Origin of the sequence: Paraburkholderia sp. RL18-101-BIB-B, from assembly GCF_046026985.1 — a bacterium.
Classification (GTDB): domain Bacteria; phylum Pseudomonadota; class Gammaproteobacteria; order Burkholderiales; family Burkholderiaceae; genus Paraburkholderia.
In genome coordinates, this window is the sequence record NZ_JARESV010000026.1 from 1 (window position 1) to 57,671 (window position 57,671).

At 63.3% G+C, this 57,671-nt stretch carries 49 protein-coding genes and 1 pseudogene (1 of these 50 running past the window's edge); 30 read left to right on the forward strand and 20 right to left on the reverse strand.

The features are described from left to right. The 3 genes from P0D73_RS29040 to P0D73_RS29050 all read right to left on the reverse strand — a co-directional run. On the reverse strand, positions 1-1,032 hold a 1,032-nt coding region (locus P0D73_RS29040; protein WP_408434058.1), incomplete at its 3' end, for a lipocalin-like domain-containing protein. A 518-nt stretch (positions 1,033-1,550) separates the two neighbouring features. Further along, positions 1,551-4,124, reverse strand: a complete 2,574-nt coding sequence (locus tag P0D73_RS29045; RefSeq protein ID WP_408288505.1) for an FtsX-like permease family protein — start codon at positions 4,122-4,124, stop codon at positions 1,551-1,553. Then, positions 4,111-4,845, reverse strand: a complete 735-nt coding sequence (locus P0D73_RS29050) for an ABC transporter ATP-binding protein (RefSeq protein ID WP_342960590.1) — start codon at positions 4,843-4,845, stop codon at positions 4,111-4,113. The genes P0D73_RS29045 and P0D73_RS29050 overlap by 14 nt, the downstream gene beginning before the upstream one ends. Before the next feature lie 697 nt (positions 4,846-5,542). On the opposite strand from P0D73_RS29050, the gene P0D73_RS29055 reads away from it, so the two are divergent. From P0D73_RS29055 to cysS, 6 genes are all read left to right on the forward strand, one after another. Further along, positions 5,543-7,099, forward strand: a complete 1,557-nt coding sequence (locus P0D73_RS29055; RefSeq protein WP_408179118.1) for an NADH-quinone oxidoreductase subunit M — start codon at positions 5,543-5,545, stop codon at positions 7,097-7,099. A 370-nt stretch (positions 7,100-7,469) separates the two neighbouring features. Continuing rightward, positions 7,470-8,369, forward strand: a complete 900-nt coding sequence (gene cyoA, locus P0D73_RS29060; protein WP_132377057.1) for a ubiquinol oxidase subunit II — start codon at positions 7,470-7,472, stop codon at positions 8,367-8,369. Positions 8,370-8,372: 3 nt separating this feature from the next. Beyond that, the gene (gene cyoB / locus P0D73_RS29065; protein WP_408179120.1) at positions 8,373-10,361 is read left to right on the forward strand and encodes a cytochrome o ubiquinol oxidase subunit I; all 1,989 of its coding nucleotides are present in this window, start codon (positions 8,373-8,375) and stop codon (positions 10,359-10,361) included. Next, positions 10,361-10,966 carry a cytochrome o ubiquinol oxidase subunit III gene (cyoC, locus tag P0D73_RS29070; protein ID WP_408288519.1) on the forward strand — a complete coding sequence of 202 codons (606 nt, stop codon included), beginning with the start codon at positions 10,361-10,363 and terminating at the stop codon, positions 10,964-10,966. The genes cyoB and cyoC overlap by 1 nt, the downstream gene beginning before the upstream one ends. After that, entirely contained in the window at positions 10,967-11,299 is a 333-nt protein-coding gene (gene cyoD, locus P0D73_RS29075) for a cytochrome o ubiquinol oxidase subunit IV (protein WP_012426887.1), read from the forward strand. It abuts the gene before it with no gap. 315 nt (positions 11,300-11,614) lie between these two features. Further along, the gene (gene cysS / locus P0D73_RS29080) at positions 11,615-13,003 is read left to right on the forward strand and encodes a cysteine--tRNA ligase (protein WP_408433931.1); all 1,389 of its coding nucleotides are present in this window, start codon (positions 11,615-11,617) and stop codon (positions 13,001-13,003) included. Positions 13,004-13,124: 121 nt separating this feature from the next. Here cysS and P0D73_RS29085 read toward each other — a convergent pair whose 3' ends face one another. Beyond that, on the reverse strand, positions 13,125-13,373 hold the full coding sequence (locus P0D73_RS29085) for a hypothetical protein (protein ID WP_132377062.1): 249 nt from the start codon (positions 13,371-13,373) through the stop codon (positions 13,125-13,127). Between the two features lie 318 nt (positions 13,374-13,691). Between P0D73_RS29085 and P0D73_RS29090 the strand changes: the two genes are divergently transcribed. Beyond that, complete coding sequence (locus P0D73_RS29090; protein ID WP_054038650.1) at positions 13,692-14,084, forward strand: carboxymuconolactone decarboxylase family protein; 393 nt, start codon at positions 13,692-13,694, stop codon at positions 14,082-14,084. Between the two features lie 69 nt (positions 14,085-14,153). Here P0D73_RS29090 and P0D73_RS29095 read toward each other — a convergent pair whose 3' ends face one another. The 3 genes from P0D73_RS29095 to P0D73_RS29105 form a co-directional block, all read right to left on the reverse strand. Further along, positions 14,154-14,846 carry an HAD family hydrolase gene (locus P0D73_RS29095; protein ID WP_408433934.1) on the reverse strand — a complete coding sequence of 231 codons (693 nt, stop codon included), beginning with the start codon at positions 14,844-14,846 and terminating at the stop codon, positions 14,154-14,156. A 106-nt stretch (positions 14,847-14,952) separates the two neighbouring features. Beyond that, the gene (locus P0D73_RS29100; RefSeq protein ID WP_408433937.1) at positions 14,953-16,395 is read right to left on the reverse strand and encodes a cytochrome-c peroxidase; all 1,443 of its coding nucleotides are present in this window, start codon (positions 16,393-16,395) and stop codon (positions 14,953-14,955) included. Between the two features lie 190 nt (positions 16,396-16,585). After that, positions 16,586-18,352 carry a phospholipase C gene (locus P0D73_RS29105; protein WP_408433940.1) on the reverse strand — a complete coding sequence of 589 codons (1,767 nt, stop codon included), beginning with the start codon at positions 18,350-18,352 and terminating at the stop codon, positions 16,586-16,588. Positions 18,353-18,753: 401 nt separating this feature from the next. Between P0D73_RS29105 and P0D73_RS29110 the strand changes: the two genes are divergently transcribed. From P0D73_RS29110 to P0D73_RS29140, 7 genes are all read left to right on the forward strand, one after another. Beyond that, on the forward strand, positions 18,754-19,074 hold the full coding sequence (locus P0D73_RS29110) for a hypothetical protein (RefSeq protein ID WP_408179127.1): 321 nt from the start codon (positions 18,754-18,756) through the stop codon (positions 19,072-19,074). 301 nt (positions 19,075-19,375) lie between these two features. Continuing rightward, positions 19,376-19,978 (forward strand): RNA polymerase sigma factor, encoded by a 603-nt coding sequence (locus P0D73_RS29115; RefSeq protein WP_408434061.1) that lies wholly within the window; start codon positions 19,376-19,378, stop codon positions 19,976-19,978. After that, positions 19,975-20,403 (forward strand): hypothetical protein, encoded by a 429-nt coding sequence (locus P0D73_RS29120; RefSeq protein WP_132377069.1) that lies wholly within the window; start codon positions 19,975-19,977, stop codon positions 20,401-20,403. Before P0D73_RS29115 ends, P0D73_RS29120 begins: the two co-directional genes overlap by 4 nt. Then, positions 20,400-20,918 carry a periplasmic heavy metal sensor gene (locus P0D73_RS29125; protein ID WP_408288540.1) on the forward strand — a complete coding sequence of 173 codons (519 nt, stop codon included), beginning with the start codon at positions 20,400-20,402 and terminating at the stop codon, positions 20,916-20,918. The genes P0D73_RS29120 and P0D73_RS29125 overlap by 4 nt, the downstream gene beginning before the upstream one ends. 73 nt (positions 20,919-20,991) lie before the next feature. Next, positions 20,992-22,611, forward strand: a complete 1,620-nt coding sequence (locus P0D73_RS29130; protein ID WP_408433943.1) for a DUF1800 domain-containing protein — start codon at positions 20,992-20,994, stop codon at positions 22,609-22,611. Positions 22,612-22,616: 5 nt separating this feature from the next. Then, positions 22,617-23,765, forward strand: a complete 1,149-nt coding sequence (locus tag P0D73_RS29135) for a DUF1501 domain-containing protein (RefSeq protein WP_408433946.1) — start codon at positions 22,617-22,619, stop codon at positions 23,763-23,765. 100 nt (positions 23,766-23,865) lie between these two features. Further along, a complete protein-coding gene (locus P0D73_RS29140) occupies positions 23,866-24,081 on the forward strand; it encodes a YXWGXW repeat-containing protein (RefSeq protein ID WP_408179131.1) in 216 nt (71 codons plus the stop codon). A 19-nt stretch (positions 24,082-24,100) separates the two neighbouring features. Here the strand turns inward: P0D73_RS29140 and P0D73_RS29145 are convergent, their stop codons facing one another. From P0D73_RS29145 to P0D73_RS29155, 3 genes are all read right to left on the reverse strand, one after another. Further along, positions 24,101-25,345 (reverse strand): MFS transporter, encoded by a 1,245-nt coding sequence (locus P0D73_RS29145; protein WP_408433949.1) that lies wholly within the window; start codon positions 25,343-25,345, stop codon positions 24,101-24,103. Between the two features lie 26 nt (positions 25,346-25,371). After that, positions 25,372-25,917 (reverse strand): flavin reductase, encoded by a 546-nt coding sequence (locus P0D73_RS29150; protein ID WP_408433952.1) that lies wholly within the window; start codon positions 25,915-25,917, stop codon positions 25,372-25,374. Between the two features lie 92 nt (positions 25,918-26,009). Then, positions 26,010-27,401: an LLM class flavin-dependent oxidoreductase gene (locus P0D73_RS29155; protein WP_408433955.1), complete on the reverse strand. Its 1,392-nt coding sequence runs from the start codon at positions 27,399-27,401 to the stop codon at positions 26,010-26,012. Positions 27,402-27,645: 244 nt separating this feature from the next. Between P0D73_RS29155 and P0D73_RS29160 the strand changes: the two genes are divergently transcribed. Then, positions 27,646-28,215, forward strand: coding sequence for a helix-turn-helix domain-containing protein (locus P0D73_RS29160; RefSeq protein WP_132377076.1), 570 nt, complete (start codon positions 27,646-27,648; stop codon positions 28,213-28,215). Between the two features lie 138 nt (positions 28,216-28,353). Here the strand turns inward: P0D73_RS29160 and P0D73_RS29165 are convergent, their stop codons facing one another. Both P0D73_RS29165 and P0D73_RS29170 read right to left on the reverse strand, forming a co-directional pair. Then, the gene (locus P0D73_RS29165; protein WP_408179135.1) at positions 28,354-28,716 is read right to left on the reverse strand and encodes a BON domain-containing protein; all 363 of its coding nucleotides are present in this window, start codon (positions 28,714-28,716) and stop codon (positions 28,354-28,356) included. A gap of 285 nt (positions 28,717-29,001) precedes the next feature. Continuing rightward, positions 29,002-30,807 (reverse strand): acyl-CoA dehydrogenase, encoded by a 1,806-nt coding sequence (locus P0D73_RS29170; protein ID WP_408433958.1) that lies wholly within the window; start codon positions 30,805-30,807, stop codon positions 29,002-29,004. A 268-nt stretch (positions 30,808-31,075) separates the two neighbouring features. On the opposite strand from P0D73_RS29170, the gene P0D73_RS29175 reads away from it, so the two are divergent. The 7 genes from P0D73_RS29175 (at position 31,076) to P0D73_RS29205 (ending at position 39,372) form a co-directional block, all read left to right on the forward strand. Further along, complete coding sequence (locus tag P0D73_RS29175) at positions 31,076-31,849, forward strand: SDR family oxidoreductase (protein WP_408288563.1); 774 nt, start codon at positions 31,076-31,078, stop codon at positions 31,847-31,849. Between the two features lie 86 nt (positions 31,850-31,935). Then, positions 31,936-33,618, forward strand: a complete 1,683-nt coding sequence (locus tag P0D73_RS29180; protein ID WP_408179138.1) for a long-chain fatty acid--CoA ligase — start codon at positions 31,936-31,938, stop codon at positions 33,616-33,618. A 176-nt stretch (positions 33,619-33,794) separates the two neighbouring features. After that, positions 33,795-34,109, forward strand: a complete 315-nt coding sequence (locus P0D73_RS29185) for a hypothetical protein (protein ID WP_408288569.1) — start codon at positions 33,795-33,797, stop codon at positions 34,107-34,109. A gap of 1,182 nt (positions 34,110-35,291) precedes the next feature. Continuing rightward, positions 35,292-36,470 (forward strand): quaternary amine ABC transporter ATP-binding protein, encoded by a 1,179-nt coding sequence (locus P0D73_RS29190; RefSeq protein ID WP_132377082.1) that lies wholly within the window; start codon positions 35,292-35,294, stop codon positions 36,468-36,470. Further along, complete coding sequence (choW, locus tag P0D73_RS29195) at positions 36,463-37,365, forward strand: choline ABC transporter permease subunit (RefSeq protein WP_408179140.1); 903 nt, start codon at positions 36,463-36,465, stop codon at positions 37,363-37,365. The genes P0D73_RS29190 and choW overlap by 8 nt, the downstream gene beginning before the upstream one ends. Before the next feature lie 7 nt (positions 37,366-37,372). Further along, on the forward strand, positions 37,373-38,371 hold the full coding sequence (locus P0D73_RS29200) for a GlxA family transcriptional regulator (protein WP_408315135.1): 999 nt from the start codon (positions 37,373-37,375) through the stop codon (positions 38,369-38,371). Positions 38,372-38,436: 65 nt separating this feature from the next. Next, entirely contained in the window at positions 38,437-39,372 is a 936-nt protein-coding gene (locus P0D73_RS29205; protein WP_132377085.1) for a choline ABC transporter substrate-binding protein, read from the forward strand. An 86-nt stretch (positions 39,373-39,458) separates the two neighbouring features. Here the strand turns inward: P0D73_RS29205 and P0D73_RS29210 are convergent, their stop codons facing one another. The 3 genes from P0D73_RS29210 to P0D73_RS29220 form a co-directional block, all read right to left on the reverse strand. Then, positions 39,459-39,989, reverse strand: a complete 531-nt coding sequence (locus tag P0D73_RS29210) for a hypothetical protein (RefSeq protein WP_408433963.1) — start codon at positions 39,987-39,989, stop codon at positions 39,459-39,461. After that, positions 39,986-40,474, reverse strand: a complete 489-nt coding sequence (locus P0D73_RS29215) for a DUF6402 family protein (RefSeq protein ID WP_408433966.1) — start codon at positions 40,472-40,474, stop codon at positions 39,986-39,988. The genes P0D73_RS29210 and P0D73_RS29215 overlap by 4 nt, the downstream gene beginning before the upstream one ends. Before the next feature lie 236 nt (positions 40,475-40,710). Then, positions 40,711-41,793, reverse strand: coding sequence for a GlxA family transcriptional regulator (locus P0D73_RS29220; protein WP_408433969.1), 1,083 nt, complete (start codon positions 41,791-41,793; stop codon positions 40,711-40,713). Between the two features lie 302 nt (positions 41,794-42,095). On the opposite strand from P0D73_RS29220, the gene P0D73_RS29225 reads away from it, so the two are divergent. The 7 genes from P0D73_RS29225 to P0D73_RS29255 all read left to right on the forward strand — a co-directional run bounded on the left by P0D73_RS29225 (position 42,096) and on the right by P0D73_RS29255 (position 50,672). Beyond that, positions 42,096-43,490: an L-serine ammonia-lyase gene (locus P0D73_RS29225; protein ID WP_408433972.1), complete on the forward strand. Its 1,395-nt coding sequence runs from the start codon at positions 42,096-42,098 to the stop codon at positions 43,488-43,490. Positions 43,491-43,546: 56 nt separating this feature from the next. Next, positions 43,547-44,791, forward strand: a complete 1,245-nt coding sequence (locus tag P0D73_RS29230; RefSeq protein WP_132377089.1) for a sarcosine oxidase subunit beta family protein — start codon at positions 43,547-43,549, stop codon at positions 44,789-44,791. A gap of 28 nt (positions 44,792-44,819) precedes the next feature. After that, the gene (locus tag P0D73_RS29235) at positions 44,820-45,146 is read left to right on the forward strand and encodes a sarcosine oxidase subunit delta (protein WP_132377090.1); all 327 of its coding nucleotides are present in this window, start codon (positions 44,820-44,822) and stop codon (positions 45,144-45,146) included. After that, a complete protein-coding gene (locus P0D73_RS29240; protein WP_408288590.1) occupies positions 45,143-48,145 on the forward strand; it encodes a sarcosine oxidase subunit alpha family protein in 3,003 nt (1,000 codons plus the stop codon). The genes P0D73_RS29235 and P0D73_RS29240 overlap by 4 nt, the downstream gene beginning before the upstream one ends. Beyond that, positions 48,135-48,791 carry a sarcosine oxidase subunit gamma gene (locus tag P0D73_RS29245; protein ID WP_408179147.1) on the forward strand — a complete coding sequence of 219 codons (657 nt, stop codon included), beginning with the start codon at positions 48,135-48,137 and terminating at the stop codon, positions 48,789-48,791. The genes P0D73_RS29240 and P0D73_RS29245 overlap by 11 nt, the downstream gene beginning before the upstream one ends. Positions 48,792-48,847: 56 nt before the next feature. Continuing rightward, positions 48,848-49,111 (forward strand): hypothetical protein, encoded by a 264-nt coding sequence (locus P0D73_RS29250; RefSeq protein ID WP_408179148.1) that lies wholly within the window; start codon positions 48,848-48,850, stop codon positions 49,109-49,111. Between the two features lie 142 nt (positions 49,112-49,253). Next, entirely contained in the window at positions 49,254-50,672 is a 1,419-nt protein-coding gene (locus tag P0D73_RS29255; RefSeq protein ID WP_408179149.1) for an MFS transporter, read from the forward strand. A 58-nt stretch (positions 50,673-50,730) separates the two neighbouring features. Here P0D73_RS29255 and P0D73_RS29260 read toward each other — a convergent pair whose 3' ends face one another. The 5 genes from P0D73_RS29260 to betI all read right to left on the reverse strand — a co-directional run bounded on the left by P0D73_RS29260 (position 50,731) and on the right by betI (position 56,262). After that, positions 50,731-51,132: a cupin domain-containing protein gene (locus tag P0D73_RS29260; RefSeq protein WP_408179150.1), complete on the reverse strand. Its 402-nt coding sequence runs from the start codon at positions 51,130-51,132 to the stop codon at positions 50,731-50,733. 17 nt (positions 51,133-51,149) lie between these two features. Continuing rightward, on the reverse strand, positions 51,150-52,316 hold the full coding sequence (ampC, locus tag P0D73_RS29265) for a class C beta-lactamase (RefSeq protein WP_408433976.1): 1,167 nt from the start codon (positions 52,314-52,316) through the stop codon (positions 51,150-51,152). 149 nt (positions 52,317-52,465) lie between these two features. Next, positions 52,466-54,151 (reverse strand): choline dehydrogenase, encoded by a 1,686-nt coding sequence (gene betA / locus P0D73_RS29270; RefSeq protein ID WP_408433979.1) that lies wholly within the window; start codon positions 54,149-54,151, stop codon positions 52,466-52,468. An 11-nt stretch (positions 54,152-54,162) separates the two neighbouring features. Continuing rightward, positions 54,163-55,632 carry a betaine-aldehyde dehydrogenase gene (gene betB / locus P0D73_RS29275; protein ID WP_408433982.1) on the reverse strand — a complete coding sequence of 490 codons (1,470 nt, stop codon included), beginning with the start codon at positions 55,630-55,632 and terminating at the stop codon, positions 54,163-54,165. Between the two features lie 42 nt (positions 55,633-55,674). Next, positions 55,675-56,262, reverse strand: coding sequence for a transcriptional regulator BetI (betI, locus tag P0D73_RS29280; RefSeq protein WP_408433985.1), 588 nt, complete (start codon positions 56,260-56,262; stop codon positions 55,675-55,677). Positions 56,263-56,541: 279 nt separating this feature from the next. On the opposite strand from betI, the pseudogene fdhA reads away from it, so the two are divergent. Then, positions 56,542-57,671 (forward strand): annotated as a pseudogene (gene fdhA / locus P0D73_RS29285) (formaldehyde dehydrogenase, glutathione-independent) (it continues 70 nt past the right edge of the window).

Below are 57,671 nucleotides of genomic sequence, written 5' to 3' on the forward strand. Positions count from 1 at the left end.
CAATTCCAGATAGGCCCGTCCGACATCCACGCCTTCGCGGCTCACCCGCACCGCGCCTTCCCAGTACACCGCGCCTGTCGATTGCCGCGAATCGAGTTCTTGATCGTCCATCAGCGGATCGAGTTTCCACGTCAGCGTACCGGTTTTGACTGTCATCGAAACGGGATAGGACGTGTTCGTGCGCGGCGAGAGCCAAGTGCGAAGCGGCGTAAAGTCGACCTGATCGGGACCGAATGTCGTTACCTCGCCGTCGGGTTTGCGAAATGCCGCATGCGCCCACACGGCGTGTCCATCGTGACTTCGTACCTTGAATGCCATCAGCGCAGAGCCGTCGGTGAGATTGGCGCCCAGCCAATCCCATCCCACAGCATTGGCGTCGAGCAGCGTGCTCGACCACTCGTGATCGAGCCACGCCATCCCCGTTACGGCAGTCTCGCCATGCGACGGGCCGCCCGCGGCGACCGGCCGAACCACGCCACCAGTCACGCGCAATTGAGGCTCGCTGTAGTAATAACTCGCCTGCTCTGGCCGTGGACCTTTGCGTGAATAGCCGCGTTCGCCCTGAATCAAAGGTGCCTGCGTCGGCGTCAACTTGAGATGCAGCGAGAAGCCGGTCGCGTCGACAGTGACGTCGTAGTGACCGTCAGGTGCCCGGGTCATTTTCCACGCGTCGAGTTTGACGTCGGTGTTGGCCGGCTTCGCATAGGCGAGGCCAAAGCCCTGACGGCCAATGCGTTGATCGTGGGCAAGATGGCCGAGCGCGGGATCGCTTAACGCGGCATGGGCAATGATCAATTGCGAAGGCGCGAAAGCGCTTGGGTCAGCGGCATCATGGCCGGTTGCCGAGCGGAAGAATGTGATTTGAAAACCGAGCGGCTGATTGTCCGGCGTAGTGAGCCAACCCGTCGCGTACCACCACTCGGTGCGAAAAGCCGCGTGTGCGCCGCTGTCCTGCGGCAGGGCGATAGCGTGATCGGGCGTGACCGCCGCAAATTCAGGCGCCGCGGCGAACGCGGTCGACACAGTCAGCATCCAGATAGACAGCAAGCCGCGAATACGCAGACCTATGCGCCGATTAGCCACACGAGCGGACTTAGCCGGCGGCTCGCATGACAGCTCGCGCGTAATCGAGGTGTAGCCGGGCACAGTTCCGCTCGAAGCCACGCCCGTGATCTGCGGCGCATGTCGTTGCAGAGCGAAGCAATACCTGCTGCCAGAGGTCAGATCGAAGCACGATCTCATCCATGACAACTCGCGTGCGATCGATGCGTAGCCGAGCATACTCTCGCTCAAAACCGCGCTCATGATCCGCAACCCACGTCGTTGCAAAGCGGCGCAATACCCGCCGTTAGCGGCCAAATCGAAGCGCGACACCAATGACAGCTCACGCGCGATCAGTGTCCCTTGCCCCATGGTCCCGCCCAAACCCACGAGCGCCATCCGCAGCTCGCGCCGCCGCAAGACGAGCCAACTTCCGTCGCCAGCGAGTTCAAAGCGCGCCGCCCCCGCCCGCATAACCCCTCGTGCCAACTCGCGCGACAAAGCCCGCATCACCAATCCTCCTTCACGGCGCGCACCGCATCCACCGACACTGCGCCGCGTCCCGCGATCACCGCCGTCGAACACGACGAAGCGAGCATCACCAACGCGACGGTGGCGAGCGCCATCCACGGCACGTGCAGCGACATACTCCAATGAAATGACTGCGGATTGACGACGAACACCAGAATCAGACTGATCGCGAACCCGAGCACGAAGCCCATTGCAATGCCGCACGCGGTGAGCATGCCGCCTTCGAGCGCGAGGACGGCGAACACCTGCGAGCGCGTCACGCCGACGTGCCGCAGCATGCCGAACTCACGCGAGCGCGCGAGTGTCTGCGCGGAGAAGGTCGCCGCCACGCCGAACAAGCCGATCACGATAGCGACCGCTTCGAGAAGATAGGTGACCGCAAAGCTGCGATCGAAAATCACCAGCGTGCGCGCACGGATTTCACCTGGTAGCGACAAATCCAGCGATGCCCCGAAGGGCAGTGCGCGCAGCCCCGTGGCTACCTGCTCGACGCTCGTCCCCGGCTGAACGGTGACGGCCACATCGGTTGCACTCGTGTCGCGGGTCAAGCGCCGGTAATCGGCGAGCCGTATCTGAATGGCGCCGGTCTGCCGCACGTAATCGCGCCATACGCCGGCCACCACGAACATATGGTCGCGTTCACCAAGCGGCAATCGAACACGCTGACCCAATTTGTATCCATATAGATCGACCATTGCTTCGGATACCCAAACAGGTGTTTCACCTGCGTGAAGCTCAGCAGGCGACAGCACGGCTCCGGTCATCTGCAGATTCGCGCCCGGATCGGCCGCGTCGATCTCGCGCGCGAGCACAGCGATGTCAGGCCGCGCAGGGGCGAGCGTCAGATGCGAAGTGCGGGCAAATGCGGCTGTTCTGATGCCTGGCACGGCCGCGAGCCGGCTCTGTTCGTCCAACCGCAAACCGCCTGTGTCGCCGTTCGGCGCTACGCGGACATAGAGATCGGCGGAGAGCAGATGAACCAGCCAGTCTTCGACGGATACCCGGAAGCTCGCCACCATGATGGCCATCGCGACGATCAGCGCAAAGCTCGACAACACGCCGCCCATGGCGATCGACGCATGCCCCGGCGCGTTCGCCAGCCGCGCCAGCGCCAGCGTACCGGCTGCGCCGGCGCGGCTTCGCGCTGCGAAAGCACGGCTTGCCGCGCCGAAGATGAGCGCGGTTACGCGGGGCATCAGCGCAATCCCGCCGACCAGCAGCAATGCGACGGCCAGATAGCCGCCGATCGGCGCGTCGAACATCGGCGGCAACTGCGTGAGCACGGCAGCGGCCAGCAGGCATAGCAAGGCGGGCCACGGTGTGGCGAGCCGCGCCAACGCGCCTTCTTCGGCGCCTGCCTTGAGCGCCGTGGCGGGCCGGGCACGCGCCGCCTCCAGTGCAGGGGCGAGACTACCCAATACCGCCACGGCGAGCCCAAGCGTCAGAAACAACGCGGTCGCGAGCGGTTCGAAGCCGACTTGCGGTTGCACGCCGGGAAAGTAGCCGCCGCCCAGATCGCTGCCGAAAAAATGCAGGGCGCCGCTCGCCATCGCGTAGCCGAGCGCGAGCCCAGCGAGCGAGCCGAGCAGACCCAGCAATGCGCCCTCCATCAGGATCTGCCGCAGCAACTGACCACGCGTCAGCCCGAGCACACGCAGCATGGCGAACTGCGCGCGGCGTCGCACGACGCTCAGCGCCTGGGTCGAAAACACCAGAAACGCGCCGGTGAACAACGCCACCAGCGCGAGCACATTCATATTGATCCGATAGGCGCGGGAGAGACGATCGGTGCGGCTCTCGGCGTCACGCGTTTCGGCAATGACCCACTGGCTGCCGAGCCGCGCTTGCAGCTCGCGCCTGAAGCGCTCCCGGTCGACGCCGCGTTCGAGCTGCACGTCGACGCGCGACAGCTTGCCCACCTTGCCGAACTTCCACTGCGCCGCGGCGATATCCATGACGGCGAGCCGCTGACCCGGCCGTGTTCTCACGATGCCACCGGCCACGCGCAAACGCACGATCGAGGTGCCGCTGCGCAGCGCCACCTCGTCGCCCACTTTCACATTGAGCCATTGCTGGGCCGCCGTCGAGAGAAACACGGTGTCTGACGCGAGCGTATCGAACGGCCTATCCGGCGACGGCACGCCGATCAGGTCCGGCGCAATACGGCTTGCCTTGAACGCGTCGATGCCGAGCACCGGCAGTGCCGCGCTCCGGTCGGGCACAGTGACGTCGAGTGCGAGCACCGGACTGGCCAGCGCAACACCGGGTTCGTTGGCGAGCAGCGGATAGATGGTTTCGTCGACTGAAGGTTGCGCACCGCGTACCTGGAGATCGGCCTCGCCCGACAGACTGCGGGCCGCCGCGGAGAATTCATTGAACGCCGCGCTGTTGATCAACTGCACGGCGTAACCGAGCGCGACGCCCAGCGCGATCGTTGCGATTGCGACCAGGGCACGTCCGCGATGACTACGCCATTCGGCGCCCAGCAGCCAGCGCGCGAGAACTCGGTGTCCTCGCAAGCGCAGCAGAGGACGGGAATCAGCGGACATCATCGGCGGAAGGCGCGCGGGTACGGGAGCCGAAAGGCCCGGCTGCGCCGGGCGCAGCATGCAGGCCGCCGTCGCTCAGAATCAGGATGCGGTCGGCAACGGCCGCGGCGGCTTCCGAGTGCGTCACCATGATCGTGGCCGCGCCGGTTGCCTTGCTTTGCGCGCGGAACAGGCCGAGCACCTCGTGCGCGGTATCGGGATCGAGGTTGCCGGTGGGTTCGTCGGCGAGAAGCAGTTTCGGGCGATGCACGAGCGCTCGCGCAATCGCAACCCGCTGCAATTCGCCGCCCGAGAGTTGGCGCGGAAAATCGTCGCCGCGTCCGCCCAGCCCGACCGCCGCGAGCATGTCGAGCGCGGCTGCGGTGGGCAGTTCGTTGAGCAGCAACGGCAGCGCCACATTCTGCGCAAGCGTCAGATGCGGCAGCACGTGAAACGCCTGGAAGACAAAGCCGAGTTTCTGCCTGCGCAGGCGCGTCGCCGCGTTGTCGTCCAGACGCGAAACGGCGCTGCCGTCGATGATCACGTCGCCACTATCCGCGCTGTCGAGGCCGGCCACCAGATTGAGCAGCGTCGATTTGCCGACACCGGAATCGCCCATGATCGCGACGAACTCACCCGGTTCGAGTGTGAAGTCCAGTTGCGCCAGTACGATGCGGCCTGCGCCGTAGGTCTTGCTGAGCCCGCGGCACTCGAGCGCGGGAACGACGCCTTCGTCACGAAGCATGCGGTTTCCGAAAAGTGTGGCCGGTGAGGGCGGCGTCCGGGCAGGCGAAACGCAGACGAAAAAGCGGCGCACTCATGCACGAACATCGGCCGTGAATCGCCGAAGTATATTCGGCTTCCGTAAGGCACGCAGAAGCTTGGCGCACGTGATCGGGCCGGGCCGAAAAATGAACGGCTGATCAACTGCGCTCCCACTTTTGAGCGCCGCGCGCCGGATTATTTAGAGCGCGGGATCAAAAAAATTTTCTGCTCGCGGGTAAGCAAATTTTTCTCCGGACGCTCGAAATTCGCGCGCGCACCGCGTCATGCGTCGGCACGTTCTATCCCAGTTTGAATTGCGCGCCTGGGCATCCGTGCAAGAGTTCCTAACTGACTGCCAATTGCACGCTTTTTCGCGCAAAATTTGCCCCTGCGAAACCAGGTCGGTCAGTTTGTGCATCTGCACATTTTTATCCATTTCGCAAGGGCCGGCGCCGCAACAATACATTGCCAGTTGCTTTGCAGCGTTGTTGCGCTGCAAAAGTATTCTTATCTTGGTAATCTCCCACCCTTGGTCATTCGACTGCGGGTAAACGTGTAGCGGTCAACCCCGATTGCACGTCAATTTCAGCGAAATCCAGCCTACATATCCATTTCAATGCTTTCCATTTTGAAGGCGTTGATGTGGCGTTTTGTACTTAAAGTTTTCGATAGAGCACATGCCATTGCCTCTTCTTAGCCTTCTAATCTGGATCCCTATTATCGCCGGCGTGGTGGTTTTGCGTGCCGGATCCGACGCGGCACGTAGTCGCACCCGGTGGCTCGCGCTGATCGGCGCGATTGCGGGTTTCCTGCCGGTGATTCCGCTGGTGTCGAATTTCCGCAACGACGTCACGTCGATGCAGTTCGTCGAGAACGTGCGCTGGTCGCCCACGTTCGATATCGCCTGGCATGTGGGCGTGGACGGGATTTCGCTGTGGCTCGTCGCGCTGACCGCGCTCACCACGATCATCATCGTGGTCGCCTCGTGGGAGTCGATCACCGAGCGGACCGCGCAGTACTTCGGCGCGTTCCTGATGCTGTCGGGTTTCATGCAGGGCGTGTTCACATCGCTCGACGGCATGCTGTTCTTCATCTCGTTCGAGGCGACGCTGATTCCGCTGTATCTGTTGATCGGCACGTGGGGCCAGTCGAACCGCTCGTACGCCGCGGTGAAGTTCTTCTTCGTGTCGTTCCTCGGCTCGCTGATGATGCTGATGTCGATGCTGTATCTGTACAGCCAGACGCACAGCTTCGACCTCGCGCTGTGGCGTGAGACGCGCCTCGGCACGTGGCCGCAGGTTCTGATCTTCCTCGGTTTCCTCGCCGCCTTCGGCGTGAAGGTGCCGATGTGGCCGCTGCACACGTGGCTGCCGGACGTCCACCTCGACGGTCCGACGGGCGCCGCCGTGATGATCGGCATGCTGAAGCTGGGCGGCTATGGTCTGCTGCGTTTCGCCTTGCCGATCGCGCCGCAGGCCAGCCACTTCTTCGCGCCGATGATGATCACGCTCTCGCTGGTCGCGGTGATCTATGCAAGCCTGCTCGCGCTCGTGCAGACCGATATGCGCCGCCTGCTCGCGTATTCGACGGTCGCGCACATGGGCCTCGTCACGCTCGGCCTGTTTGTGTTCAACCGCATCGGCCAGGCCGGCGCGATCGTGCAGATGCTGTCGTACGGCGTGGTGTCGGGCGCGATGCTGCTGTGCACGGGCATGCTCTACGACCGCACCAAGACCGCGTCGATCGCCGAGTACGGCGGTGTGGCCAACACCATGCCGCGCTTCGCCGCTTTCGTGATGCTGTTTTCCATGGCCAACATCGGCTTGCCGGGCACTTCGGGTTTCGTCGGCGAATTCATGGTGTTGATGGGCGCGATCCGCTTCAACTTCTGGATCGGCGCGATGGCGGCCACCACGCTGATCCTGAGCGCGGCTTACACGCTGTGGATGTACAAGCGCGTGATCTTCGGCGCGATCGCCAACGCTCGTGTGGCGAACCTCAAGGATCTCGGCAAGCGCGAGTTCGTGCTGCTCGGCGCGATGGCGCTGCTGGTGCTCGCCATCGGCATCAATCCAAAACCGTTCACCGATGCGATCGATCCTTCGGTCGGCACGCTGCTGGCTCAATCGGAGCGCTCGGCGCATCCTTCGGACGGCGCGCCGGCTGATGGCGGAGAGCATCTGCAAGCCGCAGTGCCCGCACCGGCAGCCGCGACCACCCGCTCGCCAGGCTGATTGAACGAGCTGCGGCGCAGCCGCAGCATTCGCCTCGCGAATGTTGCCTCGTCAACGCGCTTTTTTCCTTATGGATCAAGTCTCTTTGCACGCATGACACGCGGCGTGGCCAGTTAGGCCGCGTCGCGTTTTCGCGCTTGTTTAAAGGGGTTTTCGCGTTTCGCCGGCATTTCAATACTCGGCAAGAGGGCACTGCAGACGCCCACCTGCGCGCAGCCATGCGGCAACGTGTCGCACGGTGCTGCGACGCAATAGATCGTTGCTAAATCGAGTGTTTATTACGGCCGAACGTCCCCCTATTATGCGAGCGCTTACTATTGGAGAGCGGTCGAATGACGTTCGTGGAAGACGTAAAGAAGAGGCAATGGATATGAAAGGAAAGACTCTACGAGGGTCGCTTAGTTTCCTTTCCGGCAGCCTCGTGTTGTTGCTCTCGGGTTGCAGCAACCTCGATATTCTGAATCCGAAGGGGAGTGTGGGTCTGGCGGAACGTGAGCTCATTGCCACGTCCACCTGGGCCATGCTGATCGTGGTCGTGCCGGTTATCGCGCTCACGCTGCTGTTCGCGTGGCGTTACCGCGCGTCGAACAGGAGCGCCGACTATCGTCCGGGCTGGGTGCATTCGACCGGTATCGAAATCGCCATCTGGACGATTCCGACGCTGATCATTCTGTTCCTCGCCGTGTTGACGTGGAAGACCACGCACGAACTCGATCCGTACAAGCCACTCGAGTCGCAGGTCAAGCCGATCAACGTCGAAGTCGTCGCGCTCGACTGGAAATGGCTGTTCATCTATCCGGACCTCGGCATTGCGTCGGTGAACCAGCTCGCGTTCCCAGTCGGCACGCCGGTGAACTTCACGATCACGTCGGACACGGTGATGAACTCGTTCTTCATCCCGCAACTCGGCGGCCAGATCTACGCGATGGCGGGCATGCAAACGCGCCTGCATCTGATCGCGGATGAAGCCGGCAACTACGCGGGCGCCTCGGCGAATTTCAGCGGCAAGGGCTTTTCGGACATGAAGTTCCGCGCGCTCGCCACTTCGCCTGAAGAGTTCAACGCATGGGTTGCGAAAGTGCGCGCTTCGTCGGACAACCTCAGCATGGACCGTTATCACACGGTATCCGCGCCGACCGAGAAGGAGCCGGTGCGCTACTTCTCGAGCGTCGATCCGAAGCTCTTTCACAACATCATTGCCCGATACAACAACGGTAACGTCCTCGACAACATGAAGGACGCCAACTGTGCGCCAAAGGGCAAGGGGTAACACATGTTCGGCAAACTCTCACTAGACTCGATTCCGTACCACGAGCCGATCATCATGGTCACGGCCGTGATGATCGCCCTCGGCGGTGCGACGGTCCTGGGTCTGATCACCTATTTCGGCAAGTGGCGCTATCTGTGGACCGAATGGCTCACGTCGGTGGACCACAAGAAGCTGGGCGTGATGTACATCGTCGTTGCGCTGATCATGCTGTTCCGCGGCTTCGCGGACGCGATCATGATGCGTCTGCAGCAGGCGCTCGCTTACGCGAACCCGGGCTACCTGCCGCCGCATCACTACGACCAGGTGTTTACGGCGCACGGCGTCATCATGATTTTCTTCATGGCGATGGCGTTCATGATCGGCCTGATGAACATCATCGTGCCGCTGCAAATTGGCGCACGCGACGTCGCGTTCCCGTTCATCAACTCGCTCTCCTTCTGGATGACGGCGGTCAGCGCGATCCTGATCAACATCTCGCTGGTGATCGGTGAATTCGCGCAGACCGGCTGGCTGGCTTATCCGCCGCTCTCCGAATTGCAGTTTAGTCCGGGTGTCGGGGTCGACTATTACCTGTGGAGCTTGCAGCTCTCCGGTATCGGCACCTTGCTGACTGGCGTGAACTTCTTCGCGACCATCGTGAAGATGCGCGCGCCGGGCATGACGTTCATGAAGATGCCGGTGTTCACGTGGACGGCGCTTTGCACCAACGTGCTGATCATGGCGTCGTTCCCGATCCTGACCGTGACGCTCGCGCTGCTGGGTCTGGACCGCTATCTCGGCATGCACTTCTTCACGAACGATGGCGGCGGTAACGCCATGATGTACCTGAACCTGATCTGGGCATGGGGTCACCCCGAGGTGTACATCCTGATCCTGCCGGCGTTCGGTATCTTCTCGGAAGTCGTGGCGACCTTCGCCAAGAAGCCGCTGTTCGGCTACAAGACGATGGTGTGGGCGACCTGCGCGATCATGGTGCTGTCGTTCCTCGTGTGGCTGCATCACTTCTTCACGATGGGTTCGGGCGCTGACGTCAATGCATTCTTCGGTATCGCCACGATGGTGATCGCGATTCCGACCGGCGTGAAGGTGTTCAACTGGCTGTTCACGATCTACAAGGGCCGCCTGACATTTACCCCGCCGATCCTGTGGACCATCGGGTTCATGATTACTTTCACGATCGGCGGCATGACCGGCGTGATGATGGCGATTCCGGGCGCGGACTTCGTGCTGCACAACAGCCTGTTCCTGATTGCTCACTTCCACAACGTGATCATCGGTGGCGTGCTGTTCGGTTATCTGGCCGGCTTCAACTACTGGTTCCCGAAGGCGTTCGGTTTCAAGCTGAACGAAAAGCTGGGCAAAGCATCGTTCTGGTTCTGGCAGATCGGTTTCTGGGTGGCATTCACGCCGCTGTACGTGCTGGGCTTTATGGGCATGACGCGCCGTATCAACCACTATGACAACCCGCTGTGGCACCCGTGGCTGATCCTGGCCGCAGGCGGTGCGGCGCTCATCGCTATCGGTATCGCGCTCCAGGTGGCGCAGATCATCGTCAGCATTCGCGATCGCAATCTGCCGCAAAATCGCGACGTCACGGGCGATCCGTGGGACGGCCACACGCTGGAATGGGCAATCAGCTCGCCGCCGCCGGTGTACAACTTCGCGATCATCCCGACGGTGCACAAGCTCGACGCGTTCTCCGACATGAAGTCGCGCAAGGGCACGCAAGCGAAGCCTGTGTATCGCGACATTCACATGCCGTCGAATACGTCCGCGGGTGTGATCGCCGGTGTGTTCTCACTGGTGCTCGGTTTCGCCGCAGTCTGGCACATCTGGTGGCTGGCAATCGTCGGCCTGGTCGGCGCGGTCGGCACCGTGATCGTCTACAGCTTCCAGAAGAACGAAGGCTATTACATCCCGGCCGCCACGGTCGCGGAGATTGAAGAGAAACGCTCCGGCGTTGGTGCGCAGGTCGCGTTGGAGGTGGATTGATGATAACCAGGACTATTGACGCCGGCTCGCATCACGACGCGGACCACGTACCATCGCAATCGGTGTTCGGCTTCTGGCTGTATCTGATGACCGACTGCATCATCTTCGCGGCGCTGTTCGCCGTGTTCGCGGTGATGGGCCATCAGTTCGCGGGCGGCCCGAGCGGCAAGGATCTGTTCGAGATTCCAGGCGTCGCGCTCGAAACGACGATGCTGCTCCTGAGCAGCATCACGTACGGCTTCGCGATGCTCGGCGCGCACAAGAAGAAGAAGGGCGTGCTGCTGTTCTGGCTCGGCGTGACCTTCCTGCTCGGTCTCGCATTTCTCGTGCTGGAACTGCGCGAGTTCTCGCACCTGATCGCCGAAGGCGCCGGCCCGAGCCGTAGCGCGTTCCTGTCGTCGTTCTTCACGCTGGTCGGCACGCACGGTCTGCACGTCACGTGCGGCCTGATCTGGATGGTGGTGCTCGCCATTCAGGTGATCAGCCATCGCGACCTGACCGAACGCGACATGATTCGCCTGACGTGCCTGAGCCTTTTCTGGCACTTTCTGGACGTCGTGTGGATCGGCGTCTTCACCTTTGTCTATCTCGCGAGCGTGATCTAAATGGACCATAGCCATAACGCCCACGCAGGTGAAAGTCACGGCAGCATCGGCAGCTATACGACGGGCTTCATTCTCTCCGTCGTTCTGACCGTCGCCGCTTTCGGCCTCGTCATGACCGGCACGTTGACGGGCGAGAACGCGTTGCTCGCGATCGCGGGCCTCGCGCTCGTGCAGATCGTCGTGCACCTGATTTTCTTCCTGCATCTGAATACGTCGTCGGAGCAGCGCTGGAATGTGATGGCATTTGCCTTCACGCTGCTGACCGCCGTCATCGTGATCGGCGGCACGTTGTGGGTCATGCACAACGTCAGCATGCACATGATGTCGCGCTAGACGAACGACCATTCGTTCGAAACGAAGCCCCGCAAGGCGAGAGTCTTGCGGGGCTTTTTTCGTGCGTCGACCGCAAGCGCGTGGCCTGCACTAAAGTGCGTCGGCGATTGACCGAACCGGCGAACCCGCGTTAGGATCGTTTCCATGACCGCTTCTAACCTTTCCCGTCCGCATTCTTTGCGCGCATGCTGTCACAGCCTGCCGAGGGGAGCTTGCGTCTAGCGTTCGATCTGCATACGTCCGCATCCCTGAGGCCACCCGTCACACGACCGGTGGCCTTTTTGCTTTTGCACACCCAGCGCCTGGAGACATGACATGCCGCTTCGCCTCTACGACACCTGGTCGCGCGTCGTGCGCGAATTCACGCCGATTCACGCGGATCAGGTCGGCCTGTATTGCTGCGGCCCGACGGTATACGACCACGCGCATATCGGCAATCTTCGGACCTATGTGTTCGAAGACGTGCTGCGGCGCGCGCTGGTGTTGAACGGATACAACGTGCGGCACGTGGTGAACATTACCGACGTCGGCCATCTGGTGTCCGATGCCGACGAAGGCGAAGACAAGATGGAGAAGGGCAGCCGGCGCACCGGCGAATCGGCGTGGGCGATTGCCGAGCGGTACACGGCGGCGTTCATGAACGACTGGCGCGCGCTCAACCTGCTGGAGCCCGCTCTCTGGTGCCGCGCGACGGATCACATTGCGGAGCAGATCGACTTCATCGTCGAGCTCGAGCACAACGGCTACACCTACCGCACGGCCGACGGCGTCTATTTCGACACCAGCAGGCAGGACGACTACGGCTATCTGGCGCGTCTCGATGTGGCGGGCCTGCAAGCGGGCAAGCGCGTTGCGCCCGGTGAGAAGCAGCGTGCGACCGACTTCGCGCTGTGGAAATTCAGTCCGTCCGGCGCCACGCGGCAAATGGAATGGGACAGTCCGTGGGGCCGCGGTTTTCCCGGCTGGCATATCGAGTGCTCGGCGATGTCGGCGAAGTATCTGAGCCCGTGGTTCGACATTCATTGCGGCGGCGAAGACCACATCCCCGTGCATCACAGCAACGAGATTGCGCAAACCCAGGCGCGCCACAGCACGCGCCTCGCCAACTTCTGGATGCACGGCCATTTTCTGTTGCTGGACGCCGGCAAGATGTCGAAGTCGGGCGGCGACTTCGTGCATTTGCAGACGCTGATCGAGCGCGGCAACGATCCGCTCGCGTATCGCTATTTATGCCTTAGCGCGCACTACCGCAGCAGCCTGCGCTTCAGTGAGGCCGCGCTGGATGCGGCACAAGCCGCGTTGGACCGCTTGCGTAGAACCTATGTGCAATGGCCGCAAGGCGGCACGCCGGACGCGCCGAGCGTGGCGCGCTTCAAGGCGGAGGTCGATCAGGATCTGAACTTGCCGCGCGCGCTCGCGGTGCTGTGGGACGTGGTCAGAAGCGATCTGCCGGCGGCGACGCGAAGGGCTACCGTCGATCGCTTCGATACGGTGCTGGGATTGCGCCTCGCCGACTGGCAAGAAGATGATGCGGCCGAGATTCCGGCGGATATTGCGTCGCTCGCTAACGAACGCGCGCAAGCACGCGCCGCGAAGCAATGGACCGAAGCAGACCGTTTGCGTGACGCGTTGGCGGCGGCAGGCTGGCTGGTGGAAGACAGCGCAAGCGGCCCCGTGCTGCGGCAACACGACAAGGAGCAGTAGCGCGAAAGACGGAGTAGCGCGAAAGACGGACAGACGGCGTGGCGGTAGCGTTCAGGCTTGCGCAACCGCCACGCCGTGGCGCGGACAAGCCGCACCGTTTACATCGGGCCTTGCCGGCACACTATAGCGGCACCACCTTCGGTTCCGAGTGCGAAGGCAGTTTGTCGAACGGGAAGTACACCGGTCCACAACCGAGATGAACCGGCGGAAATGCATCCCAGCCGCGTCGAATGAGCGCGGGCTGTTCCGCGCCGCCACAACCGGAAGGCGCTTCACGTGTCAGGTAGGCAATGCCGCCGCGAATCGATAGCGATGCCGTGCGGTCGAGTTCGTCGATGCGGGCCAGGTCTTTGAGGACGAGGTTTTTCATGGTGGATCTCCTGCGGAGTGAGTGAATCAAGGTGGATCGAGGAGAGCGGAGAAATGCCGCACTCATGCCTGTTGATTGCACACACCATGCCATCGGCGGCAAAGCGCCGTGCCGCGTGCTTCTCCGGCGTTTCCCGAGCAACTGTGATGGAGATCGGCCAACTGGCTGCAAGGCGATGTCGGCAATTCGCCGACATGCGTCCGCGTGTCATGCAGTCATGAAGCTCGCTGAAAATCACGTCACAATAGACCGCTACCGTGAACCGTGCGCATGGAGCGCAGGGTTCGTTGAATCTCGTCAGCAAGGAAAGGAGAACGCATGAGCCAGCTCAAAGCCATCGAATATTCCGCGGCGTCGCCGGAAGTCAAAGCCGTGTACGACGATATCAAGCAGACCCGTCAGGTCGACGACGTCAACAACTTCTGGAAGTACATCGCCCAGCATCCGCCGACCCTCGCGCGCACATGGGACAGTCTGAAGGACGTGATGGCGCCCGGCGCGCTCGATCCGCTCATCAAGGAACTGCTCTACGTCGCGGTGAGCGTGACGAACAATTGCGGCTACTGCGTGGCGAGTCACACGGCGGCAGCGCGCCGCGCCGGCATGACCGACGAGATGTTCGGCGAACTGCTCGCGGTCGTGGGCATGGCCAACGAGACGAATCGGCTGGCAGTGGGATACCGCGTGCCGATCGATCCGGCCTTCGAATAAGCGCTGTAGCGGGCGTGGCAGTCCGCGCGGTGTTCTGCGCCGTCGACAATGCGATATTCAGCGCCGTAGTCAGTGCGATACGTCGCGCCATCCCGCCAGCAAGGCGGGCAACGCGCCCATGTCCCTGAACACATGTGTGGCACCCGCGCCATGCAAGGCAGTCGCGCTGCTATGGCCGAGTTCGATCGGGCAGTAGCCGAACACGGTGGCGCCCGCGGCAACGCCCGCGGTCGCGCCTGTCACCGTGTCTTCGATCACCGCGCAACGGCGCGGATCCACACCGAGCGCCGCGGCCGCGGCCAGGTAGACGTCGGGAAAGGGTTTGCTGCGGGGCATTTCGTGGCCGCTGAAGATGCGTCCTTCGAAGCAGTCGAGAATCCCTGCCTTGGCCAGTTGCATCTCCACCTTGATGCGATCCGCGCCCGACGCGACCGCGATGCGCCCATTCAGCGCCGCATGAAGCGCGCGCACCGCATCCGGCGCGCCGGGAATCGCAACGAGTTCGAGGTCCAGCGCCGCATTGCGCCGCTCGCGAAACTGCATGAGCCAGTCTGTCGTGATCGCGACGCCGGTGCGCGCTTCGATCAGCGCGGCTTCGTCCCGGACGGCTTTGCCCACGAAAATGCGCATCGTCTCTTCGACGCTCAAGTGCCAGCCCAGCTCGCCGAGCATCTCGGTGAGCACGCGGTTGGTGATGGGTTCGGAGTCGACGAGTACGCCGTCGCAGTCAAAGAGTACGGCGTCGAAGGGGAAATCGGCCATCGGGCAGGGTACGGATAAAGTTCGCGGAACCGGCAAGGATACCTCACCGGCTCGCTCCCCGCAGTGCAAGGGCCGCGTGAGCGGCCTTTGCACCTGGCTCGCAACGTTACTCCTTGTACCCGTCGCTCAGCGTCTTCATGAACGCGATGATGTCCTGAATATCCTGATCGCTCATCGCCGGTTGATCGCCGAACTTACGATCGAACGGTGCGTCGGCCACGTCCACGTTGGCATGGTACTGAGCCGGCAGATCGTTGTACTTCTGCACCTTGCCCGACGCATCGCGCGGATAGATTTTCTCCGGCGACGTATTGCGCAGGTTGTAAAAGTCCATCACCTGCTTCAGATCGTGATACACGCCGTTATGGAAAAACACCTTGCGTTCAGCCGCATTGCGCAGCGTCGGCGTGAGGAACATGCCGCAATACTGCGTCTGTCTGGCGAGGTCGTCGCGGAACGGTCCGCACACGCCCATATCGAAGAACTTCGGATCCTTGTTGACCGGAATCGCCGGGTTGCGCGGCACGCCGAGCGCTTCGTATTGCGTGTCGGTGAACACCGGCGGCAAGCCGTCCTTGCTCGGCTGGCTCAAATGGCAGCCGGCGCAGTTCGCCTTGTCCTTGTCGTTGAACAACTGCAAGCCGTGCAGCTCGGCATGCGTCAAACGCGCCTTGCCTTCGAGCCAGTAGTCATACTTGCTGCTGAAAGCATGGAACGACGGATCCTCGATCTGATATCGCCCGACGGCGAACATCGCCTCGGAAATCAACAGGCTCGGATTGGTGACGATGCCGGGTCCGAAGATCTGCTTGAATTGATCCAGGTACTTGGTCGCCAGCAGCTTGTGAGCGACATCCTGCGGTGTTGCGTTGGCCATTTCCACCGGATTGGTCAGCGGTCCGAGGGCCTGGTCCTGCAAAGTATCGACACGGCCGTCCCAGAACAATCCGCCTTGCGGCACCATTGCCGGAGCGGCGGGCGCGGCGAGCGCCGTCTTTTGCGCGCGCTGCACGCCGGCAGCTTGCGTCGCCAGTTGCGTCATATCCACCGGCACGTCGGTGTCGCCCTGATCCGGGCCGATGCTGAACGGCGCCTGACGGTACAGATACGTGAGCGAAGGCGGCGGACGATAACCCGCCTGGTTCATATGCGCGCCGCCGAGTTGCACCGGGAACGCGTTGTCCGGCCCATACGAATGCTGCGGCGAGTGACACGACGCACACGACTGGGTGCCCGACGCCGACAAACTCTGGTCGAAGAAAATCTGTTTGCCGAGCAGCGCCACCGCGCTCAGCGGCGCGCTCGGCGGACGCAGCAACGTGACCGGATGCGGATTCGCGCCGGTGATTTCCTCGACGATCTCGCCGACCGCGGACGGCGTGCGCTCCGGGTACACGAGCGCGTACGCGCAGTAGACGATGAACGCGAGCACGATACCGGCCGCGCTCCACGCGAGCAGCCTGAGCCACGAGCGGCGGGTAATCACGGGGCCGGGCTCGCCGCCGGCCGGCAGATGCGAAGGCAGGGCGGCGTCTGAAGGAGGGTTCATGACGGTGATGACAGCTAGTTCGACAAAAAGCAAAATCGAGCCAGCACGTTTGCACTGGCTCGACGCCCAACTACGGCTTATGGTGCGTGACGCTTTTCACGACACGCTGCCGCGCGGCGTGAGGCACGCATGGGGCACGTGCATCACTCACCGGCAAGCGGAAGAGGAAAGCGCTCGGCACGTTCGCGGATCAGCTCGCCGGCGCGGCTGCCAGCTTCGTACCCAGGCTCTGATCCAGGAACAGCGTCGGATTGTTGCCGGAACCCGAGAAGTTGAACATGTTCATGATGCTGCCCGCCGTCGCGTCGAACGAACCACCGCCCAGGCGTTGCCCGCCCAGCCAGTTGTCTTCGATGAAGCGCACCACGGAGGCCTGGGTGATCGGCGTATCGTCGACGAAGTTGACCTTCGCCCACGGCGACACCACGATAAACGGCGTACGCGTACCCGGGCCGCAACGGCCGTTCACCGCGCCGCCGTTCACGCCTTGCGGCTGCACCGCGCCCGCTGCCGTGCACTGACCCACGCCGCTCAGGTTGTCGCTGCCCGCCACCGTCTTGCCGCCCGCGGATTGCGGCGTGGTCGAATCGAACGATGCGCTCGTCGGCGCCTTGAAGCGGTGGTCGTACCAGCCGTCCGAATCGTCGTAGGCGATGATCACGGCGGTGTTCTTCCAGTCAGGCTGCTGTTGCAGGAAGTTGATCACCTTCGTGACGAACGCCTGTTCGTCGATCGGATCCGAATTGCCCGGGTGGCCGTCGCTGATCGCCGGCGCCTTCAGGAAGTTGACGGACGGATAGTTGCCCGCCTTCACCGCGGCGAAGAAGTCGTCGGTGTCGTACTGGTGGTGCACCGGCGTTGCCGTGTTGTCGAGCGGATCGGTCGCGCCGATCAGCGCCGTCGACGTCGGACGCGTATGCGCCAGGTTGGCCGTGCTCGCGTAATACTGGAACCACGCGTGATGCTGTACGTAGTCGGCCTTGGTCGCGTTCAGCACTTGCGAGAAGGTCGAGCGCGCGCAGCCGACCGTGCCGTTCGGGTTGACGGTCTGCAGATTGAAGCCGCCCATGAAACCGCCCCACGTCAGGCCCTTCGCGTTGAGCAGGTCGCCGATGTTCTTGTTCTTCGACGACATCACCGCCGTCGGCGGGCTGTTCGCCGCGATCGTGCAGACGTCGCCGGTCGGGTCGAGGTCGCCGATCATCGTGAAGCCGCCCGTGGAGTCCGGAATCGCGTTGGGCGAGGTGCCGCCCGTGACGACCGCGCCGTTGTTCTGGCCGGAGACCACTTCGATCGCGCCCGGCGTCGACGGACCGTACGTGTCCGTGTACGCGTTCTCGTTCATCGCGAAGTTCTGCGCGTAGTTCCACATGGCCGTGACCGTGTTGCCGTCGAAGTAGCCGAGCACCTGGCCCTTCGTGGCGAACGCGCCGGTGCTGCCGGCGATCGTCGAGGTGGCGGCCGTAAACAGCGGGAACGCGTCCATCGCGCCGTTGTCATAGGCGAGCTCTTCGGCCGCGTAGGCGTGGTTCTGGCTCGACGTATTGGCTTGCGAACGGTCCAGGCGGAACGGCACCAGATCGGTTGCCGGCAGGCCCAGGCCCGCGATCGCCACGCTGCCGACCGTGCGGCCCGCCGTGTTCGGCGAGGTGGCCAGGGCGTTCGGGTTGACCGCGATCAGGTTGTTGCTGATGAGGTTGTTGACCGTCGGCGTGCCCGCGGCTGCCACGAATTGCGGCTCGCCGGTCGGGTTGGCTGCGCTCGGGTAGGTCCCGAAGTAGTGGTCGAACGAAACGTTCTCGCCGAAAATCACCACGACGTGCTTGATCGGCGTGGCCGTGGCCACGGCGTCCTGAGCCGATACCACCGGTGCGGGCGTGTTCACGTTGTTGTTCCCGCAAGCTGCGAGCGCAAGCAGCGCCGCGAACGGGATGGGTAGGAGGGTTCTACGGAACATTTGACAGGGCTCCAGATTCGACTTCGCCGTTCAGCGTTTCCATCGGAATACGTGTGGATGATCGCTGGGGATATCGCTAGAAATACAGCTAGTGCTAGTGGTCTTGCCGCGACGAACTGCGCGCATTGGACCATTCGATAATTAAGATTTCGAGGCGCGAACCTTACCGAAGCCCTCGGTTTTTATTTATTTGCGTAACCTTTCCTGTCGTTCCGCTGACGCAGCGTGGGCGCGCGGCAATGGCTGCGACCCTGCGCCTCGCGTTACATCGCGGTTTTTCCCGCATCCTTCTTTCCTTTTGAATTTTTCACACGCCCGTGGCGACGGATTTTTTCCGCTGCTGCGTTCAACAGGAAACGGCGCCGCTTTTTCCGGCTTCGGCTCTTATGGGAGAAACCAACATGACATCGACCAAACCGCTTCGCTTGCTCACCTCCATGCTGGCTGCCGCGCTGACCTGCGCCGCCACGCTGACCGCCGCGCCGGCCTTCGCGCAGGCGGTGATCGTCGCGCCGATGGCGCCGCCGCCGCCGCGCGTCGAAGTGATGCCGGCGCCGCGTGCCGGTTACGCATGGGATCCCGGCCACTGGCGTTGGGCCGAAGGCCGTTATGTCTGGGTGGGCGGCCACTGGCAGGCGGTGCGCGTCGGGCATCGCTGGGTGCCGGGGCACTGGGTGGCGCGTGGCCCCAACTGGCGCTGGGTGGAAGGCCATTGGGCATGACCGGGAAGCGCTGCGACGCTCGACGTTGTTCGGCGCGCCGCGTCCCCCAACCAGGCAGACTGCTATGAAAACGTTCGTGATGATTCTGCTGGCGGCCATGCTCGCCGGCTGTGTGGTGTACCCGGCGCGGCCGGCCTACTATCGGCCGGCGGTCGTCGTATATTGATTGCGGTTGTGCATGGCAAGGCGTGCTGTCTTCTGTCCCGCGCTCACCGTTCGAACCGGTGCGCGTGCAACCATCCGTGAGAGGTGCAGCCAGCATGAGAGGCATCAGAAGGCGTGACGTTCGTCCCACGGCGCGATCCATGCGGTGCGACGCACTCGCGCTCAGGAGCGTCATGCCTTGAGCGAACGCGACCCCGACGCGGAACTGCTCGAACAGGTCGGCCGGCAAGATCCGGCCGCCGTCCGCTCGCTCGTCTCGCGCAAGCTGCCGCGTCTGCTCGCGCTCGCCACTCGCATGCTGGGCGACCGCATGGAAGCGGAAGACGTGGCGCAGGAGGTGTTCGTGCGCATCTGGAAACAGGCGTCGCGCTGGCGGGAAGGCGAGGCGAAGTTCGACACGTGGGTCCATCGCGTTGCGCTCAATCTCTGCTATGACCGGCTGCGCGGCCGGCGCGAGGAAACCCGCGAAGAGATGCCCGACGAGGTCGATCCCGCGCCGCTGCCTGAGGCCGGACTCGAAGCGCGCGCCGAGGACCAGCGGGTCCGCGATGCACTCGCCGCGTTGCCGGCACGCCAGCGCGAGGCGTTGGTACTCAACTACTACCAGGAAATGTCGAACATCGACGCCGCAGCCCTGATGGGCATCAGCGTCGATGCGTTGGAAAGTCTGCTGGCACGCGCGCGCCGCAATCTGCGCGCTCAACTGGCCGGCAGCGGCCTTAGCAAGGACAAGTCATGACGCCCGAAAGATTTCAGCAGATCGTCGAGGCCTACGGCGCCGAGCCGCGCCGCTGGCCGCAACAGGACCGCGCGGCGGCGCAGGCGTGGGCGCAGTCGCATCGCGCCGAAGCCGATGCGCTGCTGGCGGAGGCGGCCGGCGTCGATGCGTGGCTTGCCGCCGACAAGGTCGAGCCGCCGGACGCGGCCCTGCTCGAGCGCGTGCTCGACAGCGCGCCGGTGCGACAGCCGGCGGCGCCGCGGCGGCGCCTGTGGTGGTCGGGCGCGGCGGTCGCGGGCGTCGGACTGCTGGGCGGCGTGGCCGGCGCTTTCGCCGTGTCGTTCTTCGTGCTGACGGGAACGGGGCCGCAGGCGTCGCAAGCGCATGAGTCGTCTTATTTAACTTCGAGCTTCGGTGGTTCGTCCGCCGATTGGAGCGACGAATGAACGGCCGGTCGTGGAAAATCGTGCTAGTGGCCTCGCTGGTGCTGAATGTGTTTCTGGTGGGCGCGATCGTCGGTGGTGCGTATCAATGGTTCACCGCGCGTGGCGCCACGGCGCCCGTGCTGGCGCAACAGCGCGCGCTTCGCTTCGCCGCCGAAACGCTTTCGGCCGAGCGCCAGAAGGCCTTTGTCGACGGCCTGAAAGACGCGCGCCGCGACGGCCGGCAATATGCCCGCGAAGGCCGCGAAGGGCGTCGCGAAGTGTTGCGTCTGCTGGCGGCGCCGCAGTTCGATCGCGCCGCGCTCGACGCCGCGCTCACGCGTACGCGCGAAGCCGACAGCCATCTGCGCGCGCAAGTGGAAGGCAGTGTGGCCGACTTCGCGGCGAGCTTGTCGCCCGAGGAGCGGGTTCAATTCGCCGACAGCCTGAAAGTGCGCGGGCAATGGCGTGAACCTGCGCCGGCGGCGAATGCGAAGAAACCGGCGAATCAGGCATCGAGCGAATCTTCGGGCGATTAAAAAAACCGCGGCGGCCGCGACGGATTTTCGCGTGGCGGCCGTTCAAGGAATATCCACAGCCGAAGAGGATGGTATGGCCAACTCACCGAACCTGAACACCGCGGCGATTGCGCTGAACCGCTTCGGCCTGGGCGCGCGTGCCGACGACACGCCGCCCGCCGACCCCAAGGCCTGGCTGCTCGCCCAGTTCGAACAGTACCAGGCGCGGCCGGCCGCGTGGGCGAACCGGCCCGACTCGGTGGCGCTCTCGACCGAACTGGTGCAGCAGCGCATGCAGTTCAATCAGCAGGCTCGCCAGAATGCGGGCGAGGGCGCGGCGACTCGCTCCGCGAACGCGCAGAACATGGCGAGACCTGATGGACAAACCGGTGCGCATGCAGCGAACGCGCAAGACATGACAAAGCCGGGTGGCCAAACCAGCGCGCAGGCGAACGCACAAGCAAACGCGCAGGCCGACACGCTAAGTCCGGCGCAAGCGAACGCGCAATCTGCCAGGCAAGCCGAACGAAAAGCGCTTCGCGGTGAAATACTCGACATGTACCGCTCGTCGGTGAATGCGCGGGTCACGAGTGCATTGACCACGCAGACGCCGTTCGTCGAACGGCTGGTGCATTTCTGGGCCAACCACTTCGCGGTCTCCACCGAAAAGCCCGGCGTCGCGGCGCTGGCCGGTTCGTTCGAGGCCGAGGCGATTCGCCCGCACGTGCTGGGCCGCTTTGAAGACATGCTGGTGGCCGTCGAGCGTCATCCGGCCATGCAACTGTTTCTCGATCAGACGCGCTCGGTGGGACCGGACAGCATGGCGGCCATGCGTGCCGCGCAGCGAAACCCGGAGCGCAAGCGCGGCCTGAACGAAAACCTCGCGCGCGAAATCATGGAACTGCATACGCTCGGCGTGCGCAGCGGCTATAGCCAGGACGACGTCACCGAATTCGCCCGCGCGCTGACCGGCTGGAGCGTCGCGGGCAATCCGGCCAACGCCGGCAATGCGGGCAACGCGGGCCGGCTGGCCATGCAGCAGAACGCCGCGCCGGGCACCTTCGTATTTCGCGCCGCACTGCACGAGCCCGGTTCGCGGATCATCATGGGACGCCGTTACGACCAGGCGGGCGAAGAGCAGGCGCTCGCGATCCTGCATGACCTCGCAAGCGCACGGGCGACCGCGCAGCATATCGGCGGCAAGCTGGCCCGTCATTTCGTCGCCGATAATCCGCCGCCCGGCGTGAGCGAACATCTGGCCAGCGCGTTCGAGCGCAGCGGCGGCGATCTGCCGACCGTCTATCGCGCGTTGATCGACATGCCGCTAGCGTGGTCGCCCACCGCCGTGAAGTTCAAGACGCCGTGGGAGTGGACCATTTCGTCGATGCGTGGGCTCGGCTGGCAGGACCTCGGCAAGCTGCAGGCGGCGCCCATTCTCACGCAGCTCGGCCAGCCGGTGTGGCGCCCCGGCTCGCCCGCCGGTTACGACGACATCGCCGCGAGCTGGGCTGCGCCCGACGCGCTCGTGCGCCGGGTCGAAGTGGCGCAGCGTTTCGCGTCGCAAGTCGGCGACCGGCTCGATGCGCGCGCACTCGGCCAGGCCCTGCTCGCCGGTTCGCTCAGTGCGCCGACGGCCACAGCGGTATCGCGCGCCGAAAGCGCATCCACGGCGATCGCGCTGTTGCTGGTCTCGCCGGATTTTCAACGGAGATGAATGCCATGCTGTCACGCCGCAAGTTTCTGAGCGTCGCCGCTGCCGGCGCGGGCGCGATGCTCGTGTCGCCGCAGATCGCGTTCGCGAGCGTCGCCACCGAGAGCCGTTTCGTGTTCGTGATCCAGCGCGGCGCCGCCGATGGTCTGAACATCGTCGTGCCCTACGCCGAACCCGCCTACGCGACATTGCGCGGCGCGCTCGCCATCGACACCGCGAACGCGCCACGCCTGAACGGCACCTTCGCGCTGCATCCCGCGATGGGGCAGACCGCCGCGATGTACGCGAACCATCAGGCGCTGTTCGTGCACGCGGTGGCGTCGCCATATCGCGACCGTTCGCACTTTGACGGACAGAACGTGCTCGAGACCGGCGGCACGTCGCCGTATCAGATGAAAGACGGCTGGCTGAACCGGCTCGTCGCGCAGTTGCCCGCCACGCGCGAGAACGCGATCGCGTTCGCGCCGACTGTGCCGATGGCGTTGCGCGGCCCAGCGGCGGTGACGTCGTATGCGCCCTCGGCGTTGCCGCAAGCCCCCGACGATCTGCTCACGCGGGTCTCGCAACTCTACGACCAAGACGCGCAGTTGCGCCCGCTGTGGGAGTCGGCGATGACCGCGCGCGGCCTGGCCGGCGACGCCAGCGCGCGCCAGGATCCGGCGAGTCTCGGCAAGCTCGCCGCCAGTTTCCTGTCGCGCGAGAACGGTCCACGGATCGCGATGATCGAAACCGGCGGCTGGGATACGCACAGCGCGCAGAACGCGCGTCTCGCCAATCAGTTGAAGGCGCTCGACACGATGCTGGCGTCGTTGCGCGATGGCATGGGCCCGTTGTGGAGCAAGACCACCGTGCTGGTCGCGACGGAGTTCGGCAGAACCGCCGCCGCCAACGGCACGGGCGGCACCGATCACGGTACGGGTTCGGTGGCGATGGTGCTGGGCGGCTCGGTGCAGGGCGGACGCGTGATCGCCGACTGGCCAGGCCTTGCGCCGCACAATCTTTACGAAGCACGCGACCTCAAGCCGACCACCTCGCTCGATGCGTTGATCGCCGGCATCGCGAGCGAAAGCCTCGGGCTCGATCCGCAACGCACGGCGTCCGCGCTGTTCGGCCAGACGCCGGCGGGGCGGCCGCTGAGCGGCATCGTGCGTGCGTAACGGCGGTCGCCGCGAAAGAGTGCGCCTTCATCCACGTCGTCAACCAAAGAGCCGGTAAGGGAACCGGCTTAAATCAAATGAAAACAGTCAGGAGAGGAACTTGAAAACGATATCGAATGTACGCGCCGTATCGCTCGCGGGTCTTTGCGTCGCGCTGTTGTCAGCCTGCGTGGTCGAGCCCGCCAGGCCGCCGCAACCCGAGCCGCTCGTCGAAGTGGTGCCCGCCGCGCCGGCGCCGGGCTATCACTGGGTGAAAGGCCACTACCGTTGGGAAGGCAATCATTGGGCGTGGGTGCCGGGGCATTGGAGAGGATGACTAGTAGCGGCCCAGCGTCCTAACGCCGGCCACCCGCAAGCCGTCGCGCATCCGGCAAACGCCGCAAACGCGCCATCGCGACACAGCCGAGAATCGGCCCGATCGCGAGCATGGTGAAGGCGCCGCGCCAACCCGCCAGCGCGACGACGTCCGGCACCAGATGAATGCTCACCAACGTCAACAGAAAGCCCGCGCAAGTCTGCGCGGTCAACAGCGTCCCGATCGACGCCGGCTCGGCGAGCTCGGCAATACTCGCCGAGAACTGCGCGGAATCGGCAATCACGGAAATCCCCCAGCACAGCGCCACGCAGCCAACCAGCCAGACCGGCGCGCCGAGCAGCCAGCCCATCAGCGCGGCGCACGCGCCGCTCACGGCCATCGCGCCAATCGTCACCGTCGTGCGGCCGAGCCGGTCCGCCAATACGCCGCCGAGCCATGCGCCGAGCGCGCCCGCCGCAACCGCGCCGAAGGTCAGCCATTCGGCCGCCGCGCGCGGCTCTGGCATACCGGCCGCCGCAAAGCTCGCCTGCAGGAACACGGCGAGCCATGCCCACATCGCGTACAACTCCCACATGTGGCCGAGATAACCGAGGTTCGCGAGGCGCAACGCGGGGTTGCGCCAGGCGCCGGCCAGCGCGGACCATTCGATGCGCGTCGCGCGCGCCATGTTCGGGCCGACGCCGCACAGCAGAATCGCGGCGCCCGCCAGCAGCGCGCAGCACGCCGAGATGCCATAGATCGCGCGCCAGCTCGAACCGCCGAGTGCGGCCAGCAAATGCGGACTCGCCGAGCCGAAGGTCAGCGCGCCGACCAGCAGTCCGATCAACAGGCCCAGGTCGCCTTTCGCCCAGGTCGCCGCGAGCCGCATGCCGACCGGATAGACGCCCGCCATGCAGATGCCCGTCAACAGCCGCAGCAGGATCGCGAGCGGACTCGCCGGCGCGAGGAACACGAGACACGCGGTGGCCACGCCCGCCGTCAGCGCGCTGGCCATGAAGAGCCGCCGTGGATCGAAGCGGTCGGCGAGGGAGAGCAGGGCGCTCGTGACGGTGCCGGCCACGAACCCGGCTTGTACGGCGCTCGTGAGCAAGGTCGCCTGCAAGGCGGACAGACTCTCCGCCTGCTTGACGATCGCCACGACCGCCGACGATGAAAACCACACGCTCATCGCGCCCACCTGGCAGAGCAGCAGAATCACGAGCGAACGCGTCTTGCCGGCCATCGCGTGGCTCGATCGATGCGGGCTTGCCGAGGCCTCTTTCATGCGTGTCTTGTGCCGTGCATCCTGCGTTAGCCGGCCGATTCAGCGGCGAGCGCGCCGCTGGTTTCTGCGGTATGCGTCGCGTGCACGGAGCGCGCGCCGACGCGGTGATAACGGCGGCCGTAGTAGATCAGCGCGTCGCCTTCGACTTGCGTATGCGCGGCTTTCACCGCGCAGAAGAACACGGTATGCGTGCCGACTTCGGTGACCGATTCGATCTCGCAGTCCAGCGAGGCGAGCGCGCCGTGCAGGACCGGTGCGCCTGTCGCGAGGGTATCCCATTGCGCGGCGGCAAAGCGTTCCGCCATCGGCAGCGTGCTGGTGGCGAAGTGGCCGGCGAGTGTCTGCTGCTCCGCGCTCAACACGTTGACGCAGAGTTTGCCATTGGCTCGGAAAGCCGCGTTGTTGCGGCTGCTGCGATTGATGCAGACGAGCAGCGTGGGCGGCTCGTCCGTCACGCCGCAGACCGCCGACGCGGTGCAGCCGGCCAGACCCGCCGCGCCATCGCTCGTGATGATGTTGACGGCGGCGCCGAGGCCGGCCATCGCGTCGCGGAAGGTGTTCTTGTCAAGCATGTGAGCCTCTGCGAAAAAATCGCCGCGCCGTTGCATGCCGGTGCGGGTGGCGCGGGCCGCGCGAAGTGAAAACGTGCATGACGGCGTGATTGCTAAGCATTGCCTGGAACCGGGGCGGCGGCACAAGCGGGCGAGCGGAATTTCGCAGCCGTGTGGCTGGAAAGCAAACGCGCATGCCCGAAGAGTTTTTCGCGCAACGTGCCCTCACGATACGCTCGCTTGTAAGCGCCGCGTTCCTGCAGAATCGGCACGACGTGCGCGATGAAATCCTCGAAGCATTCCGGCGCGACCGTGCGCGACAGATTGAAGCCGTCCACGCCCGCTTCTTCGGTCCACGCGATCAACTCGCTCGCCACCCGTTCGGCCGAGCCGACAAGCGGCGCCTGGCGGCTGCCCAGCATCATCTGTTCGAGCAGCTTGCGTTTGGTCCACTGCGGACCGGCGGCGCGCGTCATGGCTTCGACGTTCGATACGATGGCCTGACTCTTGCCGGTTTCGATCGGCTCGTCGAGGTCGTAGCGCGCGAAATCGATACCGAGCGACGCCGCCGCATGCACGAGCGCCGCCTCGGAACTGACATAACGGCGGTACTCCGCGTACTTCTCCTGCGCCTCGTTATCCGTGCGTCCGGTGATGACGGTTTGCCCGAGCAGCACCTTGATGTCGTCCGCGTGGCGGCCACCCGCAACGGCATGCGCGCGAATATCATCGACAATCGCTTTCACGGCCGGTCTCGCCTGGCCGTTGACGAACACGCACTCGGCGTGCGCCGCGGCGAACCGTTTGCCGCGCGCCGACGAACCCGCCTGATACAACACCGGCGTACGCTGCGGCGATGGCTCGCTCAAATGCATGGCGTCCACCCGATACTGCTTGCCGTGATGATGGATCACATGGACTTTCGACGCGTCCGCATACACGCCCTGAACTTTGTCGCGCAGCACCGCGCTGTCTTCCCAACTGCATTCCCACAGTTTGTAGACCAGTTCCATGTATTCGTCGGCGAGGTCGTAGCGGTCGTCGTGCGCCATCTGGCCGGTCAGGCCGATCGCGCGCGACGCGCTATCCAGATAGCCGGTGACGATGTTCCAGCCGACCCGGCCGCGCGTCAGATGATCGAGCGTCGACATGCGCCGCGCGAACAGATACGGCTGCTCAACCGTGAGATTGGACGTGACGCCGAACGACAGATGACGTGTCACCGCGGCCATGGCCGGAATCAGCAGCGTCGGGTCGTTGACTGGCACCTGCACGGCGCCGCGCAGGGCAGCGTCGGGGTTGCCGCCGTAGACGTCGTAGACGCCGGCGACATCGGCGAAAAAGATGCCGTCGAACAGGCCCGCTTCAAGCGTGCGGGCGTAGTCGGTCCAGTACTGCAGATCCGTATAGCGCGTGGACTGATCGCGCGGATGCGTCCACATGCCTTGCTGGATGTGGCCGACGCAGTTCATGTCAAAAGCGTTGAGAACGATTTCCTTCGGCATGGTGTCTTCCGGCTGGGGTGGACGAATGCTTGCGGCTGCGTTCGAGTCGCGTGGGGTCGTGCTGGCTGGGCTTACCACGCGATCTTGCGTTTAATATAGTGGACGAAAAATCACTATGCAAGACTTTGATTTTGACTTTTAATGAGCGGCGAGGCGGGCGTGGGGCGTCAGCGTCCATGCCCACACTGCCTCGATATAATTTGCGGTGCCCACTTTCCCCACTCTCGAACTCGTCCATCTTTCCATGTCCGAATCCGCTGCCATCGATCTGACTCAGGCGATCTCCTCGCGCGTGAAGACCGAACGCGAGGCGCGCAACTGGTCGCTGAGCGAGCTGGCGGAGCGCTCGGGGGTGTCGAAGGCGATGATCAGCAAGATCGAACGAGGCGAGGCGAGTCCCACGGCGACGGTGCTCGGGCGTCTGTCAGGCGCGTTCGGCCTGACCTTATCGACTTTGCTGGCGCTGGCCGAGCAGACCGGCGAGCGGCTCGTGCGGCATGCGCAGCAGTCGGTCTGGCAGGACCCGGAGACCGGCTATACGCGCCGGCGCATCTCGCCACCCACGGGCGGCGTGCTGGAATTGCTCGAGATCGAACTGCCGCCTGGCGTGAAAGTACCGTATCCGCCGGATGCTTTCGTGTTCCAGCATCAGCAGATCTGGGTGACGCTGGGCGTGTTGACCTTCCGGGAAGGCAAGCAGGTTTACCGGCTGGAAGCGGGGGATTGTCTGCAGCTTGGCGCGCCGCTCGAATGCGAGTTCTTCAATGCGGGCGAAGACGTGTGCCGCTACGTGGTCGGCCTCGTTCGACGATAAGCGCTTCCATGTACGTTTCAATGGGCGCTTCAATAAGCGGTTCAAATACCAGGACGACAGGCAACGCCTCACGCTCGCATCGAGCGACGAGCGGCGTTGCCTGTCGTGACCGGCAAGTCACCGGGTGAAAGCAGACGCTTAACCTCCGCCGCCGCCCTGCGTGCCGATCGTGAGCTTATTGTTCACCGACTTCACGCCGGCCACACCCTTCGCCACTTCTTCCGCCTGCGGAATCTGCGCGCCGTCGGGCACCGATCCCGTGATCGTCACCGCACCGCCACGGGCCCGCACGAACACGTTCGACACGTCAAAACCCTGCGCTTTCGATAGAGCCTTGCGCACTTGCAGACCCAGCGCGCGGTCCGTCTTCTTCACCGTTTTGGCACTGGGCGCCGACGCGTCGCCGGTGGCCGTCGCGTCGCTCGACTGCGCATAGGCGCTGGCCGCCGTTGCCAAACACAATGCGATGCCGAGCGCCTTCAAAAGATTGACTGTTTTCACGTTTTCTCCATCCTCGAAAAGTTGATGTCGCTTCGTTGCATGCAAAAAACCACGCGCTTGCGAGCACTTTTCCGCCCACGAGGAGCACCCTGTCTTGTAGAAGAGTGATGCCGCGACGCTCCCGGCGCGCTTAAACAATACTCCAGCCGAAGCGCTCATGCTGGAAAAACTGGCCGGAATGCCGCATTGGCAGCCATTCCGGCAATCATTGCGACGACTTCCGTTGCGCACGTGTGACGAGGATGTTCCACATATCGGGCTGCGAGTCCGTTTATGCGGCGGAGCTTAGAACCATTGTGGCGCCATGCTGAGCGTGGTGTCGTCAAGACTGCGCAGCGTGGCGAGCATCAAGGCGACGCGCGGCAGTTCCCAGCGGAAGAACCATTGGCACGCCTGCAGCTTGCCGCGATAAAAGTCCGCGTCCGCTTCGCTATGCGATGCGGGTAGCGCGGTGCTCGCGACGATCGCCTGGCGCAACCATGTCCACGCAATCGCGATATGGCCGAAGGCTTCGAGAAACGCATTCGCATTGGCGAGCGCGCGTTCGCTGTCGTGAGCCAGCGTGGGCAGCAACGCTTCGACCGTGGCAGTCAGATCGGTCCATGCTTCGCCAAGCGCATCGGCGTGCGCATGCAATGCCGGGCGTTCGCGCGCCGCGTCGATCGTGTGCTGGATTTCGCGCGCCAGTTGTTTGAGCGCGGCGCCCTGTTTCATCGTCACCTTGCGGCCGAGCAGATCGATCGCCTGAATGCCGTGCGTGCCTTCGTGAATCATGTTCAGCCGATTGTCGCGATAGAACTGCTCGACCGGATATTCACGCGTATAGCCGTAGCCGCCGTGAATCTGGATCGCGAGGCTGTTCGCTTCGAGACACCATTGAGATGGCCACGATTTCACCACCGGCGTCAGGAGGTCGAGCAGCAGGCCGGCTTCGGCGCGCGCGGCTTCGCTCTCGCCGGTATTCTGTTCGTCGACGAGACGTGCCGCGTACAGACACAACGCGTAAGCGCCTTCCACATAGGCTTTTTGTGCGAGCAGCATGCGGCGCACGTCGGCGTGTTCGATCAGCGGCAATTGCGGATCGAGCGGATTCTTGTTGTCGGGGCGGCGTCCTTGCGGCCGTTCGCGCGCGTAATCGAGCGATGCCAGATAGCCGCGGTAGCCAAGCATGACCGCACCGAGACCGACGCCGATGCGCGCCTCGTTCATCATGTGGAACATATAGGCGAGACCGTGATGCGGTTCGCCCACCAACTCGCCGATGCATTCGCCGTGTTCGCCGAACGACAGCATGGTGGACGTGGTGCCGCGCCAGCCCATCTTGTGAATCAGTCCCGCGAGCGCGACGTCGTTGCGCGCACCGAGGCTGCCGTCTTCGTTGACGTGGAACTTCGGCACGGTAAAGAGCGAAATGCCCTTGACGCCCGGCGGCCCGCCAGGAATGCGTGCCAGCACCAGATGAACGATGTTCTCGCTCAACTCGTGATCGCCGCCGGAAATGAAAATCTTGTTGCCGCGAATCGAATAGGTGCCGTCCGCATTGGGCGTCGCGCTCGTGACGAGATCGGACAGGCTCGAGCCCGCCTGCGGTTCCGTCAACGCCATGGTGCCGAACGCGCGTCCTTCGAACAGCGCTTGCAGATACTTGCGCTTTTGCGCCGCGCTGCCGAAGCGTTCGATCACGTTCGCGTTCGCCGTGGTCAGCATGGCGTACGACGAGGTGGCAATGTTCGCACTCTTGAAGAGCGACAGGCACGCGAACGAAATCACCGACGGCAACTGCATGCCACCCCATTCGTAGTCCTTGCCCGCGGCGAGAAAGCCGGTGGCGCGCATCGCGTCGAGTGCATCCTTCACCTCGGCGGGCAAGGTGACCCGTTCACCGTCGAACTGCGGTTCGTGTTCGTCCGAGAGACGGTTGTGCGTCGCGAACTTTTCCACGGCGACCGCATGCGCGGTTTCGAGCGCGGCGTTGAAGGTCTCGCGGCTGTGATCGGCGTGTCGTGCACGGCGTGTCAGCGTCTCTGCTTCGAGCACTTCGAACAGCTGGAACTCGAGATCGCGTGAGTTGATGATCAGCGCATCTTGCATAAGAGAAAACCCGTGGAAAGTGAGCGGCTATGCGGAACCGCTGCGTAAGACACGTGTAAAAAACGGCCCTCGAACGTATCGGCACAGCGCGGTTGAAATGCGCGGTATTCGGGTAATTCCGGATGCTCCGCCACTCGATGATGCGTGCCAGTTTATAACGAAAGTGAATGATCGTGCTTTTATTTACAGGCTGAATCTCGGCACGTATGATGGGCGCAAAAGCGGCATACCGATCTGCATAGCAGAACAAATCTGGAGGAGCGACGCAATGTCTGTGAAGGACCTGTTTCAACTGGACGGCAAGGTTGCACTCATCACCGGCGGCTCGCGCGGCCTCGGTCTGCAAATGGCCGAGGCGCTCGGCGAAATGGGCTGCCGTGTCGCGATCACCGCGCGCAAGGCCGACGAACTCGCCGAGGCGAAAACGCATCTGCAACAACTCGGCATCGAAGTGCAAACGGTGGTCAACGACCTGCAGCGCTTCGAAGGTATCCCCGGCCTCGTGGATGAAGTGCTGGGCGTGCATGGCCGCATCGATATTCTCGTCAACAACGCGGGCGCGACATGGGGCGCGCCCGCCGAAGACTATCCGGACGAAGCGTGGCACAAGGTCATGAACCTGAACGTCAACGCGCCGTTCTTCCTCGCTCGCGAAGTCGGCAAGCGCAGCATGATCCCGCGGCGCGCGGGCAAGATCGTCAATATCGCTTCGGTGGCGGGCTTGAAGGGTTCGCCGCCGGGCATGAACACGATTGCGTACAACACGTCCAAGGCCGCTGCGATCAATTTCACGCGGGCGCTCGCTGCGGAATGGGGCAAGTACAACATCAACGTCAACGCGATTTGCCCCGGCTTTTTCCCTTCGAAGATGTCGGCGGGTCTGCTCGGCAAACTCGAAGACGCAATCGTCTCGCGCACGCCTTTGCAGCGTCTGGGCGGCGACGAAGATCTCAAAGGTCCGATCGTGTTTCTCGCGAGCGAGGCATCGCGTCATATCACCGGCCAGGAGTTCGCGGTGGACGGCGGCGCGATCATCGTCTGAGTGTCACGCTGTTCGGACGCGGCGATGTGAACGAAGCGCCCGGCAAAGACCGGGCGCGCACCGACAGTGAAAAGCAGGAGACGCTGATGAACGAACGCCATCACCCGCACTGGCCACCGCAAGTGCCGCTGCATCTGACGCTGCCCGAGACCAATCTTTTCTACAACGCCGAAGTCTCGGCGGCGCGCTATCCTCACAAGCCGTTCATCATCTTCTACGGCACTACGATCACGTTTGCCGGATTCAAGGACGAAGCCGAACGGATTGCGGGTTTTCTGCAGCAGGAGTGCCAGGTCAAGGCAGGCGAGCGCGTACTGCTGTATATGCAGAACAGTCCGCAATGGATCATCGCTTACTACGGCATCCTGAGGGCGAACGCGGTAGTGGTGCCGGTCAATCCGATGAACATGACCGGCGAGCTCGCGCATTACGTGGAGGACAGCGGCGCGACCACGATCATCGCGCCGCAATGCCTGTTCGCGAACGTCGAGCCGTTGATCGGCAGCGGGGCCGGCCAGGGCCTCCAGCACGCCATCGTGGCGACGTATAGCGATTATCTGAAACAGGCGTCGCCGATTCCCGTGCCTGAATTCGTCGCTGCGCCACGCAAGACGTTCGCGATTCCCGGCGTCACGCCCTGGCAGGACGTGCTCGAACGGCGCATCACGCCGGGGCCGCTCACCACCGGTCCCGACGATCTGTGCGTGATGCCTTATACGTCCGGCACCACCGGCAAGCCGAAAGGCTGCATGCATACGCACCGCAGCGTGATGAGCACGGCGCTCGGCGGCTGCGTGTGGTTCTCGTCGCCGCCGGACGGCGTTTATCTATCGGTCTTGCCGCTCTTTCACGTGACCGGCATGCAGGGCGGCATGAACAGCGCGGTCTTCTCCGGCGCGACCATCGTGCTGTTGCCGCGCTGGGATCGCGAGGCCGCTGCGCTATGCATGCAGAAATATCGCGTCACCGCATGGCAGTCGATCTCGACGATGATGGTCGATTTCCTCTCGAACCCGAAGCTCGGCGAATACGATCTGTCGAGCCTCACCGGCACGCGCGGCGGCGGCGCGGCGATGCCGGACGCGATCGCCAGAAAGCTCAAGGCGCTGACCGGGCTCGATTATGTTGAAGGCTACGGCATGACGGAGACGATTGCCGGCACGCACATCAATCCGCCGCATCGCCCGAAGCCGCAGTGCCTGGGCATTCCCGTGTTCGACGTGGACTCGCGCGTGATCGATCCGGTCTCGCTGCAAGAGCTGCCGCAAGGCGAAACCGGCGAGATCGTCACTCACGCGCCGCAGGTCATGCAGGGTTACTGGGGCAATCCGAAGGCGACGGCGGAAGCGTTCATCGAACTCGACGGCAAGCGGTTTCTGCGAACCGGCGATCTCGGCCATATCGACGAAGACGGTTATTTCTTCATGACCGACCGTCTCAAACGTATGATCAACGCGTCCGGTTATAAGGTGTGGCCGGCCGAAGTCGAGGCGCTGATGTACCGGCATCCTGCGATTCACGAGGTCTGCGTGATCGGCGTGAAGGACGAGAAGCGCGGCGAGACCGTGAAGGCGCTGGTGGTGCCCGATGCGGCGCATGCAGGCACGATTACTGCGCAGGAGATCATCGACTGGGCGCATGAGCAGATGGCCTCGTACAAGGCCCCGCGCATCGTCGAGTTCGTGGCGTCGCTGCCGAAGTCGGGCAGCGGCAAGATCTTGTGGCGGAAATTGCAGGAAGAGGATGCGGCGCGCGCGGCTGGCTCGTGAGATTCGTCTGCTTGATGCAAGACCCGCGCGCGGCGCTGAAAATACTCTTGTGATGGTTTGCCTGTAAGCTTTGAGCGCGAGTCCGTACTGAGTGTCGTGCGCGCCTCGCGGTGGTGAACAGAAGACTCGCAGACAAGCTTGAATGCTATTGCCAACTTTCGAGAGGGGAATTGAAAATGAAGAGCTTTGCCATTAAACAGATCATGCTCGGACTTGCCGTCACGGCCATGGTAGCCGGCAGCATTCCGCTCGCCGCGGCTCAAGGCGCCAGCGACGCCGCCACGACGGCTGCGCCCGCCGCGGCGAGCACTGCGAAACCCACCAAAGCCGAGCGTAAAGAGGCGCGCAAGCAAGCGCGCGCCAAGAAGAATGCCGAGTTGAAGAAGCTCGAAGACGCAGGCTACCAGCCGGGCCAGAACGACCCGAACTATCCGGACAAGCTGCAGAAAGCGCAGAAGAAGGCCGGTATTGGAACTGGCGCGAGCCAGTAAGCGCGGACTGTTGCGGCTACGCTGCGCCGACGTCGCGTTCGGCGCAGTGGGCCGTGAGTGTCGCGAGTGTCGCGAGGGATGCAGGGGGCCGGTGCGCGGCTTCAGTGCTTCGGCACAACAAATGACGGCTCGCTGCGCCAGTTGCATTACGTGCATGCCGATTAACCGCTCATCGAGTGGCGCGCGCGCCGACCCGCTTGCACGCGATTGACAGATTCACACAAGTCGCAGTCGGGACGCGAAAAGTCTTGAATCCTCTCCATTGAGTAAAGACGATTCTATGAGCAATTCGTACGCAAGCGGCCGACAGTTAAAGTGATTCAAAATAAATCCAGGCGCATTCTGTCCATTGTCGTGTTATGTGCCGTCCTTGTACCACGAGTGCAATCAACCTAAGCAATCTGGTGGAGGCTTACGGCAGTGACGCGCCTTACTATTCCCGGTCGGCGAACATGGGCAAGTGGACCGACCCATTGCCAATGCTTGGCGCCGTAGACACTGTCGTACTGTTCGCTGCCGCACTCTGGGCGTGGTGGTGGCGACGCACCGCTTCTCGGACGTAGATGTTTGCCCCCGCATACGACGACGGCGCAGGACCCGTGCGTACATCCCCGACTCGCTGACGATGAACGTGTCGTGTTTCCCGGAATGGCCTCGGTCGAACCGATGCTCCTGATTTTGAGCCATCCAACGCCCACCGTTGGACGGGTGACCACAGTTTTTTCAACCGACGTCCGCCGGCCAGCGCCTTGCTGCACTGCGACACCACACCCGGCCAGCCCCACCGACCTGCATTTTTTTTGCCGCGCACTGGCTCCACTTGCTCTGGCGCGACACGCCTCAACACGCCCCCGACCGCTGCCAAACCCTTACCCCACAAGGCTCCAGCCGCCATCGCCCGGCACGCCCAAAAAACGGGTGTCGCATTTCCACATGTGCCTGTCGCAAATAGTCGGCTAGCCATACTTTTTTCTGGCAACTATGTATGCACAGCGCGGACGGACGTCCGCCACTGCAGCAACTATCTTGCATGGGACCGGAGTAAGCATTAAAGCGCCAACTCAGGTCGACGCGGTGCATGGGACCGGAGTAAGCGCTAAAGCACCAACTCCGGTCGAAGCGGTGCATGGGACCGGAGTAAGCGCTAAAGCGCTAACTCCGGTCGACAAAGGAGAGCATTCAATGAATTCCCCCAAGGTCGTGGTCGAAGGGCTGTGCAAGGTGTTCGGCACCAACCCGAAGCAGGCGATCGGCATGCTGGCAGGCGGCGCGACGAAAGAGGAAGTGTTCGCGCGCACCGGTCAGATTGTCGGCGTCCACAACGTATCGTTCGAAGTCAAGGAAGGCGAGATCTTCGTTCTGATGGGCCTGTCCGGCTCCGGCAAATCGACGCTGATCCGCCTGATCAACCGGCTGGTCGAACCGACGGCCGGCAAGGTGCTGATCGACGGCCGCGACGTGGCCAGCGTGCCGCGCTCCGAGCTGACGGCGCTGCGCCGCAAGGACATGAGCATGGTGTTCCAGTCGTTCGCGCTGATGCCGCAGCGCACCGTGCTGTCCAACGCGGCGTTCGGCCTCGAAGTGGCGGGCGTTGGCCGCAAGGAGCGCGAGAAGCGCGCGATGACCGTGCTCGAACAGGTCGGCCTCGCGCCGTTTGCGGAAAAACTGCCCGCGCAGCTGTCCGGCGGCATGCAGCAGCGCGTGGGTCTTGCGCGGGCGCTTGCGGTGAACCCGTCGCTGATGATCATGGACGAGGCGTTCTCCGCGCTCGATCCGCTCAAGCGCAAGGAAATGCAGAACGTGCTGCTCGATCTGCAACGCGAACAGCAGCGCACCATCCTGTTCGTGTCGCACGATCTGGAAGAGGCGATGCGCATCGGCACGCGCATCGCGATCATGGAAGGCGGCCGGGTCGTGCAGGTCGGCACGCCGCAGCAGATCATCACCAATCCCGCCGACGATTACGTGCGCGCGTTCTTCGAAGGCATCGACACCAGCCGTTATCTGACCGCCGGCGATCTGATGCAGACCGACGCCGTGCCGCTCATGCAGCACTCGCCGCAGATCGATGCATCGAGCGTGGCCGCCACGCTCAACGGCAGCGCCGACTACGCATTCGTGCTCGACGGCGAACGCAAGATTCGCGGCTTCGTGTGCCGCGACGCGATGGGCAGCGCCTCGCCGCAGCTCAACCAGATCGAATGCATCCGCCGCACCACGCCGCTCGACGACGTCGTCGAACTCGTGGTGGCGAGCCGCGCGCCGCTGCCGGTGGTCGAAGCCGACGGTTCCTACTGTGGTTCGGTCAACAAGACGAACGTGCTGAACGTTCTCACACGCCATCGGAGTTCCCATGTCTGAAGTCATTCCACTTGGCGCCTGGGTCGATCACGGCGTTCATTACCTGCTCGACCACGACGCAAAAACTTTCGATTCGATCGGCAAGGTGATCGAGAGCTTTGCCGCGGTGATCGAACACGGCTTGCAAGCAGTGCCGATGTGGGCACTGATGGCGTTTTTCGTCGGCATCGGCCTGTGGCGGGTGGGCTGGCGCTTCGCGCTATTTACGCTGCTGGCCATGCTGCTGATCTACGGGACCGGCTTCTGGGATCAGATGGTGATCACGCTCGGCCTGACCTTGTCGTCCACGTTGATCAGCCTGCTGCTGGGCGTGCCGCTCGGCATCTGGACCGCGAAGAGCCGCACCGTCGAGATGATCGTGCGGCCCGTGCTCGACCTGATGCAGACCATGCCGGCCTTCGTTTACCTGATTCCGGCCGCGATGCTGTTCGGCCTCGGCCGTGTGCCGGGGATTCTCTCCACCGTGATTTTCGCCATGCCGCCGGCGGTGCGTCTCACGTCGCTCGGCATCAAGCATGTGAACCGCGAGATCGTCGAAGCCGGGCAGGCGTTCGGCTGCACGCCGTGGCAATTGCTCTACAAGGTGCAGTTTCCGAACGCGCTGCCGTCGATCATGACCGGCGTGAACCAGACCATCATGATGGCGCTCTCCATGGTGATCATCGCGTCGATGGTGGGGGCGGGCGGTCTCGGCAACGACGTGCTGGCCAGTATTCAACGGCTCGACATCGGGCTCGGCTTCGAAAGCGGACTTTCAGTGGTGATGCTCGCGATCATTCTGGACCGCATCACGGAAAGCTTTGGCCGTTCGCCGGGCATGGCGCGCGCGCCGCTGCTGTCGGGCTTGCGCAGCGTGATGAAAGTGCGCCGCGAGCCGGCCGCGCAACACGGCTGACCCGCCTATGAAGCGCGACGCGCTCACGCCAGTCGAGCCCGAGGCTGGTTCGCCGCTATCCGGGCTCGCGCACGTCGGCTTTCTGACGCTGCCGAACTTTTCGATGATCGCGTTCACCAGCGCGGTCGAGGTACTGCGCATGGCCAACTACGTGGGCCGCGCGCAGCACTACAGATGGTCGGTGATCACGCCGGACGGCGAGCCGGCGCGAGCAAGCAACGGCATCACGGTGAAACCCACCACGACGCTGGCCGAAGCCGGCATGCCCGATGTGCTGATCGTCTGTGCCGGCTGGCATGTGCGCGATTACGTGGACGACACGGTGATCGCGCTGCTGCGCGACGTCGCCGACAAAGGTATTCCGCTCGGCGGCATTTGCACGGGACCGTATGCGCTGCTGGCCGCGGGTCTGCTCGACGGTTATCGCTGCACTGTGCATTGGGAAGACATGTCGCCGTTGCACAAGAGCTACCCGCACGTGCGTTTCGCCGACGAACTGTTCGTGATCGACCGCGACCGCATGACCTGCACGGGCGGCACCGCGCCGCTCGACCTGATGCTGAAGCTGGTCGGCATGCGGCTCGGCCACGCGGTGGCGGCGCAGGTGTCCGAGCAGTTCATCGTCGAGCGGATTCGCGGCTCGACCGATTATCAGCACATTCCCGTCGACGCGCGGGTCGGTTTCTCGCGCGCGGAACTGGTCGAGGTCGTGCGGCTGATGGAAGCGAATATCGAGGAGCCGTTATCGCTCGACGAACTCGCGCGGCTCGTGCATTTGTCGCAGCGGCATTTGCAGCGCATGTTCAAGATGTTCCTGAGCGTGTCGCCCACGCACTATTACCTGACGCTGCGGTTGCGGCGCGCGCGTGAGTTGCTGCGCAATACGGATGCGTCGATTGCGCGCGTGACGGCGGTGTGCGGTTTTCATTCGGCGTGTCATTTCAGCAAGGCCTATCGCGCGCAGTTCGGTCACGCGCCGAGCGTCGAGCGGCGCTTATCCGCGTGAAGCGCGGCGCAAAATAATCCGCTTCATCAGAACCAGTCAAACATCAATCACCCTGAGGGAACGCCATGAAACGTTTGTGGGCTGCGTCGTTATGCGCGCTGTCTGTGTCGTCTGTGTTTGCCGCGGAACCCGCCACCTGCCGCGACGTCCGGTTCGCCGATGTCGGCTGGACCGATATCGCTGCGACCACGGGGCTTGCATCGACCGTGCTCGAAGGGCTCGGCTACAAGCCGACCAAGACGATCGCCTCGGTGCCGATCACCTTCGCCGGTGTGAAGAGCAAGCAGATCGACGTGTTCCTCGGCTACTGGTCGCCGACCATGGACCCGATGATCGACCCGTTCAGGAAGTCCGGCCAACTCAGCGTGTTGCCCACGCCGAATCTGACCGGCGCGAAATACACGCTTGCGGTGCCCGATTACGCGTACCAGTCCGGCATTAAAACGTTCGCGGACATCGCGAAGAACTACGACAAGCTCGACGGCAAGATCTACGGGATCGAGCCGGGTAACGACGGCAATGCGTTGATCAAGAAGATGATCGACAGCAATCAATACGGGCTCGGCAAGTTCAAGCTGGTGGAGTCGAGCGAGGCAGGCATGCTGGTCGAGGTGAACCGCTCGATCCGCGACAAGAAGCCGATCGTTTTTCTCGGTTGGGAACCGCATCCGATGAACGTGCAGATGAAGATCGATTATCTGTCCGGCGGCGATGCTGTGTTCGGCCCGAATTACGGCGAAGCGAAAGTGCTGACGGTCACGCCGAGCGACTATTCGGCGCGCTGCCCGAACGTGGCGAAGCTGGTGTCGAACCTGCAGTTCACGACCGATATCGAGAATCACGTGATGCTGCCCATCATGAACAAGACCGATCCGAACAAGGCCGCGCGCGAATGGCTGAAGGCGAATCCGGCGGTGCTCGACAAGTGGCTGGCGGGGGTGAAGACGTATGACGGGAAGGATGGGTTGCCGGCTGTGAAGGCGTATGTAGCGGGGAAGTGAGTGGTGAGAAGGGCAGCGTTAGGGCTGGGGCCGTGCGGGGCTGGCTAAGCGGTCTGACTTGACCGTTTAGCCATCAACATCTTCCGTTATAAGCGCGGACGTGCTGCCAGCAAACGGTCCCACATCGAGGGCGGGAGCGAGATATACGCGGAGTCGTCGCCGCCGTCCCCTATCGAAAATCCAGCGGAAGGACCGATATAACGGAGAGGTCCATCAGGTTCCAAGGAATAGGTCACGCCGGAAGACCAGGACAGGTCAGGGACTGGCGTGCTAAAGGTATGCTGCGCAAGCAGCTTCCCGTTCTTTGCATCTAAAACCCTGCCAACGTATTCGGAGTTTCCGCCTGGAACCCAATCTAATAGACAACGTTCACCCACGTACAAGCCGTCTGGAGATGTCGATTTCTGACATTCGGTGCCGTGCGGCGTATGATTAAAAAGGCCGAAATAAAGCACGCCGATGACGACAACTATCGCCGTCGGCCCGGCAAACCTCGCGATCCATGCGCGCGACTTGTCTTTTGAAGTGATCCACTCGACTAGCACAGCAATGATGACAACAACCGCAACTAGTGCGCCGATCAGCGCACCAGTCGCAGCACCGTAGTCAAGCCTCATAGGTACACCTTGACTGGAGGTGCGACCGGAACAAAACGACGATCAGAGAAAACAACAAAGTCGCCGCCCTGCTGATGCTTGATCGCCCACTGTCGAAAGTCGCTGTTGTGCACCGGGTAGTAGACGTTGCCCTTGATAACTGGGTTGCCTATTGTGACGGATGCGTCGATATAAGGAAGGGTGACCGGGGATTCGATGTAGGGGATAGAAGAGATTGCTGCGGCAGCGTCGAGTGGCATGACGATAACGCCATCGCGGCTCCAATGACCCAGATACTGTGATCGATCATCTTGCTCGTTGTCGGTGAATGTGTAGTTGTCTTTCACATACACCCAGATACCGGTCACCTCGGCTGTTGTTTTCCGCGAATTAACGTCTCTGGAGAGGCGGCCATGTCCAATGGCAGCGTAGAAGTTGAACGAACCGAGCGCGCCGGTGAGATCGTCGGGGGCACCGCCGCGTGACTCAGTGGTAACGCCAATCAAACCGGTGACGCTCGCGCCGGTGTCATACCGCCACTTACACCTTCAGCGAGTCCCGCCCATTGAATACCAGTGCCGTGAATTAGCGCAGTGTGGTTTATGAATGGTGCAGCATACGCCTTACGTTCACGCCGATGTGTCAAGATTTATTGTGATGGCGCAGAGTGCCGAAACGCTCAATAAAATTCGCATTCGAGTGGTATTAATTTGCGAGCATTTCACACGTGCCACAGACACCCTCAAATCGCCCGCGCCCGTCCCGGAAACGTCTCGTCATAATCCCCACTATCTTCCGCTTCCGCCGCTGTGCCGCGCTGCTCGCGATACATCATCGGCGGCAATCCGAATTGCTTGCGGAATTCGCGGCCCAGATGCGAGGCATCGGAAAACCCGCAACTCGACGCAATGTCGGCCACGGTCTTATCCGAACTCGTGAGCAACCACGCGGCGGTTCGCAAACGCACCTGCTTCGCGTAGGCCTGCGGCGCCTTACCCGTTTGCGCCTTGAAGAGCCGCTCCAACTGACGCGGCGAAAGATCGAGCTTCCCCGCAAGTTCATCGAGCGACAGCGAACGGCCCACGTGCTGCTCCATCAACAGAATCGCGCGTTTCACCTTCGGATGCGCAGCGGGCGCGAGGCCCGGTGGATGCGGCTGCGGCGCGTTGCCTTTCTGCATGTCGTCGACGAGCAGAATGCGCAGCGCCTTCTGCACCGTGGCGGTTTCGAAATGACGCAGCAGGATCGCGGCGGCCACGTCGATCGACGCGCGTCCGCCGGAACACGTAATGCGCCGGCGGTCGATCACGAACAGCCGGTCGGCCACCAGCGCTTCCTCGTTGACCGAGGGAAAGCGTTCGATGAAATCCCAGTAGTGAAACCAGCTCACGCAAATGCGGTGGCCTTCGAGCACGCCCGCGCGCATCAGCGAGAACACGCCCGTGCACATGCCGACGAGCGTCGCATCGGTGGCGGCGGCGCGGCGGATGAAGGCAAGCGTGGCGTCGTTCGCGGCGGGCCCGGAATGCAGCAGACCGCCCACCACCACGACGTAGTCGAACGGCTCGGCGCTGTCGAATGTCTCCCACGGCGTGATCTGGATGCCGCAACTGGCGCGTACCGGAGCAAGGGTTTCCCCTATCACGCTCCACGAACAGCGCACGGGCTTGCTGAAATCGCCTTCGTCCGCGGACAGGCGCAGCAGGTCGACGAAACCCGAAAACGCCGTCAGCGTGAAATTCGGCAACAGGATGATGCCGAAGCGGATGCGCTGCTTCGAGGTGCCGTCAATCGATTGAGGGGGAAGCGGTTCAGCGGAATTCATGCATGCAGCCAGCAAGGGTAAGGGTTGGATCAAGCATAGCACCGGGGACGGCGGCCACCGCGTCCGGGCGTGCCGGCGGCATGACCGGTTGCGCGCCCGGCATCGTCAGCATCGCCAGCCGCAAGCCGGACGCATGTCGCAAATGCGTCAGAAGTCTTCGTAAATACGCCGCGGACCTTTGCCGGCGGGCCCGTTGACGCCACTATCCCACTGTCATGCCGTTTTTATTCTATCGATTCAATTTGACGTGCGGTGCAATAGAGGCAAATCCACCCAAGGCATCGCAACGCACAAGGCACGCCATGAACGTCAGCGTCTTCGATCTGTTCAAGATCGGTATCGGTCCTTCAAGCTCGCACACCGTGGGGCCGATGATCGCTGCATGCCGCTTCGCTTCGCATATCGAAGACGCGAATCTGCTCGGCTTCGTGCGCGGCGTGAAGGCCGACCTGTTCGGCTCGCTCGGCGCGACCGGCAAGGGGCACGGCACGGACAAGGCGGTGTTGCTGGGACTCGAAGGCAATCTGCCCGATTCTATCGACCCGGACGTGATCGAGCCGCGCCTGCAGACAATCCGCGCGACCAAACAACTGGTGCTGCTCGGCAAGCATCCCGTGAAATTCGACGAGCGCGAGCATCTCGGCTTTTTCCGCAAGCTGATGCCGGGCGCGCCGGGTTCGGGCATCGTGCATCCGAACGGCATGCGCTTTCAGGCTTTCGACGAAAACGGCCAACTGCTGGTGGAGAAGGAGTATTACTCGATCGGCGGCGGCTTCGTGGTGAATCGCGAAGGCGATCGCGTGAACGGCGTGCGCGCCGGCGCGGACGTGCCGTATCCGTTTCGTACCGGCGACGATCTGATGCGCGTTTGCCGCGAGACCGGTTTGTCGATTGCGCAGATCACGTTGCGCAACGAATGCGCGGCGCGTCCCGAACACGAAGTGCGCGAAGGCTTGCTGGCGATCTGGCGCACCATGTCCGCGTGCGTCGAACGCGGCTGCAAGGTGCGCGGCGAGTTGCCCGGTCCGATGCATGTGAAGCGCCGCGCCGCCGATTTATGCGGGCAATTGCGTTCGCGCTCGGAAGAGTCGCTGCGCGATCCGCTCTCCATGCTCGACTGGGTCAACCTGTACGCAATGGCCGTCAACGAAGAAAACGCGGCGGGCGGGCGCGTCGTTACGGCGCCGACCAACGGCGCGGCCGGCGTGATTCCCGCCGTGCTGCACTACTACGTGAAGTTCATGCATGCGTCGAACGACGACGGCATCGTCAACTTCCTGCTGACGGCCGCGGCGATCGGCATCATCTATAAGGAAACGGCGTCGATTTCCGGCGCCGAAGTGGGTTGCCAGGGCGAAGTCGGCGTGGCGTGCTCGATGGCCGCCGCGGCGCTCGCCGCCGTCATGGGCGGCACGCCGACGCAAGTCGAAAACGCCGCTGAAATCGGCATGGAACACAACCTCGGCATGACCTGCGACCCGGTCGGCGGGCTCGTGCAGATTCCGTGCATCGAACGTAACGCGATGGGCGCGATCAAGGCGTTGAACGCCGCGCGCATGGCAATGAAAGGCGATGGCCAGCATTACGTGTCGCTCGACAACGTGATCAAGACGATGCGCGAAACCGGCGCGGACATGAAGACGAAATACAAGGAGACGTCGCGCGGCGGGTTGGCCGTGAACGTCATCGAGTGTTGATTCCGCTTTTAGCCAATACGAAACACCAGTAAAGACAGCACCAACAAGGACCCACGATGAGCCGCTATTCGATATTCAGCCTGTTGCGCAACGGGATGTCGTATCACGAGAACTGGGAGCGACAGTGGAAGAGCCCCGAGCCCAAGCGTGAGTACGACGTCGTGATCGTCGGCGGCGGCGGGCATGGTCTCGCCACGGCGTATTACCTCGCCAAGGAACACGGCGTGCGCAATGTCGCCGTGCTGGAGAAGGGCTGGATCGGCGGCGGTAATACGGCGCGCAATACGACCATCGTGCGCTCGAACTATCTGTGGGACGAGTCGGCCGCGCTCTACGAAAAAGCGATGAAGCTGTGGGAAGGGCTCTCGCAGGATCTGAACTACAACGTGATGTTCAGCCAGCGCGGTGTGATGAACCTCGCGCACACGTTGCAGGACGTGCGCGACACCGAGCGCCGCGTGAATGCGAACCGGCTGAACGGCGTGGACGCCGAATTTCTCACGCCCGCGCAGATCAAGGAAATCGAGCCGACCATCAATCTGAACAGCCGCTATCCGGTGCTCGGCGCGTCGATCCAGCGGCGCGGCGGCGTGGCGCGTCACGATGCGGTGGCATGGGGTTTCGCGCGCGGCGCGGATCAGGCCGGTGTCGATATCGTGCAGAACTGCCAGGTGACGGGCATTCGCCGCAATGGCAGCCAGGTGATCGGCGTGGACACCACGAAGGGTTTCATCAAGGCGAAGAAAGTCGCGATCGTGGCGGCGGGCAATACCTCGTCACTCGCCGACATGGCCGGCGTGCGGTTGCCGCTGGAGAGCCATCCGTTGCAGGCGCTGGTGTCGGAACCGATCAAGCCGGTGGTCAACACCGTGGTGATGTCGAACGCGGTGCACGCGTATATCAGCCAGTCCGACAAGGGCGATCTGGTGATCGGCGCGGGCGTCGACCAGTACACGGGTTTTGGTCAGCGCGGCAGTTTTCAGATTATCGAAGGCACGCTTGAAGCGATCGTCGAAATGTTCCCAGTGTTCTCGCGGGTGCGGATGAACCGCCAGTGGGGCGGCATCGTGGATGTGTCGCCCGACGCGTGCCCGATCATCAGCAAGACCGATGTGAAGGGGCTGTACTTCAATTGCGGCTGGGGCACGGGTGGCTTCAAGGCGACGCCGGGTTCCGGGTGGGCTTATGCGCACACCATTGCGAAGGATGAGCCGCATCCGCTGAACGCGCCGTTCTCGCTGGAGCGTTTCTATACCGGCCACCTGATCGACGAACACGGCGCCGCCGCTGTTGCCCACTAACGCTACGCACTGCGACTAGGAGAACGAGATGCTATTGATCGAATGCCCGTGGTGCGGGCCACGCGCCGAAACCGAATTTTCCTGCGGCGGCGAAGCGGACATTGCCCGTCCGCTCGACACCGAGAAACTTACCGACAAGGAATGGGGCGACTACCTGTTCATGCGCAAGAACTCGCGCGGCGTGCATCGCGAGCAATGGATGCATACGCAAGGCTGCCGCCGCTGGTTCAAGGCGCAGCGCGACACGGTGAGCTACGAGATCCAGGGCTACGAGACGTTCGAGCGTCCTTTGCTCGCCATGGACAGCACTGACGCTAAAGCACAGAACAAGGCACAAGAGGGCAAGGCATCATGAGCCAGAAAGACCGACTCCCCAACGGCGGGCGCATCAATCGCGCAATGCCGCTGACGTTCACCTTCAACGGCCGCCAGTACCAGGGCTATCAGGGCGACACGCTGGCTTCGGCGCTGCTCGCGAACGGCGAGCATTTCGTCGCGCGCAGCTGGAAATACCACCGGCCGCGCGGCATCGTCACCGCGGGGGTGGAAGAGCCGAATGCCGTCGTGCAACTCGAAACCGGCGCGTACACGGTGCCGAATGCGCGAGCCACCGAAGTCGAGCTGTATCAGGGCCTGGTGGCCACAAGCGTGAACGCGAAGCCGAGCATCGAGAAAGACCGCATGGCGGTCAATCAGAAGTTCGCGCGCTTCATTCCGGCGGGCTTCTACTACAAGACCTTCATGTGGCCGCGCAAATTCTGGCCGAAGTATGAAGAAGTGATCCGCGACGCCGCCGGTCTCGGCAAGGCGCCGGAACACACGGACGCGGACCGCTACGACAAGTGCTTTGCGCATTGCGACGTGCTGGTGGTGGGCGGCGGCCCGACCGGCCTCGCGGCCGCGCATGCCGCCGCGTTGTCCGGCGCGCGCGTGACACTGATTGACGATCAGCCGGAACTCGGTGGCTCGCTGCTGTCGTGCCGCGCGGAGATCGACGGCAAGCCCGCGCTGCAATGGGTGCAGAAGATCGAAGACGAACTGCGGCAAATGCCCGACGTGAAGATCCTGTGCCGCAGCACCGCGTTCGGCTATCAGGACCACAACCTCGTGACGGTGACGCAGCGGCTCACCGAGCATCTGCCGGTGTCGCAGCGCAAGGGCACGCGCGAACTGATGTGGAAGATTCGCGCGAAACGCGTGATTCTCGCGACCGGCGCGCATGAGCGGCCCATCGTGTTCGGCAACAACGATCTGCCCGGCGTGATGCTGGCGTCAGCCGTGTCGACCTATCTGCATCGCTATGCGGTGCTGCCGGGCCGCAACGCCGTGGTGTTCACCAACAACGACGATGGCTACCAGTGCGCGCTCGATCTGAAATCGGCCGGCGCCCAGGTGACGGTAGTCGATCCGCGCGCGAGCGAATCGAAGGGCACGCTGCCCGCGCTCGCACGGCGCTATGGCGTCAAGGTGATGAACGGCGTCGTGATCACGGCGGCGCACGGCAAACTGCGCGTGGCCTCGGTGGACGTCGCACCGTATTCCAACGGACAGGTCGGTGCGAAGCAGGGCGAACTGTCCTGCGATCTGCTCGCGATGTCCGGCGGCTGGAGCCCGGTGCTGCACCTGTTCGCGCAGTCGGGCGGCAAGGCCCACTGGCATGACGAGAAGGCCTGCTTCGTGCCGGGCAAGGCGATGCAGCCGGAGACGAGCGTCGGCGCGTGTGCAGGCGACTTCACGCTGGGCCAGGGCATCCGCTTTGCGGTCGATGCCGGCATCGAGGCGGCGCGCGCGGCGGGCTTTATCGTCGCGCGGCCGAATCCGGTGCAGGTGGCCGAGATCATGGAAGCGAAGATGCAGCCGCTGTGGCTGGTCGGTGGTCGCGAGTTGGCTACGCGCGGGCCGAAGCAGTTCATCGATTTCCAGAACGACGTGTCCGCCGCGGATATTTTCCTCGCGGCGCGCGAGGGCTTCGAATCGGTCGAACACGTAAAACGCTATACGGCGATGGGTTTCGGCACCGACCAGGGCAAGCTCGGCAACATCAACGGCATGGCGATTCTCGCGCAGGCGCTCGGTAAGACGATTCCCGAGACCGGCACGACGACCTTCCGGCCGAACTACACGCCCGTCACCTTCGGCACGTTTGCCGGCCGCGAGCTGGGCGAGTTTCTCGACCCGGTGCGCAAGACGGCGGTGCACGAATGGCACGTGGAAAACGGCGCGGCCTTCGAGGATGTGGGCAACTGGAAGCGTCCGTGGTACTACCCGAAAGCGGGCGAAGACATGCACGCGGCGGTGGCGCGTGAATCGCTCGCGGTGCGTACGAGCGTCGGCATTCTCGACGCCTCGACGCTCGGCAAGATCGACATCCAGGGCCCTGATTCGGCGAAGCTGCTGAACTGGGTCTACACGAATCCGTGGAGCAAGCTGGAAGTCGGCAAGTGCCGCTACGGCCTGATGCTCGACGAAAACGGCATGATCTTCGACGACGGCGTGACCGTGCGCCTCGCCGACCAGCACTACATGATGACGACCACCACCGGCGGCGCGGCACGCGTGCTGACGTGGCTCGAACGCTGGCTGCAAACCGAATGGCCGGACATGCGCGTGCGGCTCGCGTCGGTGACGGATCATTGGGCGACCTTCGCCGTGGTCGGCCCGAACAGCCGCAAGGTGCTGCAGAAGGTCTGCCAGGACATCGACTTCGCGAACGCGGCGTTTCCGTTCATGAGCTATCGCGAAGGCACCGTTGCTGGTGCGGCCTCGCGTGTGATGCGCATCAGCTTCTCGGGCGAACTCGCTTATGAAGTGAACGTGCCGGCCAACGTCGGACGCGCGGTGTGGGAAGCGCTGATGGCCGCGGGCGCGGAGTTCGACATCACGCCGTACGGCACCGAAACGATGCACGTGCTGCGCGCGGAGAAGGGCTACATCATCGTCGGCCAGGATACGGACGGTTCGATGACGCCGTACGATCTCGGCATGGGCGGCCTCGTCGCGAAGTCGAAGGACTTTCTCGGCAAGCGTTCGCTGACCCGCTCGGATACGGCGAAGGCAGGGCGCAAGCAACTGGTCGGCCTGCTCTCGGACGACCCGTCGTTCGTGATACCCGAGGGTTCGCAGATCGTTGCGGGTCCGTTCCAGGGCGAGACGGCGGCGATGCTCGGCCACGTCACGTCGAGCTATTACAGCCCGATCCTGAAGCGTTCGATCGCGATGGCGGTCGTGAAGGGCGGCCTCGACAAGATCGGCGAAACGGTCACGATTCCGCTTTCGAGCGGCAAACAGATTGCAGCGAAGGTCACCAGTTCGGTGTTCTACGACAGCGAAGGAGCACGTCAACATGTGGAATGAAACCAGAGGGACGGCGTCGGTCGTGGATCGTGCTGTCGGCAAGCAGACCGGCGTATGGCAGGAGTCGCCGCTGGTGGGCGCGGACGCGCTGCTGAAGAAGCATCAGGCGACGGCATCCGCCGCGTTCAGGTTGAGCGAGCGGCCGTTCCTGGAACTCGTGAACGTGCGCGGCGATACGCGTGACGCCGCGTTCGTGCGCGCGGTGGAGAGTGTGATCGGCTGCCGTCCGCCTGAAAAGGCGAACACGGTGGCGCGCGGCAACGGCTACGACGTGATGTGGCTCGGCCCGGACGAGTGGCTGGTGCGCTCGGCCGCCGCGCACGACGCGACGCGTACCGCTCCGCTGCAGGCGAAACTCGGCGCTGTGTTCGCGGGCCTGTTCGCGTCGGCGGTGGATATCGGCAGCGGTTATACGGTGCTAGAAATCAGCGGCACGCGCACGCGTGAAGTGCTGTCGCGCGGTTGTCCGCTCGATTTGCATCCCAAGCTGTTTGGCGAAGGGCAATGCGCGCAGAGCCACTATTTCAAGGCATCGATGACGTTGCTGCCCACCGGTGCGAGCAGTTTCGACATTGTCGTGCGCCGCAGCTTTGCGGACTACTTCGTCAAGATCATGCTCGACGCGGCCGAGCCGCTGATGTCGTAAGGCGCGGCGAGCGGCAGTCCCTACACCGCTCGCGCCTTTCGCGTTGAATCATCGCCATGACGTCGACACGTCTAGCCACCGCGCGTCTCACCGAGCGCGCGTGCCTCGAAGGCGATGCCCATGCCGCGCTCGCGCTGCTCGATCAGAGCATCGTGCTGCGGCATAGGCGCATCGCGCTGATCCGTTATCTGCTTGCGCAGCAACTCGGCGCGCCGCTGCAGGCGCGTCACCACGCATACGTCGAAAAAATCGCCGCACGGTTGAGCGCGGATGCGCTCGTGCGCATTGCCGGCGCCGCGCGGGCGCGTCTGCGGTCCTAAGCCTCGCGATCCGCGTGTGTGGAACGACGCACCCGTTCCATCCCGATGACGTATTTCTTCTATGTGGCCGATTTATGTCGGCGTCTACTGAAAACGCCTCGGAGCACTCACGCGGCACTCGCCGCATCAACCAGGGGATGACATGTCTACCGCTTATCAGCCGCGCGCGAGCGCAGCCGCCCGACTCGAACGACTGCCGTTCTCCGGTTATCACCGGACCATTTTCATCATCATCGCCATCGCATTCTTTTTCGATTCCGTCGATCTCGGCACGATGACCTTCGTGCTCGGTTCGATCAAGACGGAATTTGGCTTATCCACCGCGACGGCGGGGCTGGTGGCCAGCGCGAGCTTCTTCGGCATGGTGATCGGCGCGGCGATTGCAGGGTTGCTGGCGGATCGCTTCGGACGCCGGCCGGTGTTTCAGTGGAGCATGGTGTTGTGGGGGCTCGCGTCGTATTTGTGCTCGACGGCGCAGAGCGTCGAAGCGTTGATCTTTTATCGCGTGCTGCTCGGCTTCGGTATGGGCATGGAGTTTCCGATCGCGCAGACCTTGTTGTCGGAGTTCGTGCCGGCTGCGTCGCGCGGCCGTCTGATTGCGCTGATGGACGGCTTCTGGCCGCTCGGTTTCATCGCCTCGGGCGTGGTGTCCTACTTCGTGCTGCCGACGTTCGGCTGGCGTACGGAGTTCGCGTTGCTCGCGATTCCTGCGGTGTTCGTGCTGATCGTGCGCCGCGTCGTGCCGGAATCGCCGCGTTGGCTCGAACATCGCGGACGTCTCGGTGAAGCGGACAAGATTCTCGCCGAGGTCGAAGTGAAGGTGATGAAAGCGGCCGGGCTCAGCCAGCTGCGCGCGCCGGCGATGCTCGCCGAGCCGCCGGCCGCGAAGGGCACGGGGGCGTTTCGCGAGATCTGGAGCATGGCTTACCGGCGTCGCACGATTATGGTGTGGACGCTGTGGTTCTTCGCGCTGCTCGGTTTCTATGGGCTGACGTCATGGCTCGGCGCGTTGATGCAACAGGCAGGCTTTGCGGTAACGAAGTCGGTGCTGTACACGGTGCTGATTTCGCTTGGTGGGATTCCCGGTTTTATCTGCGCGGCGTGGCTGGTCGAACGTTGGGGACGCAAGCCGACTTGCATTGCGTCGCTCGCGGGCAGTGCGGTGATGGCCTACGTTTATGGACAAACCGCGCTGCACGCGCAGACGCCGACCTTGCTGATCTGCGCCGGGCTGGCGATGCAGTTCTTCCTGTTTGCGATGTGGGCGGTGTTGTACACCTACACGCCGGAGCTGTACGGGACCGGTGCGCGGGCGACGGGTTCGGGCTTTGCGTCGGCGATAGGCCGCGTGGGTTCGCTGATCGGACCGTACGTGGTGGGCGTAGTGCTGCCGATGTTCGGCCAGGGCGGGGTGTTCTCGCTCGGCGCGATGTGTTTTGTGATCGCGGCGGCGGCGGTGTGGATTCTCGGCATCGAGACGCGCGGGTTGGCGCTCGAGACGCTGGTGTTCGAGGCGGTTGAGACGGATGCGCGTGGGGTGTTGAGTCCGGTGCGGGATTGAAGGTTGATTGGGCGCGTAATCAATGGTGCGTTCCAGTGCGAACAGCACTCCTATTCGCTCAATTCTGAACCCGCACATTAAACGGCTTCCCAGGCACCCAAGCCCACGTCGCCAACACTTTCGCGCCCGCCGGTCCGGCAGTCGTTACATGGACGACATTTGCCGGCATCCGGTAACTCTCGCCGGCGTGAACGATCTGCGCGGGTCGACCCTCGACCTGCACCGTGACTTCACCTTCGAGAACATAGGTGACCTCCGGTCCGGTTGCCTTGTGCTTCGGCTTGGCGGCATTGGGTGGAAATTCGGCGATACCCATGCCCATTTCCCGATCGGTTCCCGGAACGGGGACGCGCTGAAGCACCACGGTCTCTTTGGCATCGGGTGCCTTTTCGCCGGCATTGGCCGAAGGCAGATTCATGAGGATCGCGGCGAGCAGCGGCACGCAACGCAAGTTGTTCATGATCGAGTCGGCCCTATTCAATGCGAGGGCTCGGCAAGCGCCGTCAGAACCTTATAGGCGGCCGCCACCCGGTCTTCGTTCGGGAAGTTCTTGTTGGCGAGCATCACAATGCCCAACTGCTTCTCCGGAACGAAAGCCACGTACGCGCCGAACCCATTGGTCGAACCGGTCTTGTTGATCCAGACATCCTGTCGGGGCGCGAGCGGCGGCTTGATTTCGACCGCGGGTGTCGCCTTCAAAACCATCGTCGATGAATTGCCTGCCAGCAATGTCTTCAACGCGACCGGATACGCGTATTGCTCCCAGATCAGATCCTGCGTCAACACGCCAGCCTTGAAGTAGCCGGTGTGCGTCTCCGTGATGGCGCGCTGCAACTTCGCATCGAGCTGGAGCAGATTCATGTTGGCTTGCATGAAGCGCGTCATGTCGGCGGCTGTGGACTTGACGCCATAGGCTTCGGCGGACAGCACGCCAGGCGCCATGCGAATCGGCGCGCCGTCCTTCTTATAGCCTTGCGCGTAATCCGGCATCCGCGATTTCGGAACGTCGATGAAACTGTTCTTCAATCCCAGCGCGGGAAACACGCGCTGTTCCATCAACGGCGTGAAATCCTGCCCCATGCTCTTTGCCGTGATCAAGCCAAGCGTACCGATGCCGGGATTCGCGTAAGTCCGGCACGTGCCCGGCGCACAACTGGGCTTCCATGCCTTGAAAAACTGCATGAGTTCGTCGTCGTTATGGATATCGTCCGGCACTTGCAACGGCAATCCGCCTGGCGTGTGCGTGCCCAGGTTGACGAGCTTCAGATTGCCGAACTGGCTGCCCTGAAGCACGGGCAGATATTTGCCCGTCGTATCCGACAGCGAGAGATCACCGCTGACCTGCGCATACGATGCCAGCGTCGCCGTGAAGGTCTTGCTGATCGAGCCGAGTTCGAACAGCGTGTCCCGTGTCACGGGCTTGCCCGTTTCCGTCGACGCCACGCCGTAGTCGTACACATAAGGCTTGCCCCCAACGACGATGCCGACCGCCATGCCGTGAATACCGTCTTTCGCCATGAGCGGGCGGATCGCCGCGTCGACCGTCCGTTTGATGCCGTCTTGCGTGGTATCCGCTGCGTGGCTCATGGGAGCGGCCAACGCAAAGATCACGGTCGCCGTGAGGCTGAGGGCTTTGAACTTCATCTCTCGCGTTTCCTTGAATGTCTGTCGGCGGATGCGCTCCAGAATCATTCGGAGCGCGTTGAGGCCGAACTATCCGGCTTTTGCCAGACGTTGACAATCGAGGATAAGTTGCACGAGGGTAAAGAAAAACTTGTGGGCCGGCAGCGGCCTCAAACCGTCGCGATCTCCCGCTTTCTCGATGCCACGCCGTTGGCCACGAAGTAGGGCGTGTCCACCCGCGCCAACGCGTCGCGTCCGCGAATCCGGTCGGCGATCTTCTCCGCCAGCATGATGGTCGGCGCATTCAGATTGCCGGTCGTGATGCGCGGCATGATCGACGCATCTACCACGCGCAGCCCTTGCATGCCGTGCACACGCCCCTCGTTGTCCACCACGGCCATATCGTCATAACCCATCTTGCACGAACACGACGGATGAAACGCCGTCTCCGCCCGCATGCGCACGAAGGTGTCGAGCTGTTCGTCGGTAGCCAAATCGGCGCCGGGATTCAGTTCGCGGCCGCGATAACGGTCGAGCGCCGGTTGCCGCATGATCTCGCGCGTGATCCGAATACCGTCGCGGAACTCGCGCCAGTCGAGCGGATCGGCCATGTAGTTGAACAGGATGCTCGGATGCGCGTTCGGATCGCGCGACGTGAGCTTCACCCGCCCGCGGCTCGGCGAGCGCATCGAACCGACGTGCGCCTGGAAGCCGTGCATTTTGATCGCGTTCGAACCGTTGTAGTTGATCGCGACCGGCAGGAAGTGATACTGGATGTTGGGCCACAGATCGTCGTCGCGCGTGCGGATGAAGCCGCCGGCTTCGAACTGGTTGCTCGCGCCGATGCCCGTACCCTTCATCATCCATTCGAGTCCGATGGCCGGCTGATTCCACCACTGCAACGCCGGGTAGAGCGAAACGGGTTCCTTGCACTCGTACTGGATATACATCTCCAGATGGTCCTGCAGGTTTTCGCCGACACCCGGCAGATCGTGAACGAGCGGCACGTCGAGTTCGCGCAGCCATGTCGAGCGGCCCACGCCCGAGCGCTGCAGCAATTGCGGCGAGGCGATCGCGCCGCTGCACACCAGCACCTCGCGGCGCGCTTGCGCCGTCACCGCATTGCCATGATGCAGATACGCGACGCCGACCGCGCGCTTGCCGGAGAACAGCACGCGATCCGTCACGGCATGCGTGACGATGGTCAGATTCGGCCGCGTCTTCGCGCGATCCAGATAGCCGCGCGCCGTGCTGGCGCGCCGGCCGTTCGCCGTGACCGTGCGATCCATCGGGCCGAAGCCTTCCTGCTGATAGCCGTTCAGATCGTCGGTGCGTGGAAAGCCGGCCTGCACACCGGCGTCGACCATCGCGGCAAAGAGCGGGTTGTTGCCGGGTTTGCTGGTGGTCACGTGCACCGGGCCATCGCCGCCGTGGTACGCGTTCGCGCCGACATCGCGCGTTTCGGCCTTGCGGAAATACGGCAGGCAATCCAGATAGGTCCAGTTTTCCAGACCGGCTTGCGCGGCCCAGCCGTCGTAATCGAGCGCATTGCCGCGGATATAGCACATGCCGTTGATCAGCGACGACCCGCCGAGCCCCTTGCCGCGCCCGCATTCCATGCGCCGGTTGTTCATGTGCGGCTCGGGGTCCGTTTCGTACGCCCAGTTGTAGCGGCGTCCCTGCAGCGGATAGGCGAGCGCGGCCGGCATCTGCGTGCGGAAGTCGAAGCGGTAGTCGGGGCCGCCTGCTTCGAGCAGCAGCACGGTCACGTCCGCGTCTTCGGTCAGGCGCGAGGCGAGCACATTGCCCGCCGAACCCGCGCCCACGATGATGTAGTCGTATTCGTTCGAAGCCATCGCGCCTCTCCTTAGAACACCGGTTGATACGGGCCGAGTTCGACCTGCACGGACTTGATGCGCGTGTAGTGTTCGAGCGTGGTGATGCCGTTTTCGCGGCCCACGCCCGACTGCTTGTAGCCGCCCACCGGCATTTCCGCGGGCGACTCGCCCCACGTATTGATCCAGCAGATGCCCGCTTCCAGTCGATGAATCACGCGATGCGCCCGCGCCAGGTTCTCGGTCACGACGCCCGCGGCAAGGCCGTAAGCAGTGCGGTTCGCGCGCGCGATGGCTTCGTCTTCGTCGTCGAAAGCGAGGATGCTCATCACGGGGCCGAAGATTTCCTCGCGCACGATGCGCATGTCGTCGTGGCAGTCCGCGAACACGGTCGGTTCGACGTATTGGCCGCTGCCGAAGTGGCCTTCGGTGAGACGCTTGCCGCCGGCCGCGAGCCGCGCGCCTTCCTGCTTGCCGCTTTCGATGTAGCCCAGCACCTTGTGCAATTGCGCGGCACTGACGAGTGGGCCGAAGTTGGTGGCGGCGTCGGTGGGCGGGCCTACGCGAATGCGCTTGACGCGTTCCAGCACCAGCGCTTCGAAGCGTTCAAGCACGCCGCGTTGCACGAACACGCGTGTGCCGTTGGTGCAGACCTGGCCGGAGCTGAAGAAGTTGGCGCTCATCGCGATGTCGGCGGCGCGTTCGAGATTGGCGTCGTCGAATACGAGCAGCGGCGACTTGCCGCCGAGTTCCATCGTCACTTCTTTCAGCGACGAAGCGCCCGCCATCGACATCACCTTCTTGCCGGTTTCCACGCCGCCGGTGAACGAAATTTTCTCGATGTCCGGATGCGCGGCGAGCATCGCACCGACGCGTCCGTCGCCTTGCACGACATTGAACACGCCTGCGGGCACGCCGGCTTCGGTATAGATCTCGGCGAGTTTCAGCGCCGACAACGGCGTAATCTCGCTTGGCTTGAAGATCATCGCATTGCCGGCCGCGAGCGCGGGCGCCGACTTCCAGCACGCGATCTGGATCGGGTAGTTCCATGCGCCGATGCCCGCGCAAACGCCGAGCGGCTCGCGCCGCGTATAGACGAACGACGTGGGCCGCAGCGGAATCTGCTGCCCTTCGATTGCAGTGGCGAGCCCCGCGTAGTACTCGATCACGTCCGCGCCGGTGACGATATCCACCGCGAAGGTTTCCGCAATCGGCTTGCCGGTGTCGCGTGTTTCGAGCGCGGCGAGTTCGTCGTTGCGCTCGCGCAGAAGCTCCACCGCGCGGCGCAGAATGCGTGAGCGCTGCATGGCGGTGAGCGCGGCCCATTCGCGTTGGCCTTCCTGCGCGGATCGCACCGCGCGATCGACATCGGCCGCCGAGGCCTGCTGCACGCTCGCGAGCGTTTCGCCAGTGGCGGGGTCGAGCGTGTCGAAGCTTTCGCCGCTGTTGGCGTCGACATAGCCGCCGCCGATATAGAGACGTTGCGTTGCGAATACCGCCATGACTTGCTCCTTTCTGAATGTGTCGCCGGTCTGCTTGTGTCATTAATCGCGCGAGGCGAGGACCAGATCGATATAGTCGTTAGCCACGCGCAGCGCGGCCTTGGTGTCGAACGGCTCGCCCGACAACGCGCCGCGCAGCCACAGGCCGTCGACCAGCGCCGCGAGGCCGCTTGCCGCGCGGCGCGCCGCCGCACGTGGCATGGCCTTGGAAAAATCCGCGCATAGATTCGAGTTCAGACGGCGCGTGTTCACGTATTGCAGTCGCCGCAACTGCGGCTTGTGCATACTCTCGGACCAGAACGCGAGCCAGGTTTTCATGACCGGGCCGCTGGTCTGCTCGGCGTCGAAATTCGCGGCGACCACCGCGCGAAGTTTCGAGCGCGGGTCCGCTTTCGCCGCCCGGCGCCGGCGCGACGTGGCCTGCCACAAGTCGCGCAGCACGTGTCGCATGGTGGCTTCGAGCAAACCGTCCTTGTCGCCGAAATAGTGGCTGACGATACCGGTGGAAATGCTCGCGCGCTGCGCGACCGAAGCCAGCGTGGCCCCCGCGAGACCGGTCTGGTCGATCGTGAGAAGCGTGGCGTCGATCAGCTGCGCGCGGCGGATTTCGCGCATTCCGAGTTTGGGCATGGTGCGGGCGTTGTTGCTGGCGTTGGCTTCGGGCGAGCCGCGGAAGACGAAAACGATCCGCCCGAGTGATTTCGAGCGGCCATGGTAGTTTTTTTATATTGAACGGTCAATCAATAAAAAACCGGTTGCATCAAGATGGACGCGGGCTCCGCTCGTCGTGTCGGTTACGGCCAAACCCATGTCGCGTTCGACACATGCGCTTTGTTCAGCGGGCGCTACGCTCGTTGAACGGCGTGCCTTGTGAACAGGCGCGCCGCTCACAAGACATGGAGACAGACAATGAGCAGCAATCGCGGCGTTGTGTATCTAGGGCAGGGCAAGGTGGAAGTGCAGTCGATTGACTATCCGAAGATGGTCGATCCGCGTGGCCGGTCGATCGGTCACGGCGTGATCCTCAAGGTGGTGAGCACGAATATTTGCGGCTCCGATCAGCACATGGTGCGCGGCCGCACGACCGCGGAAGTCGGCCTCGTGCTCGGCCACGAGATTACCGGCGAGGTGATCGAAGTGGGCCGTGACGTGGAAACGCTCAAGGTCGGCGATCTCGTTTCGGTGCCGTTCAACGTGGCCTGCGGACGCTGCCCGACCTGCAAGGCGCAGCACACCGGCGTGTGCCTGAACGTGAATCCGTCGCGTGCCGGCGGCGCGTATGGCTACGTGGACATGGGCGGCTGGATCGGCGGCCAGGCCGAGTACGTGTTGGTGCCGTACGCCGACTTCAATCTGCTGAAATTCCCCGACCATGCCCAGGCGATGGCGAAAATCCGCGACCTCACGTGTCTCTCCGATATTCTGCCGACCGGCTATCACGGCGCGGTGATGGCGGGCGTCAAACCAGGCGCCACCGTGTATATCGCGGGCGCGGGGCCGGTGGGCATGGCGGCGGCCGCTTCGGCGCGCTTGCTGGGCGCGGCCTGCACGATTGTCGGCGACATGAATGAGGAGCGTCTCGCGCACGCGCGCAAGATGGGCTTCCAGACCATCGATCTGTCCAAGGACGCTACGCTCGGCGAACAGATCGAGCAGATTCTCGGCAAGCCCGAAGTGGATTGTGCGGTGGACTGCGTCGGCTTCGAAGCGCACGGGCACGGCAGCAGCGGCTCGCACGAGGAAGCGCCGGCCACCGTGCTCAATTCGCTGATGGAAATCACGCGGGCCGCGGGCGCGATCGGCATTCCGGGCCTTTACGTCACGGACGATCCGGGCGCCGCCGATGCCGCCGCGCGCAAAGGCAGCCTGAGCATCCGTTTCGGTCTGGGCTGGGCCAAGTCGCACTCGTTCCATACCGGACAGACGCCAGTCATGAAGTACAACCACAATCTCATGCAGGCGATCCTGTGGGACCGTTTGCCGATCGCGGATATCGTCAACGTGACCGTGGTGTCGCTCGATTAGGCGCCTGATGGTTA

Coding starts and splice junctions, on each gene's coding strand:
- P0D73_RS29170 (WP_408433958.1), bottom strand. CDS start 30,807: ATGCAAGATGCGCTGATCATCAACTCACGCGATCTCGAGTTCCAGCTG.
- betA (WP_408433979.1), bottom strand. CDS start 54,151: ATGGCTTCGAACGAATACGACTACATCATCGTGGGCGCGGGTTCGGCG.
- P0D73_RS29155 (WP_408433955.1), bottom strand. CDS start 27,401: ATGCCGAAGGAAATCGTTCTCAACGCTTTTGACATGAACTGCGTCGGC.
- P0D73_RS29210 (WP_408433963.1), bottom strand. CDS start 39,989: ATGAGGCTTGACTACGGTGCTGCGACTGGTGCGCTGATCGGCGCACTA.
- P0D73_RS29135 (WP_408433946.1), top strand. CDS start 22,617: ATGCTGTCACGCCGCAAGTTTCTGAGCGTCGCCGCTGCCGGCGCGGGC.
- betI (WP_408433985.1), bottom strand. CDS start 56,262: ATGCCCAAACTCGGAATGCGCGAAATCCGCCGCGCGCAGCTGATCGAC.
- P0D73_RS29205 (WP_132377085.1), top strand. CDS start 38,437: ATGAAACGTTTGTGGGCTGCGTCGTTATGCGCGCTGTCTGTGTCGTCT.
- P0D73_RS29100 (WP_408433937.1), bottom strand. CDS start 16,395: ATGAACCCTCCTTCAGACGCCGCCCTGCCTTCGCATCTGCCGGCCGGC.
- P0D73_RS29125 (WP_408288540.1), top strand. CDS start 20,400: ATGAACGGCCGGTCGTGGAAAATCGTGCTAGTGGCCTCGCTGGTGCTG.
- P0D73_RS29235 (WP_132377090.1), top strand. CDS start 44,820: ATGCTATTGATCGAATGCCCGTGGTGCGGGCCACGCGCCGAAACCGAA.
- cyoC (WP_408288519.1), top strand. CDS start 10,361: ATGATAACCAGGACTATTGACGCCGGCTCGCATCACGACGCGGACCAC.
- P0D73_RS29200 (WP_408315135.1), top strand. CDS start 37,373: ATGAAGCGCGACGCGCTCACGCCAGTCGAGCCCGAGGCTGGTTCGCCG.
- P0D73_RS29250 (WP_408179148.1), top strand. CDS start 48,848: ATGACGTCGACACGTCTAGCCACCGCGCGTCTCACCGAGCGCGCGTGC.
- P0D73_RS29185 (WP_408288569.1), top strand. CDS start 33,795: ATGAAGAGCTTTGCCATTAAACAGATCATGCTCGGACTTGCCGTCACG.
- choW (WP_408179140.1), top strand. CDS start 36,463: ATGTCTGAAGTCATTCCACTTGGCGCCTGGGTCGATCACGGCGTTCAT.
- P0D73_RS29055 (WP_408179118.1), top strand. CDS start 5,543: ATGCCATTGCCTCTTCTTAGCCTTCTAATCTGGATCCCTATTATCGCC.
- betB (WP_408433982.1), bottom strand. CDS start 55,632: ATGGCGGTATTCGCAACGCAACGTCTCTATATCGGCGGCGGCTATGTC.
- P0D73_RS29105 (WP_408433940.1), bottom strand. CDS start 18,352: ATGTTCCGTAGAACCCTCCTACCCATCCCGTTCGCGGCGCTGCTTGCG.
- cyoB (WP_408179120.1), top strand. CDS start 8,373: ATGTTCGGCAAACTCTCACTAGACTCGATTCCGTACCACGAGCCGATC.
- P0D73_RS29150 (WP_408433952.1), bottom strand. CDS start 25,917: ATGCTTGACAAGAACACCTTCCGCGACGCGATGGCCGGCCTCGGCGCC.
- P0D73_RS29090 (WP_054038650.1), top strand. CDS start 13,692: ATGAGCCAGCTCAAAGCCATCGAATATTCCGCGGCGTCGCCGGAAGTC.
- cyoD (WP_012426887.1), top strand. CDS start 10,967: ATGGACCATAGCCATAACGCCCACGCAGGTGAAAGTCACGGCAGCATC.
- P0D73_RS29190 (WP_132377082.1), top strand. CDS start 35,292: ATGAATTCCCCCAAGGTCGTGGTCGAAGGGCTGTGCAAGGTGTTCGGC.
- P0D73_RS29085 (WP_132377062.1), bottom strand. CDS start 13,373: ATGAAAAACCTCGTCCTCAAAGACCTGGCCCGCATCGACGAACTCGAC.
- P0D73_RS29145 (WP_408433949.1), bottom strand. CDS start 25,345: ATGAAAGAGGCCTCGGCAAGCCCGCATCGATCGAGCCACGCGATGGCC.
- P0D73_RS29095 (WP_408433934.1), bottom strand. CDS start 14,846: ATGGCCGATTTCCCCTTCGACGCCGTACTCTTTGACTGCGACGGCGTA.
- P0D73_RS29120 (WP_132377069.1), top strand. CDS start 19,975: ATGACGCCCGAAAGATTTCAGCAGATCGTCGAGGCCTACGGCGCCGAG.
- P0D73_RS29225 (WP_408433972.1), top strand. CDS start 42,096: ATGAACGTCAGCGTCTTCGATCTGTTCAAGATCGGTATCGGTCCTTCA.
- cyoA (WP_132377057.1), top strand. CDS start 7,470: ATGAAAGGAAAGACTCTACGAGGGTCGCTTAGTTTCCTTTCCGGCAGC.
- P0D73_RS29180 (WP_408179138.1), top strand. CDS start 31,936: ATGAACGAACGCCATCACCCGCACTGGCCACCGCAAGTGCCGCTGCAT.
- P0D73_RS29255 (WP_408179149.1), top strand. CDS start 49,254: ATGTCTACCGCTTATCAGCCGCGCGCGAGCGCAGCCGCCCGACTCGAA.
- P0D73_RS29260 (WP_408179150.1), bottom strand. CDS start 51,132: ATGAACAACTTGCGTTGCGTGCCGCTGCTCGCCGCGATCCTCATGAAT.
- P0D73_RS29160 (WP_132377076.1), top strand. CDS start 27,646: ATGTCCGAATCCGCTGCCATCGATCTGACTCAGGCGATCTCCTCGCGC.
- ampC (WP_408433976.1), bottom strand. CDS start 52,316: ATGAAGTTCAAAGCCCTCAGCCTCACGGCGACCGTGATCTTTGCGTTG.
- P0D73_RS29220 (WP_408433969.1), bottom strand. CDS start 41,793: ATGAATTCCGCTGAACCGCTTCCCCCTCAATCGATTGACGGCACCTCG.
- P0D73_RS29050 (WP_342960590.1), bottom strand. CDS start 4,845: ATGCTTCGTGACGAAGGCGTCGTTCCCGCGCTCGAGTGCCGCGGGCTC.
- P0D73_RS29045 (WP_408288505.1), bottom strand. CDS start 4,124: ATGATGTCCGCTGATTCCCGTCCTCTGCTGCGCTTGCGAGGACACCGA.
- cysS (WP_408433931.1), top strand. CDS start 11,615: ATGCCGCTTCGCCTCTACGACACCTGGTCGCGCGTCGTGCGCGAATTC.
- P0D73_RS29130 (WP_408433943.1), top strand. CDS start 20,992: ATGGCCAACTCACCGAACCTGAACACCGCGGCGATTGCGCTGAACCGC.
- P0D73_RS29175 (WP_408288563.1), top strand. CDS start 31,076: ATGTCTGTGAAGGACCTGTTTCAACTGGACGGCAAGGTTGCACTCATC.
- P0D73_RS29245 (WP_408179147.1), top strand. CDS start 48,135: ATGTGGAATGAAACCAGAGGGACGGCGTCGGTCGTGGATCGTGCTGTC.
- P0D73_RS29240 (WP_408288590.1), top strand. CDS start 45,143: ATGAGCCAGAAAGACCGACTCCCCAACGGCGGGCGCATCAATCGCGCA.
- P0D73_RS29110 (WP_408179127.1), top strand. CDS start 18,754: ATGACATCGACCAAACCGCTTCGCTTGCTCACCTCCATGCTGGCTGCC.
- P0D73_RS29230 (WP_132377089.1), top strand. CDS start 43,547: ATGAGCCGCTATTCGATATTCAGCCTGTTGCGCAACGGGATGTCGTAT.